This window comes from Paenibacillus radicis (ex Xue et al. 2023), assembly GCF_024722015.1.
Taxonomy (GTDB): Bacteria; Bacillota; Bacilli; order Paenibacillales; family NBRC-103111; genus Paenibacillus_S.
Genome location: NZ_JANQBD010000035.1, coordinates 1 through 57,671, shown reverse-complemented (window position 1 = coordinate 57,671; position 57,671 = coordinate 1). Strand labels below are relative to the sequence as shown.

At 47.6% G+C, this 57,671-nt stretch carries 48 protein-coding genes and 1 riboswitch; of the genes, 17 read left to right on the top strand and 31 right to left on the bottom strand.

Translation table 11 applies throughout. The annotated features are described in order from the left end of the window. Positions 1–40: 40 nt before the first annotated feature. Positions 41–739, top strand: coding sequence for a response regulator transcription factor (locus NV381_RS33170; protein WP_258217594.1), 699 nt, complete (start codon positions 41–43; stop codon positions 737–739). A 97-nt stretch (positions 740–836) separates the two neighbouring features. On the opposite strand, the gene rluF is transcribed toward NV381_RS33170, so the two are convergent. Next, entirely contained in the window at positions 837–1,538 is a 702-nt protein-coding gene (rluF, locus tag NV381_RS33165; protein WP_258217593.1) for a 23S rRNA pseudouridine(2604) synthase RluF, read from the bottom strand. A gap of 278 nt (positions 1,539–1,816) precedes the next feature. On the opposite strand from rluF, the gene NV381_RS33160 reads away from it, so the two are divergent. Further along, positions 1,817–2,278 carry a hypothetical protein gene (locus tag NV381_RS33160; protein ID WP_258217592.1) on the top strand — a complete coding sequence of 154 codons (462 nt, stop codon included), beginning with the start codon at positions 1,817–1,819 and terminating at the stop codon, positions 2,276–2,278. A 135-nt stretch (positions 2,279–2,413) separates the two neighbouring features. Here NV381_RS33160 and NV381_RS33155 read toward each other — a convergent pair whose 3' ends face one another. Beyond that, positions 2,414–3,262 (bottom strand): helix-turn-helix domain-containing protein, encoded by an 849-nt coding sequence (locus NV381_RS33155; protein ID WP_258217591.1) that lies wholly within the window; start codon positions 3,260–3,262, stop codon positions 2,414–2,416. 306 nt (positions 3,263–3,568) lie between these two features. On the opposite strand from NV381_RS33155, the gene NV381_RS33150 reads away from it, so the two are divergent. Together NV381_RS33150 and uxaC are read left to right on the top strand one after the other, a co-directional pair. Then, positions 3,569–5,068 carry a tagaturonate epimerase family protein gene (locus tag NV381_RS33150; RefSeq protein WP_258217590.1) on the top strand — a complete coding sequence of 500 codons (1,500 nt, stop codon included), beginning with the start codon at positions 3,569–3,571 and terminating at the stop codon, positions 5,066–5,068. A gap of 45 nt (positions 5,069–5,113) precedes the next feature. After that, positions 5,114–6,526 carry a glucuronate isomerase gene (gene uxaC, locus NV381_RS33145; protein ID WP_258217589.1) on the top strand — a complete coding sequence of 471 codons (1,413 nt, stop codon included), beginning with the start codon at positions 5,114–5,116 and terminating at the stop codon, positions 6,524–6,526. Between the two features lie 98 nt (positions 6,527–6,624). Here uxaC and NV381_RS33140 read toward each other — a convergent pair whose 3' ends face one another. Then, a complete protein-coding gene (locus NV381_RS33140; protein ID WP_258217588.1) occupies positions 6,625–7,125 on the bottom strand; it encodes a DinB family protein in 501 nt (166 codons plus the stop codon). 71 nt (positions 7,126–7,196) lie between these two features. After that, a complete protein-coding gene (locus NV381_RS33135) occupies positions 7,197–8,153 on the bottom strand; it encodes a helix-turn-helix transcriptional regulator (RefSeq protein ID WP_258217587.1) in 957 nt (318 codons plus the stop codon). Between the two features lie 290 nt (positions 8,154–8,443). Here NV381_RS33135 and NV381_RS33130 point away from each other — a divergent pair, with 290 nt between their 5' ends. After that, complete coding sequence (locus tag NV381_RS33130; RefSeq protein ID WP_258217586.1) at positions 8,444–10,537, top strand: transglycosylase domain-containing protein; 2,094 nt, start codon at positions 8,444–8,446, stop codon at positions 10,535–10,537. Positions 10,538–10,617: 80 nt separating this feature from the next. Here the strand turns inward: NV381_RS33130 and NV381_RS33125 are convergent, their stop codons facing one another. Both NV381_RS33125 and NV381_RS33120 read right to left on the bottom strand, forming a co-directional pair. After that, positions 10,618–11,676: a hypothetical protein gene (locus NV381_RS33125; RefSeq protein WP_258217585.1), complete on the bottom strand. Its 1,059-nt coding sequence runs from the start codon at positions 11,674–11,676 to the stop codon at positions 10,618–10,620. A 70-nt stretch (positions 11,677–11,746) separates the two neighbouring features. After that, a complete protein-coding gene (locus NV381_RS33120; protein ID WP_258217584.1) occupies positions 11,747–12,286 on the bottom strand; it encodes a hypothetical protein in 540 nt (179 codons plus the stop codon). 200 nt (positions 12,287–12,486) lie between these two features. Between NV381_RS33120 and NV381_RS33115 the strand changes: the two genes are divergently transcribed. Further along, positions 12,487–12,633, top strand: a complete 147-nt coding sequence (locus tag NV381_RS33115) for a hypothetical protein (RefSeq protein ID WP_171650237.1) — start codon at positions 12,487–12,489, stop codon at positions 12,631–12,633. 97 nt (positions 12,634–12,730) lie between these two features. On the opposite strand, the gene NV381_RS33110 is transcribed toward NV381_RS33115, so the two are convergent. The 3 genes from NV381_RS33110 to NV381_RS33100 all read right to left on the bottom strand — a co-directional run bounded on the left by NV381_RS33110 (position 12,731) and on the right by NV381_RS33100 (position 14,538). Then, positions 12,731–13,012, bottom strand: coding sequence for a hypothetical protein (locus tag NV381_RS33110; protein WP_258217583.1), 282 nt, complete (start codon positions 13,010–13,012; stop codon positions 12,731–12,733). A gap of 93 nt (positions 13,013–13,105) precedes the next feature. After that, complete coding sequence (locus tag NV381_RS33105; protein ID WP_258217582.1) at positions 13,106–13,627, bottom strand: DNA-deoxyinosine glycosylase; 522 nt, start codon at positions 13,625–13,627, stop codon at positions 13,106–13,108. Positions 13,628–13,650: 23 nt separating this feature from the next. Next, positions 13,651–14,538 carry a DMT family transporter gene (locus NV381_RS33100; protein WP_258217581.1) on the bottom strand — a complete coding sequence of 296 codons (888 nt, stop codon included), beginning with the start codon at positions 14,536–14,538 and terminating at the stop codon, positions 13,651–13,653. 228 nt (positions 14,539–14,766) lie between these two features. Between NV381_RS33100 and NV381_RS33095 the strand changes: the two genes are divergently transcribed. Next, the gene (locus NV381_RS33095; protein WP_258217580.1) at positions 14,767–14,988 is read left to right on the top strand and encodes a hypothetical protein; all 222 of its coding nucleotides are present in this window, start codon (positions 14,767–14,769) and stop codon (positions 14,986–14,988) included. A 125-nt stretch (positions 14,989–15,113) separates the two neighbouring features. Here NV381_RS33095 and NV381_RS33090 read toward each other — a convergent pair whose 3' ends face one another. The 15 genes from NV381_RS33090 to NV381_RS33020 form a co-directional block, all read right to left on the bottom strand. Next, positions 15,114–15,932 (bottom strand): SDR family oxidoreductase, encoded by an 819-nt coding sequence (locus NV381_RS33090; RefSeq protein ID WP_258217579.1) that lies wholly within the window; start codon positions 15,930–15,932, stop codon positions 15,114–15,116. Positions 15,933–15,957: 25 nt separating this feature from the next. Next, positions 15,958–17,187, bottom strand: coding sequence for a glucose-1-phosphate adenylyltransferase (locus NV381_RS33085; protein ID WP_258217578.1), 1,230 nt, complete (start codon positions 17,185–17,187; stop codon positions 15,958–15,960). A 150-nt stretch (positions 17,188–17,337) separates the two neighbouring features. After that, positions 17,338–17,913: a DUF1003 domain-containing protein gene (locus NV381_RS33080; RefSeq protein WP_258217577.1), complete on the bottom strand. Its 576-nt coding sequence runs from the start codon at positions 17,911–17,913 to the stop codon at positions 17,338–17,340. A 64-nt stretch (positions 17,914–17,977) separates the two neighbouring features. After that, complete coding sequence (locus tag NV381_RS33075; protein WP_258217611.1) at positions 17,978–19,726, bottom strand: alpha-glycosidase; 1,749 nt, start codon at positions 19,724–19,726, stop codon at positions 17,978–17,980. A 130-nt stretch (positions 19,727–19,856) separates the two neighbouring features. Then, on the bottom strand, positions 19,857–20,729 hold the full coding sequence (locus NV381_RS33070; protein ID WP_258217576.1) for a CheR family methyltransferase: 873 nt from the start codon (positions 20,727–20,729) through the stop codon (positions 19,857–19,859). Positions 20,730–20,743: 14 nt separating this feature from the next. Next, complete coding sequence (locus tag NV381_RS33065; protein ID WP_258217575.1) at positions 20,744–24,415, bottom strand: response regulator; 3,672 nt, start codon at positions 24,413–24,415, stop codon at positions 20,744–20,746. A 207-nt stretch (positions 24,416–24,622) separates the two neighbouring features. Continuing rightward, positions 24,623–26,605, bottom strand: coding sequence for a methyl-accepting chemotaxis protein (locus NV381_RS33060; RefSeq protein ID WP_258217574.1), 1,983 nt, complete (start codon positions 26,603–26,605; stop codon positions 24,623–24,625). A gap of 183 nt (positions 26,606–26,788) precedes the next feature. After that, entirely contained in the window at positions 26,789–27,130 is a 342-nt protein-coding gene (locus NV381_RS33055; protein WP_258217573.1) for a hypothetical protein, read from the bottom strand. Positions 27,131–27,149: 19 nt separating this feature from the next. Then, positions 27,150–28,358, bottom strand: coding sequence for a class I SAM-dependent methyltransferase (locus NV381_RS33050; protein ID WP_258217572.1), 1,209 nt, complete (start codon positions 28,356–28,358; stop codon positions 27,150–27,152). Between the two features lie 31 nt (positions 28,359–28,389). Then, the gene (locus NV381_RS33045) at positions 28,390–29,586 is read right to left on the bottom strand and encodes a PQQ-dependent sugar dehydrogenase (RefSeq protein ID WP_258217571.1); all 1,197 of its coding nucleotides are present in this window, start codon (positions 29,584–29,586) and stop codon (positions 28,390–28,392) included. Positions 29,587–29,945: 359 nt separating this feature from the next. After that, positions 29,946–30,659: a hypothetical protein gene (locus NV381_RS33040; protein WP_258217570.1), complete on the bottom strand. Its 714-nt coding sequence runs from the start codon at positions 30,657–30,659 to the stop codon at positions 29,946–29,948. Positions 30,660–30,973: 314 nt separating this feature from the next. Next, positions 30,974–31,429, bottom strand: a complete 456-nt coding sequence (locus tag NV381_RS33035) for a Dps family protein (protein WP_258217569.1) — start codon at positions 31,427–31,429, stop codon at positions 30,974–30,976. A gap of 232 nt (positions 31,430–31,661) precedes the next feature. Next, entirely contained in the window at positions 31,662–32,291 is a 630-nt protein-coding gene (locus tag NV381_RS33030; protein WP_258217568.1) for a serine/threonine protein kinase, read from the bottom strand. Positions 32,292–32,823: 532 nt separating this feature from the next. Next, a complete protein-coding gene (locus tag NV381_RS33025; protein ID WP_258217567.1) occupies positions 32,824–33,084 on the bottom strand; it encodes a hypothetical protein in 261 nt (86 codons plus the stop codon). A 66-nt stretch (positions 33,085–33,150) separates the two neighbouring features. Then, the gene (locus tag NV381_RS33020) at positions 33,151–33,960 is read right to left on the bottom strand and encodes a M48 family metallopeptidase (protein WP_258217566.1); all 810 of its coding nucleotides are present in this window, start codon (positions 33,958–33,960) and stop codon (positions 33,151–33,153) included. Positions 33,961–34,172: 212 nt separating this feature from the next. Here NV381_RS33020 and NV381_RS33015 point away from each other — a divergent pair, with 212 nt between their 5' ends. Beyond that, positions 34,173–36,854 (top strand): PAS domain S-box protein, encoded by a 2,682-nt coding sequence (locus NV381_RS33015; protein WP_258217565.1) that lies wholly within the window; start codon positions 34,173–34,175, stop codon positions 36,852–36,854. 1 nt (position 36,855) lies between these two features. Here the strand turns inward: NV381_RS33015 and cls are convergent, their stop codons facing one another. Next, positions 36,856–38,316 carry a cardiolipin synthase gene (gene cls / locus NV381_RS33010; protein ID WP_258217564.1) on the bottom strand — a complete coding sequence of 487 codons (1,461 nt, stop codon included), beginning with the start codon at positions 38,314–38,316 and terminating at the stop codon, positions 36,856–36,858. Between the two features lie 249 nt (positions 38,317–38,565). Between cls and NV381_RS33005 the strand changes: the two genes are divergently transcribed. Beyond that, a complete protein-coding gene (locus NV381_RS33005; RefSeq protein WP_258217563.1) occupies positions 38,566–42,339 on the top strand; it encodes a S8 family serine peptidase in 3,774 nt (1,257 codons plus the stop codon). Positions 42,340–42,455: 116 nt separating this feature from the next. Here the strand turns inward: NV381_RS33005 and NV381_RS33000 are convergent, their stop codons facing one another. From NV381_RS33000 to NV381_RS32990, 3 genes are all read right to left on the bottom strand, one after another. Beyond that, positions 42,456–44,111 (bottom strand): HAMP domain-containing sensor histidine kinase, encoded by a 1,656-nt coding sequence (locus tag NV381_RS33000; RefSeq protein WP_258217562.1) that lies wholly within the window; start codon positions 44,109–44,111, stop codon positions 42,456–42,458. After that, complete coding sequence (locus NV381_RS32995; RefSeq protein ID WP_258217561.1) at positions 44,108–44,806, bottom strand: response regulator transcription factor; 699 nt, start codon at positions 44,804–44,806, stop codon at positions 44,108–44,110. The genes NV381_RS33000 and NV381_RS32995 overlap by 4 nt, the downstream gene beginning before the upstream one ends. A gap of 166 nt (positions 44,807–44,972) precedes the next feature. Continuing rightward, positions 44,973–45,758, bottom strand: coding sequence for a hypothetical protein (locus tag NV381_RS32990; protein WP_258217560.1), 786 nt, complete (start codon positions 45,756–45,758; stop codon positions 44,973–44,975). Between the two features lie 262 nt (positions 45,759–46,020). Between NV381_RS32990 and NV381_RS32985 the strand changes: the two genes are divergently transcribed. The 3 genes from NV381_RS32985 to NV381_RS32975 all read left to right on the top strand — a co-directional run bounded on the left by NV381_RS32985 (position 46,021) and on the right by NV381_RS32975 (position 49,083). After that, entirely contained in the window at positions 46,021–46,728 is a 708-nt protein-coding gene (locus tag NV381_RS32985; protein WP_258217559.1) for a 3D domain-containing protein, read from the top strand. Between the two features lie 328 nt (positions 46,729–47,056). Continuing rightward, positions 47,057–48,709 carry a glutamine--tRNA ligase/YqeY domain fusion protein gene (locus NV381_RS32980; RefSeq protein ID WP_258217610.1) on the top strand — a complete coding sequence of 551 codons (1,653 nt, stop codon included), beginning with the start codon at positions 47,057–47,059 and terminating at the stop codon, positions 48,707–48,709. Positions 48,710–48,912: 203 nt separating this feature from the next. Further along, on the top strand, positions 48,913–49,083 hold the full coding sequence (locus NV381_RS32975) for a hypothetical protein (protein ID WP_258217558.1): 171 nt from the start codon (positions 48,913–48,915) through the stop codon (positions 49,081–49,083). A gap of 135 nt (positions 49,084–49,218) precedes the next feature. On the opposite strand, the gene NV381_RS32970 is transcribed toward NV381_RS32975, so the two are convergent. After that, positions 49,219–49,641 carry a DUF3995 domain-containing protein gene (locus NV381_RS32970; protein WP_258217557.1) on the bottom strand — a complete coding sequence of 141 codons (423 nt, stop codon included), beginning with the start codon at positions 49,639–49,641 and terminating at the stop codon, positions 49,219–49,221. A gap of 279 nt (positions 49,642–49,920) precedes the next feature. Between NV381_RS32970 and NV381_RS32965 the strand changes: the two genes are divergently transcribed. The 3 genes from NV381_RS32965 to NV381_RS32955 all read left to right on the top strand — a co-directional run bounded on the left by NV381_RS32965 (position 49,921) and on the right by NV381_RS32955 (position 52,393). After that, positions 49,921–50,457, top strand: coding sequence for a helix-turn-helix domain-containing protein (locus NV381_RS32965; RefSeq protein ID WP_258217556.1), 537 nt, complete (start codon positions 49,921–49,923; stop codon positions 50,455–50,457). Between the two features lie 665 nt (positions 50,458–51,122). Further along, positions 51,123–51,527 (top strand): DoxX family protein, encoded by a 405-nt coding sequence (locus NV381_RS32960; RefSeq protein WP_258217555.1) that lies wholly within the window; start codon positions 51,123–51,125, stop codon positions 51,525–51,527. Between the two features lie 89 nt (positions 51,528–51,616). After that, positions 51,617–52,393 (top strand): DODA-type extradiol aromatic ring-opening family dioxygenase, encoded by a 777-nt coding sequence (locus NV381_RS32955; protein ID WP_258217554.1) that lies wholly within the window; start codon positions 51,617–51,619, stop codon positions 52,391–52,393. 74 nt (positions 52,394–52,467) lie between these two features. Here the strand turns inward: NV381_RS32955 and NV381_RS32950 are convergent, their stop codons facing one another. Next, on the bottom strand, positions 52,468–53,070 hold the full coding sequence (locus NV381_RS32950) for a DJ-1/PfpI family protein (protein ID WP_258217553.1): 603 nt from the start codon (positions 53,068–53,070) through the stop codon (positions 52,468–52,470). Between the two features lie 92 nt (positions 53,071–53,162). Next, positions 53,163–53,242: riboswitch (ZMP/ZTP riboswitch) on the bottom strand. A gap of 109 nt (positions 53,243–53,351) precedes the next feature. Next, positions 53,352–54,482 (bottom strand): CdaR family transcriptional regulator, encoded by a 1,131-nt coding sequence (locus NV381_RS32945; protein WP_258217552.1) that lies wholly within the window; start codon positions 54,480–54,482, stop codon positions 53,352–53,354. Between the two features lie 177 nt (positions 54,483–54,659). Here NV381_RS32945 and NV381_RS32940 point away from each other — a divergent pair, with 177 nt between their 5' ends. Further along, positions 54,660–55,820 (top strand): glycerate kinase, encoded by a 1,161-nt coding sequence (locus NV381_RS32940; RefSeq protein ID WP_258217551.1) that lies wholly within the window; start codon positions 54,660–54,662, stop codon positions 55,818–55,820. Between the two features lie 20 nt (positions 55,821–55,840). Beyond that, positions 55,841–57,103, top strand: coding sequence for a nickel-dependent lactate racemase (gene larA, locus NV381_RS32935; protein WP_258217550.1), 1,263 nt, complete (start codon positions 55,841–55,843; stop codon positions 57,101–57,103). Positions 57,104–57,671 lie beyond the last annotated feature (568 nt).

Genomic DNA, 57,671 nt, shown 5'->3' with positions numbered 1-57,671 from the left:
CAAGGCATCTGAGATCAGGGTAAAGGAGGATCATATCTAAGTGGCAAAAGAAAAAATTCTGATTGTTGATGACGAGCCGGAAATTGTCGAATTGATCCGGTTGTATTTAATAAAAGAAGGCTATGAAGTGCTGAGTACGGACAATGGTCCTAGCGCTTTTGAATATATGGAGCAGTTCACTCCGGATCTTGTCATTCTCGATATTCTACTTCCAGGGATGGATGGTATAGAAATTTGCCGACAGCTGCGTGAGACTTACAGCATTCCAATCCTGTTCCTTAGTTGTAAAAGCGAAGATACCGACATTATTCTCGGTCTGAGTATCGGCGGCGATGACTATGTAACCAAGCCCTTCAGCCCAAGCCAGCTTGTTGCCAGGGTTAAAGCACATCTGCGGCGCAAGCATCAGCTGGACCAGCAGAAAGAAGAGCTGGGGCAGCTGACGTTCCCTGGTCTCGAGATTGATTTATTAACGCGTAATGTGTGGGTAAAGGGAACCTTGATTCAACTTTCCTCCAAAGAATTCGATCTGCTCGCATTGCTTGCCAAAAAGCCGAGTCGCGTAGTGCCGATTCAGCATCTTTATAAGGAAGCATGGGGGGTGGACAGCAATGGCGATACCCGTACATTGCTTGTTCATATTAGTAATCTTCGCAAAAAGATAGAGAAGGATCCTGCAGATCCTCTCTATATCCAGACGGTTCGCGGGGTAGGCTATAAATTCAATAGCAGCCTTTGATTTAGTACTAATACAGTTGTTCTTAGTTTGCCGCTTTGATCTCAGAAGCTGCGCTTTATTATTAACTCACAGTTAATGGGGCTGCATAAGCAGCCCCTCACCTCCGGTTGTGTTCAATTCGCTGCAGCAGCTCATCCATCTCCTGCTTCGTTAAGTCACGCCATTTCCCGGTCGCCAGCCCTCCAAGCTGTATGTTCATAATACGCACCCGCTTTAACTGCCGCACCTCGTAGCCGAAAGCAGCACACATCCTGCGAATCTGGCGATTCAATCCTTGAGTGAGAATAATTCGAAACACCCGATCCCCCTGCTGGACAATTTGACAAGGGTTCGTCATTGTACCCAAGATGCGAACCCCCCCTGCCATCCCCTTAAGAAACATAGGGGTAATCGGCCGATCCACCATGACCACGTACTCCTTCTCGTGATCGTTCTCCGCCCTTAATATTTTATTAACGATATCACCGTCATTAGTCAGTAAAATAAGCCCCTCTGAGTCTTTATCCAAACGGCCAATCGGAAATATCCGTTCCGCATGCCCGACAAAATCAACGATATTCCCCTTCACATGGCTTTCCGTCGTACTTGTAATACCTACAGGTTTGTTTAAAGCAATATATACAGAAGGCTTCTTCTCGCTGACAGGACGTCCGTCTACAAGAACTTTATCCCCTTCCTCAACCTGACTCCCCAGTTCAGCTAGCCGGCCATTGATAGTTACCCGACCTGCTTCTACTAATTTATCCACCTCGCGGCGGGAACAAAAACCCGTTTCACTTATATATTTATTGATTCTCATAGTTTCGTCACTCCACTTATCCATATACTGCCTCTAGTATAACACGGCAAACGTTTCCAACAAAAACGGCCTAATAATCGAGGAGCAATGGAACCTGTATCTAATGAGGCAGCAAGCAGCATCTACTTAAGCTAGTGGGGTTCAGGGAGATGAACGTCAGAGTCCAAAAAGCTGCTAGTAGTTTCAAATCTAACCTATCGGGGTAATATTACATACCCATAATCACGGGGCTGTGCCTCTGGCATGCGCACACAACAATTATAAGGAGTGTGAAGGCAATGACACGCAAGAAGCAATCCCAGACCGTAACCCGCCCTTTTTCTCATGTTCATACAACATTGACAGCATTAGGATTTACTCAAACGACCGTTAAGAACGGTTCCAGTTACGAACTAACCTTTCGAGACCCTATGACCACGGGGCAATACACTTACTGTATTCCCACCCAAACAGCTGAAAACGGCCTGACTGATGTATATTTGCATGAAGCCTCCTTTAAGGATAAAGGTGATATCCCCTCCACAGCAACGGATATTGCTTCCAAGGTAGCAACTGAAATTAAGCAGTATTTATCCAGTCACGAGCCTAAACAGGCCAGCATTCCGATTGAGGTTGCTCAAAACGGACGTATGGCATCCAATAATACAGCGGAGCTGAAGCGGCTCGGTAAAGAGATGTCCAGCATGCCCACCAATTCTCAAGTCATGGAAAATGGAATGGTACCTGATCCGATTCAATAAAGCAACAGCCTGCTACGATATATAACCCCGGTGTATGCGATGAGCTTACTGGCCGGGGTTTCTCTATGTGCAGCTTGCGACACTTGGAAAAACAGTGTGCCACGCCTTGTATTCAGCTTTTCATACTTCCATCCACTAACGTTGATGCTTCCTGTATTCGTGAGGGGTCTGCTTACTGAGCTTTTTGAACATGCGGCCAAAATGAGCTATGTTCTCAAAGCCTACGGAATCGGCAATGTCGATAATTTTGCGTTCCGTCTCCCGCAGAAGCTTCTGAGCCTCGCGAATGCGCGTCATGTTAACGTACTCGATGAACGTAAAGCCGGTAATTTCCTTAAAGGTTCGGCTCATATAATAAGGGCTCATATAAAACTTCTCGGACATCCCTGACAAAGTCATAGGTTGATGGTACTGGCTGTTAATATACTGGACGATCTCGGATATTTTTTTATGCAAAGGGCTCGCATGCTCGAAAGGAACGGCATCATGACGTTCAGCGTAACGGCTAGAGAACAGCAGCAGCTCCACCAATAGAAGCTTGATGTAGGTTTCGAATCCGGTTGCTTCTTCCTTTAGCTCCTTGTTCAGCTTGCCGATTATGGTTTGAACGAAAATCTGGTCCTGAAGCTTCAAACTGAGCACATGAGCCGGCTGCTGGAAAACACCGAACAATGAAGAATGATACAACGGATGGTCCTTGCTTATAAAAGCATCGCTGAAATTGATAACGACTCTTTCATGACCCGGCTGTCCTACATCGGAAGTTTTATGCACATCATGACGGTTTATAAATACAAGATCCCCCGGTGATATTAAGTAGGATCGATCTTTAATAAAATAAGCACGCTGTCCGGATAATAAATAATAGATTTCATAGGTACCGTGAAAATGATTCGTCCTCTCGAATGGCTCCGTTCTCTTAATATGCTGCATATAAAAATCGCCTTCCTCCGACCCATAGGTTAGAGAGACTGTTTCGCTCATGATGATCCACCCGCTTTCCTTCCTTATTGGCCTCAAAACTCAATTGCACACGTGAACACTCCATGCTATGATGATGCTACGAGCACTCTCAACAAACAATAGATTACTCATTCTTTCTTATTCTGTATTGTAACAGAGAAGGAGGCGGTTTCATAGCAAGATATGCATGTAGATATCCAAAATGGACAAGATAAGCGAAGAAACTAATATGATTTTGCGTTATTATTTAAGTATTAAAATGTAGTTGACAGCTGGCACAGCTTTGCCTGTGTGACCGTTGCAACGTTGAGGGAGGCTTTTTTTAAAATGAGTAAATTTCAAGCTATTGCCGAGGCCATGAAACAAGGTAACGTAACGGGTATTGTTGCAACAGACAATGTAAAAGTGTATCCGCATTCATTCGAACAATCTGGTGATGTTCAACTTCTAATGATTAAAAGCGACAATACCAAATATATTCTTGCAACCGGCGAGGGTCCTTTGTTCGACGAGCTGCAAGGCGACAACGACGGCGGCGTTAAAGTATGCCCGCTAGTTACTGCGAACCGTTTGGTATTGAACAAATATTTCGACTACACCGTGCCTCGCGCATTCGGTACCCAAGTTGCAACTATCGGTCTTGGCGACCGTCTGGGCATCGCTTCTTCAGGACATATTAAAACCGTAGCAGGCAAAAACATTCATCCGATTTTGGCGCAGCAAAGTATCCGTGAAATTACGCTGACCAAACGCGATTACAATGATGTACTGAACGGTGCCGTATTTGCCGTGTTCCAAGAAGGCTACAAAGACGGCTTTGGCGCCGACGGCGACCACTTGAAGGTTGAAGCGGACATCAAAATGTCTCTGGACCTTGGCTTCACAATGATCACTCTGGACTGCTCTGAAAATATCGACAACAGCGTAGAAAACATCTCTGCAGCCGAGCGCGAAGCTAAGTACAACCTGCTGCCTGAAGCAACCCGCAATCATTACGAGTCCCGTTACTTGAACCAAACGTTCGAGGTTGCAGGAAACTCCATTACTTTCAGCAAAGAGAACCTGGTCGAAATCGTACTGGTATACGGTGCAGCGGTCGACTTTATGGAGCATATCTTTGTTACTTATATCAAAAACCTTGGCCGCGACGTAGACTTTGAAATTTCTATCGACGAAACTCCATCCCCAACAGCTCCTGAGGCTCATTTCTTGATCGCTAAGGAATTGTACAGCCGCGGAGTAACGGTATACAGCATGGCACCAAGATTTATCGGCGAGTTCCAAAAAGGAATCGACTACATCGGCGACATCGCACAATTCGAGAAAGAAATGGTTATCCATGCCGGTCTTGCTGACGACTTCGGATACAAGCTGAGCATTCACTCCGGCAGCGACAAATTCAGCGTATTCCCGATCATCGGTAAATACACCAAAGGTCGTTTCCACGTAAAAACGGCTGGAACGAACTGGCTGGAAGCAGTAAGAACGGTTGCCAAAGTGAAGCCTGACCTGTACCGCAGAATGCACCAATACGCTTTGGAGCATTTTAATGAAGCAGCTGCTTACTACCATGTTACAACTGATTTGAGCAAAATTGCTCCATTGGATCAAGTGAAGGATGCTGACTTGTCCAGCGCTTATATGGATGAAGATAATGCACGTCAATTGATTCATATTACTTACGGTATTTTGCTGCAAGCTAAGGATGCACAAGGCAACTCATTGTTTGCAGATGAATTCTTCCGCACCTTGAGCGAAGAAGAGGAAGCTTATGAGCAATCATTAATTTCCCATATCGGTAAACACATCCAATTGCTGGGCAAATAATACCCGCTGCAAAACAATAATTCTAATGGGTGGTGCACACATATTATGAAAAAGTTTTTGGATGAAAACTTCCTTCTATCTAATGAAACGGCTGTCCGTTTATATCATGATTTTGCTAAAGAAATGCCGATTATCGATTACCATTGTCACTTAAGCCCTCAAGAAATTTATGAGAATAAAACCTTCAAAAATATTACCGAGGCTTGGCTGTACGGCGACCATTACAAATGGAGAGCTATGCGCGCTAACGGTGCGGAAGAAAAGTATGTAACCGGCGGCGAAGGCGCAACCGACTACGACCGCTTCCTCGAATGGTGCAAAACCGTTCCAGAAACAATCGGTAATGCTCTTTATCACTGGTCACACCTTGAGCTTCAGCGCTTTTTCGACGTATACGATATCATTAATGAGAAAAACGCTCCTGCCATCTGGGAAAAAGTTAATGCTCAATTGAGCGGTGAAGGCTTTGGCGCGCGTGATTTGATCAAAAAATCCGATGTTCGCGTTATCTGCACTACCGATGATCCTACGGATTCATTGGAATATCACATCAAAATCAAAGAATTGCCTGATTTCGATGTAGACGTTCTGCCATCCTTCCGTCCTGACAAAGGGCTTGAAATCAATCGTGCAACTTACTTGCCATGGATTGAAAAGCTGGGTGAAGTTTACGGATCAGCTATTAGCGATTACGATCAGCTTCTTGCAGCTCTTGAGTCCCGCATTCGTTTCTTCGACTCGGTTGGCGGCAAGGTTTCTGACCATGCGCTTGACTACGTAGCTTACGCGGATACAACGAAAGAAGAAGCAGCAGCTATTTTCGCTAAAGCTCTTCAAGGCAATGGAGTAAGTCTCGAAGAAGAAATGAAATACAAAACATACACGTTAGTATTCATGGGCAAGCTGTACGCTGAGCTAGGCTGGGGAATGCAGTTCCACATCAATGCTCACCGGAACAATAACACCCGTATGTTTAACAAAATCGGCCCTGATACCGGATTCGATTCCATCAATGACAATTCGGTTGCTTATCCGATTGTTAAATTGCTGGATGCGTTGGATTCAGAAGACAAGCTTCCAAAAACGATCCTGTATTCCTTGAATCCTAAGGATCACTACGTATTAGGCTCCATCATCGGCAGCTTCCAAGGCGGCGGTATCCCTGGAAAAATCCAATTGGGCGCAGCATGGTGGTTCCTGGATACTATCGACGGTATGCTTGAGCAAATGAAAGCATTGGCTAACCTGGGCTTATTGAGCCGGTTCGTAGGAATGCTGACAGACTCCAGAAGCTTCCTGTCTTACACTAGACATGAATACTTCAGAAGATTGTTATGCGATATGATCGGACAATGGGTTGAAAATGGCGAAGCTCCTGACGATATGGAGACACTTGGCCGCATGATCCAAAACATTTCGTTCAACAATGCAAACCAATACTTCAATTTCAATAAATAAGTTAGATAGGTTCAAACAAAAAGAACAGATTAAGGCCCATACAGGGTCTTGATCTGTTCTTTTTGTTTAAACCACTTTGATTGAGTGGGCGCCGCTCATTACACCATAGGCTGCAAGCCGCGCTCGATCCAATCCTCGCGAGTGGGTCCATAAACATCAGGCACGCGCAGACCTGCTTGACGCATCAACACCGTCATCTGACCGCGATGGTGGATTTCATGCTGGATAAAAATGTGCAACGTCAAGCCGTTTGGCCATTCCTCACCATACATATTGGTCATTTTGTTCAAGTCCCCGTCTGTCCATTGTGTTTGGATGGCAGCAATCATTGCCTGTCCGGCACGACGGTAAGCCTCAGCGATAGCAGCTGCAGAAGCTGGGGCATGCTCATCTTCAGCTACAGGATCGAAGGTAAGTCCGGTGCGTGACAGCATCTCATGAACCGTTATCACCAGATGCCACGCCAGTTGACCTAATTTTCGGTGATTGGGAGCAATTTCTTGACCTAAAGATGCATCGGTTAAAGCATCCATGACACGTTGAGTAGCTGCGGACTCCATAGACCAGCTTGCCACAAAGGATTGCACGGTTGTAAACATGTTTGATAGCCTCCTCAGTAATGGTGGATTCACTTACATATCTACATAATAATCCAGCAACCCTGACAGCATTATGTCAAGATTGGTTCATACATCTGTACAATTTTTTGGGCTTCCGCCAAAACAGCCTGCCTTACCGAAGCCGGCTCCACTATTCTCAGATCAGCTCCATAACTAAGCAGCATGCCGTACAACCAGGGCTCCTCCGGCTGAACGGAAGTAACGCGCAGCATCCCATCCGGCATCGTAACGATCTGCTCAGGCTTGAAATAATCTTGAATCCGCGCTTTCATCCTGGGCTGGATTAACAGCACTAACTGGACATGATCCCGATCCTTATGCCGACTCCAGCGGTAATCCAACTGCTCCAGCGTATGCTGCTTTCTCTGGAAAATATCTGAAGTGACCGTTAATTGCCCAATCCGTGACAGACGGAAAATCCGGTAGTCCTCCCTAAGCTTGCAAAAACCATATAAATACCAAACGTAACCTTTCAGCACAACGCCCATCGGCTCGCAAAATCTCTCGGAATCATCTCCCATTGAGCTCGTGTAGGAGAAGCGTATGATTCTCATCTGACCAATCGCATCTCGGAGTACCGCCAGCTTCTCTTTGTCGGCTTCTCCTCCCTGCCAAGGATTCAGGTCAATCATCAGCTGTTGGCTCATCTCATTCATCGCGCTATGTTCAGAACGAGCTACCAATGCTCCCACCTTATCCATCAGGGTTCCTATATCCCGGTCCTCTAGTGTAGTACGTACGCCCTTAAGCGCTATAATAATCGACTGCAGCTCCTCCATAGACAGGAATTGCCGTTCCAGTCGGTACTGGTCCATGATCTCATAACCTCCCGTGGCTCCGGCAAAGGAGACAATCGGAATTCCCGCTTGATTCAAGCTCTCCAAATCACGATAAACCGTTCGCAGAGAGATCTCAAAGCGTTCTGCGAGCTCTCCCGCGCTAACTCTTTTGCGATTGAGCAGCAGCATAGTAATTGCCAACAAACGATCAACCTTCAACGATCTCACTCCCTCGATTCCTTTTTCCGATACGGTACTATTCGTTTTGAGTCTAATGTTTACCTTGTTTCAAGCCGGAAAGATTGTTTTTTCTAAGAGATGCAGCTTGAAAAACGTCCTGACCTACGAATAAATTAGCATACCTGAATTTCATCAGCAAGAGAACAATGGAGTTTGTACAGGGGGTGCAGTTGATGCAAGACAACGATAATACAACTAGAGAGGGCATAATAAACGATGATAGAGATAGAGTCTACAGAGACGGATCTTACTCGGATAAAGCGCGGGAACAGATGGACATGATCACGAAAAACAAAACTGGAAGCAGCAAGGATATGCCTGCCAAACGAGTCAGTTGGTTCAGAAGAATGAATCGCAAGCGCACATGGCTGTGGCTTGGCGGTACGCTGGTTCTCACCAGCTTGCTCTTGGCTGGAGGAGGCGCAATTTGGGTTCGCGGGCTGGACATCAGCAAGCTTGAGCATCCATTGCCTGAGCCGACGCTTATTATGGACCGCAGCGGGAAGGCAGCTTCCCAATTGTCATCGTCGCGAATCATTCCAGTGCCGCTAGAGCAAATTCCGCTTGAGCTGCGCAATGCCGTAATCGCTGTGGAGGACCAGCGCTTCTATGAGCATGCCGGGATTGATCTATGGTCAATCGGACGGGCATTGGTACGGGATCTGCGATCAGGGTCACTGCAGCAAGGAGGCAGTACGCTGACCCAGCAGCTGGCCAAAAATATGTTCCTGCAGTCAGACAAAACAATCAGCAGAAAGCTGAAGGAGGCTGGCTACGCTCTTAAAATCAACATGACATACAGTAAAGATGAAATTCTGGAGTTATATTTAAACAGCATTTATTTTGGAGAAGGCCGGTGGGGCGTGGAGGGCGCCGCCCAAGAATATTTTGCCAAGCCCGTGCAGCAGCTTAAGCTTGAGGAATCGGCATTGCTCGCTGCGCTGCCCAAGGCGCCTACAGCCTATTCGCCGGCAAAAAACAAGGAGAAGGCATTGGAGCGGCGCAATTTGGTGCTGACGCTAATGAAGGACCAGCAGTTCATCAGCGATGCCTCTTATAAGCAGGCTTCCGCTATGCCGATCACCCTTAAACAAAATAATCAAGAATCGCTCAAAGGCAAATATCCCTCCTACGTAGATTATGTTATAGAGGAAGCTGCGGCGCTGTACGGTTTTACTGAGGAACAAGTACTAACATCCGGCTTACGGATATACACAGACCTAGATCCGCTGGTACAGCAGACACTGCAGGAAACCTATGCTAACGACAGTTTGTTTCCGGAGAGTAAGCCCGACCAGTTGATGCAGAGCGGCGCGGTGATACTGGACCACCGCACAGGGGGTATCCGCGCGATGGTTGGCACGCGCGGACCGCAGGTATACCGCGGCTTCAACCATGCGACCCAGCTGCGCCGCCAGCCGGGGTCCTCATTCAAGCCGCTCGCGGTGTACGGCCCGGCGCTTGAGCGCGGCTACACCTCCAGCTCCCCGCTATATGACGGGGAGCTCAATATCGCGGGCTACCAGCCCAGGGACTGGGATGGTCGAACCCGCGGAGAGGTCACGCTGCAGGAGGCCATCCTCCGCTCGTGGAACATCCCCGCCGTCTGGCTGCTTAACGAAATCGGCCTCGACACAGGCCTCGATTTCGTACGCAGGGCGGGGATTCCGCTCACGCCGGCCGACCGCAGCTTGAGCATTGCCCTCGGCGGCTTGTCCGAGGGCGTGTCTCCCCTGCAGATGGCGCAGGCCTACGGCGCCATCGCGAACCTTGGCGTGATGCAGCAGGCACACGCCATCGTCAAGGTCACGACCAAGGAGGGACTCCCCTTGGTCGAGGCCCAGGCGAAGCCGGCGGCCGTGACGCGGCCGGCGGTCGCCTACGACCTGACTTTACTGCTGCAGGAGGCAGTAAAGTCAGGTACGGGTCAGGCCGCCGCAATTGGGCGGCCAGCAGCGGGCAAGACGGGCACGACGCAGCTGCCCGTTACGAAGGAGTTCGCCGATATTGGCGGCAACGGCTCCAAGGACGCCTGGTTCGTCGGCTTCACACCCGAGCTAACCGCAGCCATATGGCTCGGCTATGACCAGACCGACCGGAATCATTACCTTACCACCTCCGGTGGAGCAGTACCGGCATCACTCTTCCGGGAGATTATGAGCCGGGCTCTAAGCGGCACTCCCGCTGTCCCGTTCCCTATTCCGCCTGATTATCAGCCGAAGCTTCAGCAGCCTCCTTCTTCTGATATTCAGCAAGACAAGGGCCGCAGCAATCCGCAATCACCTGCCTTCAAGAAGGATGAGCCCAAGTACAAGCAGGACTCAGATCACAATCCCCCCAAGGGAAAAGGCAAAAAAAAGAACGACGACTAACACAAACAACCCGCTGAAGCAGGCTCTGCATGCCTACTTCTTAGCGGGTTGTTTGTTCTTACATCCGATTCATTATCCCCTTAATCATTCTCCCTGTTCTTGCTTCTATCTTTATCTTTACCTTTTTCTTTTTCTTTGTCTTTGTCTTTTTCTTTGTCTTTAACTTTTTCTGTATCCTTGCCTTTATCCTTACTGCTGCCCTCGTGCTCGTCTTTCTCGTAGCCTTTCACTTTGTTTGAGGAAGAAGCGCTATTCCCGGCTTGGCGCCACTCTACAATATCCAGCTTCCACTCCGGCTTCGTATCCGACACATGGAATTCCCCGGCAATTCTTTGCTTCAAGGCTTGCTCGAATGCTTGCCGCTGCGTAGGAAGTCCCTTTAACAGCATTCCAATGAAAGCGTCCGCGGAAGCACCCGTCAAATGGATGACTGCGTTTTCCTTGGTTTGTACATACAGCTCCGTGTTTTTCCCTGGTGCAGACGAGTCCAGCTTTATCTGCAGCTTAAGATCACGGCTTTTCCATTCCAGCGAGAGCTTCTCGATGGGCCCGGCTCCAAGCTGGGATACAGATGGTTTTTGCGATTGTGATGCCACACCTGCCGGTCCTTTGGGCTTGTCGGATCCTTGTGCAGCTGCCCCACTCGCTCCCGAATCTGTAGACTGAGCTGGCAGCTGAGGGCCAGCCGCTTTCCCTTCCACGGCTGGGTCGACTGCCGCTAAGCCTTCATCGCTTACCGTTGCTGCTGTGATTGGCACTGAAGCGGAAGACTGAGCTTCACCCGGCGCCCTGCCTCCTTCCGTCTGTGCTGCTGCAGTCTGCGGACTGGAAGCTTTGATATACGCCGCTTGCTCCTTGCTGTTAAGAATAAGGTCCAGCGTATCTCCTGGCAGCAGTTCAGCCAGCGTTGATTTATGCATATTTCGGTATACCCATGCGGTTGCAGACAATGTATACGCGGTTTCTTTTCCGTCAACCGTTACGACGAGCTTCTTTGCCCCATCCTCTAACCGAACAAAGCTGCCCTTGGTTTCCTTCGATATTTCGGCTGAAGCCGAACTGTCACTAAAGCCCATAACTCCATAAGCTACCAATCCAACAAACAAGCAGCTGATTATGATCCACGTCGTCTTTTTCATATATGGCCCCCTCCTCTAACACTTGCCGGGCCCTATATAATTCGAAGCTTCCATTTATTTTGAGGGCGCATTACTCAACGGCATCCCATCTGTGTACATAAGCCTCCAGCTTAGGATGTAAAGCTGCCGACGGAGACAGCTTCATATCAATGAATAGCCGAAGCTTTTTGATCCACTCTTCAAAAGAATCAAAAGCCGCTATCGTGTTCGCCATATCCACCGTCACATAAACAAAATGAGGCCCCTTATACTTCTCCGCCAAGAATCGAAATGCTGTATCCATGGGCGTATATTTTTTGCGTCTACCCTCCCAGAGGTCAATATGCGTATTTATTAACGGATCAGCCTCATCCAGCAGCTCTTCCAGCCTGTCTGCTCTGCGGTAATAGGGTTCAGCCCCCTTCTCTCCCATCCGTCTCAATGTCTCTTCATGCAAAGGATAGAATACAATCTTCACCATCGACCTTTGTTCCGCCAGTCCTACAACCCGTAGAAGCTGCTGCATGCCATAGTCACGAAAACTGTCGTATACCCACAGGCTGCCGCGCGCCTCCTCTCGTTCATTGTCAGGCACATACCCGAAAGGCACACTGCTAACTTGTCTCGCCATCTCTTACATCCCCTGCCCCTTTTTGAATTAGTATACCATCCTCCCTCCTATTGATTCCAAATAAAAGGAATAATTCCGCATCCATTAGGCAAGCTTAATCATGGGATCCATGCCGCTTTTTCTAGAAAGCAATCATGTCCCGTGGATCAACCGTTATTCAATAATATAATCCCATAGGGGAACAAAGGAGCTTAAAACGCATGTCTGAGAACAAAAAACACCAAGGCAACTACGAGGGAACGGCATCCATGGAAGCCGAAAATCAGGATATGGAGTTTGTCAACGATACAGTAGAAGGCACGAAAAATACCAAAAACTTAAATGGCGCCATTACTAAAGAAGAATAGTTAGAAGCAGCTGAGAAAAATATCGACAAGCGGTAACCAACACGCCAGTACTGCTGCATCAACGGAAGTTGAGGGCAATGCGGAAGTAATTGTTCCTCTATCGCCTGAAAAGTCCAAAAAACAGAGTGATAAAGGAACAGCCCGTTCCGTTATCACTCTGTTTTTGTGCATAAATGCCCGAGTCGGCCAACATAACGGAATTTCCACTTCCGCTATCGCCCCAGATTGGAGGCGGCAGATGGAATAACGGAACTCTCCGTTCCGTACAAAGTTCTCCATGCGGTTCCCAAGCTTCGATCATCCGCGTCCAGGCGGTAACCGGATGAATAATGTTTTGGCTGCCTGAGGTTTTCTCCTGTGGAGAAGCCTTTTTTTGCACATATCTCAGGCCTCTTTACTGCAGGAATACAGCAAATAAACCATCCTCACCTACTCATGGTCATGTAGATTGGGGATGGTTCATCTTGTTGTTCTAATTATCAGCAAGCTCACACCAGATGGCCAGCTTGGCGTCCAACGTCATCGTTCTAGCTGGACTCGAAGAAGGAAATGTACGATAGCGCAGCTCCTTGCCCAGACCTATTTCCTGAAGCCCAGGCAAAACACGCTTGCGATATAGCTGTTCCGCTGCCTGACCATTGAAAAATACCCTCTCCACGGCCGGATAGTCACGAAAAAATGCTGCAAAATCATTTTCCTCAGGCTCTCGAATATCCGCGTCTAAACTGCCTTCTCTCACGCATGTCCCCAGCACATCCCACAGTGCAATCTTGTGTTTCAATACAAAGGCCAAACGTTCGCCATATTGGTCATTTGGCGAGGCTCCGCCTCCGTATAGCTTGTATATCAACGGCCAGAAATGATTGCGGGGATGTCCGTAATATTCCTGCTTGCTCAAAGACAACGCCCCTGGCATCGATCCCAGCACAAGCGTTTTACAAGCTTCGTTCACGACTGGGGGCAGCCCTTGCAGACGAACTTCTTTGTCGGTCATTCCAATCCCTCCTAATATCCGGGCTAAGCCTGAGTCGATGATTTTCGCAGCTTCGCATGCTTTAAGGGCCAGTTGAGGAGCAGTAATCCGCCGATGAATAGTGCCGCTCCGCTTATAATGTATATCGAGATCGGTTCACGGAAGAACAGGTAGGACCATAGAATCGAAAACAGCACACTGCTGTTCCCGACCAGAATAAGTACGGCAAAGCTCACCCTTTTCATAGCCTTGGCATACCAATTGAAGCTAAGCCCGGTAATCAATCCCAATAAAACTAATGCTCCTAAACCCCATAGACTGAACGGGCCGGTTGCATGGGCTTGGAAAGGCAGCGGCAAAGCCATGAGCAGAGAGCACCAGAAAAAGACCGAGAAATTCATGTTTTCAGAGTCCATCGACTGAATCAATACTTTTTGACTGAGGACGTGGAAGGACGTCCCTACAGCGGAAAGGACAAATAATAAGGTGGTGAAGCCACTGCCTGACACTATTTGACCAACCGGTTGACCGTTCCAGCTAATAAACAACACTCCGATTATACAGATGGCAGCAGCGGCCCAACCCCGTTTGGAAACATGCTCCTTAAAATAAAAGGCGGAGAGCAGCAGTAAAATAACCGTTTGGATCGGACCGATTAGTATATTCCCATACGAATACCCGCTCGACAAAGCGAGGTTCTCAAAATAATAATTGCAGCACTTACCCAGCGCTCCAATCCAAATCCATTTGTGATTCAGACGAATCCGCAGCTTCTTATCTCTCCAAAAAAGCAAAAGGCCCAAAAAAACAATGCCCAGCGAAAACCGGGCAAATGTAATCGTAGCGCTATCAACCATTATTCCTGCTGTTTTGACTAGTATCCCTACAAAGCTCCATGATAAAATGGCAAGAAAAAGTAGAAAGTATCCCATGCTGTTAGTTACTCCTCATTAAGCGGCAAAGCCCGTCAGCTTGAATGGCCTTTTTTAAGTGCGCTAATCTCAATATCTTCTTACATATTAGTTCAAAATCCGCTATAAAACGATATTTTTATTGTATCACAGCTTATTAAGTAACTATATTAAAAAAAGTGATCCAAGCGGCAGCTTTTTACGTAATCACTCATAAATGGGTTTTACGTTTCACAAGGAGGAAGTTATATGAATGAGTACTACATTGTTTATAAGAAAAAAATACTTCACGGGCCAATGAGCAAAGAAGGAGCAATCAAAAAGCTCTTTGAGATGAGTTCTACTCTTAAAGGTCTCCGTGTCCGCTCTTTTTACGGCAAAAAGGATATGCCTTCCACGGAAGAAACCGCCGAAGAACAGGAAACAAGCCCGGCTTCGTTTGCAGAAAATGACCATGAGGGTATGCCTTAGCTACCTTATTCTTCAAGATAAACGGCAGTTCTACCTCTCCATGATGAGAAAAAGTCCCTAACGCATGCAATCCATAAGATTGTATACATTAGGGACTTTATAATTTATATAATGCCAATTTGAAGCTATCCTCGCAGGAGCGATTCCGCACCGTCAATATAAATTTCAGTACCGGAGATATGAGACGATTCATTAGAAGCGAGGAACAGCGCCAAATCAGCTACTTGCTCTGCCGATCCGGGATTTCGTTCCAGCGGATGATCCCCTTCCGGAAACTCAACGGCAATACGGATTTCATCCACCTCAGGCATGAAATGAGTATTATCACCAATACGGGTATGGATGGCCCCCGGGCAAATGGCGTTGACGCGTATTCGGTATCGAGCCAGCTCCAGGGCAGCCATCTTCATAAAAGCAACCTGCGCCGCTTTGGTTGTGCTGTAGGTACTGAAGCCGAAATTGGAAAATACGCGGTTTCCATTAATGGAGCTGGTTATAATTATGCTCCCTCCCTGCTTCTTGAGATAAGGAATCGCATATTTAACCGTCAGGAAGGTTCCCTTCAAATTAATGTCTACCGTCTGTTCCCAATCTTGCACACTCATGTGCTCAATGGCATTCAGAACGCCATTGATACCGGCGTTAGCAAACACAATATCCAGCCGCCCGTAATGCTGCACAGCCCTATCCATTGCATGCTGCATTTCCTCCGGACGCGATATATCGGCATTGATGGCATAGGCTTCGCCGCCCGCAAGCGTGATTTCCTCTTGAACCTCTTTGACGGAATCCAGTCCCCGGTCCAGGACGCAAACCTTAGCTCCATGCCTGGCATACAGCAGTGCCGATGCTTTCCCTATACCGGAGCCTCCTCCAGTTACAAGGGCTACTTTGCCTTGCAGCCGCTGCTGAATCTGTTCCTTAGTCGCTTCTCCTTCTCCCATATCCAGAACCTCCCTTAACAGCTAGCTAATTGCTGTAACCGTGCAGCATAGCCCATTGCTGACGGGAATCATAGGACGCATGGAGCGAATTCGCGTTCTCCGCCTCGGAAGAATCCATATATGGGCGATGCGCCACTAAAGCATTCGGAGCAACAACGGCGATTTCATCTTCATGGCCTTCGATAACTGCACCGTCTTCAATAACCGCACCTTCTCCAATTATGGCATGAGAGATGGTTACACCACGACCTACTAATACGTTGGGCATCAGCACACTGTCGTGAATCTGGCTTCCTGCACCTATCCTCACACCGGCGAATAGTACGGTACGGTATAAGCTGCCATGGATTTCGCTGCTGCGATGTGCCAAGGACTCCACAATATCCTTTTGCGGAAATACGGAGAGCAATCCGTCAGCATGCTGCGAGCGACTATAGGTTGGCCAGACCATCGGCTGAAGATCTACTGCCTGTCCACCAAGTAAATCCATATGGGCTTCCCACAAGCTTTTAACTGTACCTACATCACGCCAGTACCCTTCGAATTCATAAGCATAAAGCTTTCCTTGAAGCTGCAGCATTCGGGGGATTAGATCCTTGCCAAAATCATGACTGGAACGAGGATTCCGGGCATCCTCTATAAGCTGTTCCCGTAAATAGGACCAACGAAATATATAAATACCCATCGAAGCAAGGTTGCTGGTTGTTTTGGTTGGTTTTTCCTTGAATTCAGTGATCCGCAAAGTTTCATCAGTATTCATAATACCAAAACGGTGAGTCTCCGCCCAAGGAACCTCCATAACAGAAAGCGTTGCATCCGCTTCATGCTGTTTATGAGCCTCCAAGATAGAGCGGTAGTCCATTGAATAAATATGATCACCGGATAAAATTAATACATGCTCAGGATTATGTTGATCGATAAAATTAATATTTTTATAGATCGCATCCGCTGTGCCGGTATAACAATTCGTACCTGTAGTCAGAGGCGATAATAAGGATACCCCTTCCTGCTTCTCCCTATTGAGTCCCCAAGGCTCACCACTGCCGATATGTCGGTGCAGCGATTCTGACTCATATTGGGTCAAAACTCCAACAGTTTGAATACCCGAATTAGCGCAATTACTTAAAGGAAAATCTATAATACGGTATTGGCCGCCGAAAGGTACGGCGGGCTTTGCCAGTTTTTTAGTAAACGGGGATAATCTTCGACCTTCTCCACCAGCCAGAAGCATGGCAATACAATCCTTTTTTGTCATTTAGAATCTGCCTCCCATTGTCCGTTTGTATGGTTTTATTAAACGTACAAGCCCGATTTTGAAACATTTTCCTTTTCCCGGATGGCAGTTCCTACCATTGATTACATCTTCAAGAGGCGCAATATAATTGGTTAATTATTGCTCATTTCTTTAAAAATTACCGGATTGCTTGCAGTCCCCTTGTTTTTCTGGTTCGAGTCTGCCCACCAATTTGTCTAAATGCCGCTCAATACGGTCCAGTCGTTTTTGAATATCAATGTTTTCTTTCTCAGCCTGATAATTGATAGCGAAGCTTAATACGGATTCCTGCTTGTCTCGAGCTGCCTGCCGATTCTGACTCATCAAAATAACAGGGGCTTGAAAGGCGGATAAAGTCGACAAAAATAAATTAAGTAAAATAAACGGAGGATCATCGAATCTTAGAGGAATAACAACCAAATTCCAAATCATCCAAAGGGCCAAGAACACAGAAAAATAAACGATAAATGCCCAACTGCCGCCAAAGCAAGCAATTTGATCAGCCAGACGTTCTGACCACTTGCTTCGTTTTTCCTGCTGCTCAATTAAATGTGTCTTAATGCGCCCTTTATAGTCATTAACCATATCAGTGACGCGTTTTAACTGTTCAGCATTAAGCGGTTGTACATTCTCGCTCTCCAGCTCATCTACGAGCTTCTCCTGAAAGTCATGCTTGTCCTGCTCCTCGCTCAATGATTTCTCTAACATTAACATCCCTCCTTATTCAAAAGGTTATCCGGCTTTTCTTTTACAAATCAATCCGATTAAGGACTTAGTCCAAGCTGCGCCGCAAAATACGGTAGCCGAACCCCTCCAACTCAATATTCATCATGCCGTCCACGGGACGGACTTCCTCACCGGTTAGCGCATCGCACCAATCTTCTGTGTCCATCGGGTGAGACAGCAGTGTTGCTTCCTCCGTATTGTTCATCCATACCGTAAAATGCTCCCCACTGCCTATCCGCTCATAAATGATCCTTTGATCGCCGCGGTCCGCCTTCAGAAACCGGAAAGCTCCATTTACCAAAACCTCGTTCCCGCGGCGCAGCCCAATTAGCAGTTTATAGAAATCATAAAGCTCACGGTCCTGTTTCTCGGGATCCCATTCCATGCATTTGCGGCAATCCGGGTCATTGTCTCCAGTAAGTCCTATTTCATCCCCATAAAAGATACAAGGTGTACCCATATATGTAAGCAGAAAGACAACGCACAGCTTTAACCGACGTTTATCCTCTGCTACTCGGGACATCACCCTGGGGGTATCATGGCTGCATAGTAAATTAAAGATGACCTCATTCGTTTGCTGGGGATACCGCATTAAGAGCCCTCCCATACTGTTCGCAAACGTAAAGCCGTCCATACTGGATTGTGAGAAAAATTCCAATAATTTATTGGAGAAAGGATAATTCATGACGGAGTCAAATTGGTCGCCCAGCACCCATTTCAAAGAATCATTCCATACTTCTCCTACAATATAGGCATCCGGGTTAGCCGCTTTAACCACCTTGCGGAAATTCCTCCAAAAATGGTGATCAACCTCATTAGCTACATCCAGTCTCCATCCGTCAATACCCATTTCCTTAATCCAAAATTCGGCTACATCCAGCAAATAATGCTTTACCTTCGGATTGGCCGTATTCAGCTTAGGCATGTTGCCGAAAAAGCCAAACGTGTCATAGTTGGGAAGGCCTTCCTTAACCTCTAGAGGATAGCTGTCTATATGAAACCAATCCGCATATTTAGATTTTTCCCCATGCTTCAGCACATCTTGAAATGGCGGGAACTGCTCGCTGCAATGATTGAACACCGCATCCAGCATTACACGAATATTTTTACTATGGCAAGCATCGACCAGCCTACGCAACAGCTCGTTGTCACCGAAGGATGGATCAACCTTTTTATAGTCGACAGTATCGTACTTATGGTTGGAAGGCGCGTCAAACACTGGGGTTAAATAAATGGCATTGATACCAAGATCGGTCAAATAATCCAATTTATCTATGATCCCTTGCAAATCGCCCCCAAATGAGTTTTCCCAAGTTGGCTGCTCGCCCCAAGGAGCTGTGCCTTCAGGATCATTGGAGGGATCTCCGTTGCAGAATCGGTCAGGGAATATTTGATAAAAAACAGCGGATTTAGCCCATTCGGGTACCATATTCAAATCTATCTCATGAATATAGGGGAAGTCATAATAACCCCCTGCCGGGAATGGGCGGTCATGAGCAATATCGTTCTCGGTCATCCAAACGGTTTCCGAGCCGGCTCTCAACCGAAAGCAGTAGGAGACACGCCCATATTCCGGTTTGACCGGGACTTCCCAATAATCAAACATTCCGTCCGCAGCGGTTTTTACCATCGGGTACTCTGAATATGTACGCTCCCAGTCGTATTTGTCTCCCGTTTCCACCACTACCTCTTCCACATCATCCCGTTTTGTTCTAAATCTCAAATGGATCGTTTCTTTATCATACGCATACGCCCAATTGCTTTGAGCTACGTGGTAAAAGCATTCCAGCAGCATAACTCCGCCTCCCATCCGTCTTAACATGACATTAACCAGCTTAGGATTATATCCAAACATAGGAAATAACAACAAAGACCCTCATTACCCTTGAAAATAAAGGGCTTGAAGGTCTTTGTTCGGGCATATTTTATTTAATCTTTCTGTACAGTCTTTCGGTTTCGCTTATTTGCTCGTAGTACTGCTCGAAGCCACTGAACCGAATCGTCTCACGTTCTCCGATAGCAAGAACTCCGAATTGGGCTAGGCTTTCATGGAACAGGCTGTGAACCCGCTTCTGCAAATTTCGATTGAAATAAATCATCACATTCCGGCAAAAGATAACATGAAATTCATTGAAGGATTGATCTGTTACCAGATTATGCCCGGCAAAAATAACTTGCTCCAGAAGTGAAGGATTAAAAGTTATTTTATTGCCATCCCCTGAGCTAACCGTATAATAATCGGAGAATGAGGCTTTACCGCCTGACATCATATAGTTGTTTGTGTATTGCTGCATGCTGCCGATCAATACTCTGCCTGACTGCGCCTGCTCCAATGCCTCTTGGTCGATATCCGTCGCATATATCCGTGTCTTTTCGTACAACCCTTCCTCTTGAAGCAAAATGGCCATAGAGAGCACTTCCTCTCCAGTGGAGCAGCCGGCATGCCATATCCGGATAGACGGATACGTATGAAGATAGGGCACTACTTTGGTTCGGAATTTCTTGAACAAGGATGGTGTTCTAAACATCTCGGTAACATTAATCGTCAAGTTGCGCAGCAGCAGTTCCATCGAATCCGGATCATGGAGTACCCGTTCCAGCAGCGCGGTTATAGTGGATAAACCCTGCTGTTTCGTAGCATGCGTGATTCGCCTGCATATGGAATCATAAGCATAGTCTCGGAAATCATTGCCATACATTCGATAAATGCCTTCCAGCAGCAGCTCGATCTCAATTTTTTGCCTCTCTTCATCAATCAGGTCCTTAGCGCTATGCAGATCGCTTAAGAAATCGGACACAGCCTTCACCCCCGTTACTTATATAACCAAACCTTTAACAGTGAAAGCAGCTTGTCCGTATTAATAGGTTTGCTGATGTAATCGGATGCTCCTGCGTCCATGCACTTTTGCCGGTCCTCTTTCATAGCTTTGGCTGTTAATGCAATAATAGGCAGCTGCTTGTACTCAGGATTGCTGCGTATATGCTTCATGGCTTCGTAGCCGTCCATTTCAGGCATCATAATATCCATCAGCATTAAATCAATATCCGGATGCATCTCCAATACTTTCAAAGCTTCGCGCCCGTTCTCGGCATAGGTCACCTTTAAATTGTGCTGCTCAAGCACATTGGTCAGTGCAAATACGTTCCGAATATCATCCTCGACCAGCATAATATGCTTTCCTTCGAACACATCCTCACCATTTTGCAGGTTTTTCAGCAGCATTCGCCGATCCTCAGGCAATTGCGCCTCTACACGGTGAAGATATAAAGTAATTTCCGCGTATAACCGCTCTTGCGATTTTACATTTTTGACGATAATGCTCTCTGCATACTTACGGAGCTCACGCTCTTGATTCGAATCAAGATCTTTACCGGTAAAAATAATGATCGGCAGAGTGTGCAAATTGTCTATATTGCGTATCTGGTCCAACAGCTCGAATCCGGACATATCAGCCAATTCCAGATCTAATACCATACAGTCAAAATGTCCTGCATTTAACTCGTGGAGCGCCTCTTTCCCATAGCCGACAGCCGTAATATCTACATCGTCATGTTTAATCAGCTCAACCAGGCTCTTACGCAGCGGAATGTTATCCTCCACTATCAGCAGCCGCTTGGGAGTCCGGTTCAGAATATCCTCAACCTTCTCGAATGCCTCCACCAGCATTTCTTTGCTGATTGGCTTTTTCAAATAGGCCATTGCTCCGGAAACCAAACTTTGCTGCGGCTCGTCTGCAACGGAAAGCACGTGAACCGGAATGTGCCGGGTATCCGGGTTTTGTTTAAGCAGATCCAACACCGTCCAGCCGTCCATAACCGGCAAATGAATATCAAGCATGATCATGTCAGGCTTGTAGGCATAGGCTAATGCCAGCCCTTTATCCCCCTGAGTAGCGACTAACCCCTTAAATCCGCGAGAACGTGCCATATCAAGAATGAACTGGGCAAAAGAAACGTCGTCCTCCACAATCAGCATCAATCTATCACCATTCCCGATACTATCCCGATCATCCTTCACCTCTCCTGGTGTAAGCAGCTTAGGATCGGATAAAACCAACTGCGGTATAATAATTTCGCTTATATGCGGGACTCCTGAGCCTATACCCGCCACTGCCGGCTCTGCCGCTGCAGCAATTTCGTCCATCATGTTAGGAATAAACTCATCGGGCGCAGTAATTGCAGGCATATAAAGCGTGAAGGTACTGCCTTGTCCTTCCTGGCTTTCCACATCTATCTCTGCACCCAGAATCTGAGCCAATTCACGGCTGATTGTAAGTCCCAAGCCGGTCCCTCCATATTTGCGGCTGGTCGTGCCGTCAACCTGCTGGAAGGCTTCAAAGATCATAGCTCGTTTATCTTCCGGAATCCCTATGCCTGAATCCGTAACAGCGAATGCAATAGCTGCTTGCTTGCCCCCGCCGAGTTTATGGGAGAACGCATATTCCGTCGAATAAATTCGCAGAACAATCTGGCCCTTTTCCGTGAATTTAAAAGCATTTGACAAGAAGTTCTTAAGAATCTGCATAAGCCTGTGGCTATCTGTATAAAAGAAGGAAGGAACCTCCGGCTCCGCCTCAATCCTGAACTGCAGGGCTCTCTTGGCGGCAACCGGCTGGAAGCTGCGGCGCATTTGCTCGCTTATTTCCTCGATTACGGTAATATCTACGTTCAAATCCAGCTTTCCGGCTTCCACCTTGGATAAATCAAGAATTTCGTCAATCAGGCGCAGCAGGTCACCGCCGGATGCATGGATTGTGTTTGCGAATTCAACCTGCTCGCTGCTAAGATTACCGTCTTTATTTTCCCCCAGAAACTGTGACAAGATCAGCATGCTGTTCAGAGGAGTTCTGAGCTCATGAGACATATTGGCCAAAAACTCGGATTTATATTGAGACATGGCTGACAGTTCCTCCGTTTGCTTCTGGAGGGCCTCCCTCTGCCGTTCGATTTCGGAATTCACTTCCTCCGTAAAGCGCACCTGAGCCTCCAGCTGATACGAACGCTTGGACAGCTCTACGTTTACCTTCTCCAAATCTTCTTGCTGCCGCTGCAGCCTTTCTTCCGATTTTTTCAAGGAGTCATTAGAAGCCTTCATCTCTTCTTGCTGGCTTAATAATTCTTCAGATTGAGCTTGCAGCTCCTCCGACTGTGTCTGAAGCTCCTCGGTGAACGCTTGGGATTCGGCCAGCAGCCGATCGATTTCCATACGTCCCAGCACACTATTGACAGCAATGCCGAATGAGCAGCGAATTTGCCGCAGCAGCTCTTGATGAAGCTCATTGAAAGGCTGCAGGGAAGCCAGTTCAACAACAGCCTCCACCTTGCCCTCATATTCAATTGGGGTAATAAGAATATTTTTCGGAGCAGCATGCCCCAAACTAGAAGAAATACGAATGTACGAGTCCGGAATATCCTGCAGCAGAAACATTCTGTTCTCCAGCGCAGCTTGTCCCACAAGCCCTTCACCCATCCGAAGGCCTGGTTTGCCTATAGTTTCGCCACCATCCCCCGCATAGGAAGCAATCTTTGTAAGACGCTGAAATTCGCCCCTTCCAGTCCTAAGGTAGAAGGCTCCATAGGATGCGTCAAGGATGGAAGCCAGCTTCCCGATGAACAAGGAGCCGAGCTCCGTAATATTGTTCACGCCTTGGTTCATAGACGCGACCTCAGCAATGCCCGTCTTTAACCAATCCTGCTTCCGAACGCTTTCCAGCAGCGTGTTAGCGGCATCGGCAAGCTCCCGGACTTCATCGTTCGTCTTCACCTCGATAAAGGTGTTCAAATCGCCTTCCGAAGACGCAATTTTCTGGAGAGCTGAGACCACCTGCTTAATCGTATGGACAATGGAGCGGGAAACCAACGTTCCCCCCATAACAGACAGGATAACAGCCAGCAGCGCAAGTAAGTACATGGTGGTTTGAAGCTCCGTGTTATTGGCTTCCAGATCAGCGACACGAGCTGTGGTCAGCTCCTTCTCCACGCTGCGGAAGGTATTCCATTGGTTGCGCATGAGATCCATGTATTTCTTACCTGGGTCTGTCTTATAATACTGCAATATTTCTACCATTTTGTTCTCATTGCGCAAGGGAATGATCTTATCTCCGGACGCAGCTATCCATGTCTCGATGTTGGTTTTAATTGCTTCCAGAGCTTTGAGCTGGGCCCGATTATCAGTAAGCAGCTTATATAGCTCGTTGTAGCTCTGCAGCCACTTGCTTTTCCCATCATTATAAGGCTCCAAATACTGGGACTCTCCGGTAATGATATAGCCTCGCTGTCCGGTTTCCATATCCAGCACATGCTTTTCAATTTGATTCGATAAAGTGTGTACGGCAAGGTCATGATCAGTAATGAAGCTAACTTCTTTTTGCAGCGCGTATATACGGTCCATAAGAAAAAAAATAGACATACCCATACATAAAATAACTAGAAAATAGCCTAATGCGATTTTGGAACCGATGTTCCATTTCCTGTTCTTTAGCATCCTGCATCTCCTCTAACTATGTAGTCCAATAATACCCATCCTACAATTATAGCATAGCTGCAAAAACACAGAAACCAATAAATTTCCATTATTTTCATAATTTACTTCGATCACCAGATACTGCGGCCCTAAAACATCGTATATATGCAAACAACCACCGGAAATAGGTCTTATTGACCCTGCCGGTGGTTATTTGCTTGGCAATATTTACACCTTAAAGCGGTTAGCGGTTGCTTTCAATTGCTGTGCAGCTTCACTCAGCTCTCCTGAAAGGGTGCTGGTCTCCTCTGAATCATGAAGCTGTGATTGCGAGGCTTCCGCCATTCTACCTGCATACTCTGAGGTTGTACTGGCAATTCTGGCCATTTCCTCAATGCTGGCCGCTACTTCCTCGGTACCGGCTGACATCTGCTCGGCTGCGGCTGATACTTCCTCCATCTGTTCAGATGTTCTATGCACGGAATGAAGCATACGTTCCAGCGAGCTGCGAACCGTAGTAACCTCCTGTACGCCATCCTGCACATCTCGCCCACCGGTTTGCATCGCTGTAACGGTTGTCCTCATTGCCATCTGGATATCGGACACCATCTCGTTGATCTTCTGGGCCGAAGCCTCCGATTGGTCGGCCAGCTTGCGAACCTCGCTCGCTACAACCGCAAAGCCCTTTCCTTGCTCCCCGGCTCTAGCCGCTTCAATGGCTGCATTAAGTGCAAGCAGCCCCGTCTGTGACGCAATCCCAGAGATAACCTGCGCCATCTCTCCTACGGACTGCATACCTTCCTCCAGCTTCTGGATGGCTGCTCCAACTTCGCTCGCCGATTGACTCATGGTTACCATCTGTCTCATCGCTCTCTCCGATGCTACATTCCCTTGCTCCACTTCACGTACCAGATGCTGTGTCGCTTCGGTCACTTGACCCGACGCTTCGGCAATACGCTGAATACCGAGCGCCATTTCCTCCATTGCTTTCACACTGTCCTTGGCGCCAATCGCTTGATTGTGCGCTCCAGCAGCCATTTCACGAACGGTGTGAGAAATCTCTGTCGAAGTCAATGTCGACCGTGACGCCTTCTCCGACAAAATATTCGAAGTATCGCCCACTCTGATTGACATAAAGCGTATCGAACCGATAATTTCCTGTAAATGCTCAATGAACCGGTTAATCTCCTGGGATAGACGAGCCAGCTCGTCCTTGCCTTGAACCGGGATTCGGTAGGTTAAATCAGCCTCTTGTGAGTTTAAATTCACAGCAGCCCGCAGTACAAAATCAAGCTTTCTTGCTACAATAATCCGTGAAAGCAGGAACAGCATAACCAGTACGCCAACATACAAAATAGCAAGCTCCAGAGCGATCTTCCAGCGCTGCTTCGCAATCATTACTTCTATGCTTTCCTTGGACATAGCGATCCGCGCTGCTCCCCAGTGCTTGCCGGCAATAGTTATTGGGTAGGAAACTACCCAACGCTCGACTACTTTGCCTTCAACGATTTGCGGATATTTTTGCAGCATCGATTTGGAAGTATCCGTGTTGGCTACATCAGCATAACCCACAGCATCATTAAAAACACGGTTACTGCGGTATTTTTGACTGAGTAGCCCTGTAGTACCCCAAGCATCCTTGGAATCCTCCCCAACCAAGCTGTACAGCGAATTATGTGTCGCAACAAATCCTGCGTAATCAGGATTATCCGAGTAGGCGGCAGCCACAGCGAACACGATACTATTATCGGTCATGAAGCTATCCATAACCTTCTGCCAATGGTCGTCTGTATAAATATCATAGGCACTTGTATATTTCTGTTCATATTGAGCTAGCGGAATCTTCCTTCCATCAAAAAGCGTCTGCGTCGCCTCAGCATAAGCTTTATCTTGTGAACGCTTTTGCATTTCTTTATCGCTGCCAGGCACAGGTTGCAGCTTATCATTGAAAAGGTTTGCACGAAGTTCTTCGCCTGTCCATTTAATCCCCCCCTTGATGAGGGTACCGTCGCGGATATCATCATCCGCTATGCTTTCCAGCGATTTGGCGAGAGAAACCGCCAGACTGCTGCCTTTTTGATACAACTGATCTTCGGCGTCCTTTCGGATTTCCTGCCACTGATAAGCATAAATACCGCCTATTAACACCAACAGAAGCACCCCTGTAAATAACATAAACCTTACAGTAATAGAATGTATCCAATTAAACATCGGGAGCACCTCCACAATAAAAATCAAATTTTACCCATTATACAACGATAAATAGGAAAATATACCCGATTTGATCAGCAATTAATGACAATTTATTTCAAAATTCTTCACAAATAATTCATAATACCAGAATGGCGACGGTCGGGAGTGCTGGCCATCGCCAAGACGGCTTTTTTCCCTCACTTACCGACGTTGTCCGATCACAGAAAATAAGAGCGTTCCCACCATTATCAAAGCTAGTACGATAAAAAAAGCCTTGAAAAAACCGGACCAGAAGGAAGGCTCCGGTTCATCGTCAGGCGTTCGCAAAAAACGTTCATACACCCACACTGCAACAACTGTCCCTAGAGAGAGCTTAATGGCAAATCGTAAAAGCGTAAGTATGTACTCCCGCATTGGCAAAGCTTCACTTGAATAAAATCCTCTGCCCGGCTGAGTAGTGACGGTATCCGTACAAAACAGAATGGCCAAAAACAAACCTACAATAAAACCATAAATTCCAGCCTTGACCAAAAGGCGTTCCATGTCCAATTCCCTCCTTCTGTCAGCTCCGTTCGGCAGCCGCTTCCAGCAGCGGCCCCAGCTCATCACGCAGCGCGTGCTCCAAATACGGCTCAGCCTGCAAAAAGCTGCGGAAATCCACATAGCTGCTTACCATCTCAGCACGTTCAGCTTTAGATGGCTGTTTCCCTTTTACAGCGCGGATCAGCAAGTTTTTGGGGGTATGCTCCATGTCGATGAACTCCAGCAGCTGTGTGCGATAGCCGACAATGTCAAGCAGCTTCGCCCGAATTGCATCCGTTGCCAACGCAGAGAATCGCTCCTTCAGGATGCCATGCTGCAGTAGCGGAGCAAGCACATCATTGCGGACCTGACGGAACATCTCATGCTGGCAGCAGGGTACCGACAGGATAACATCCGCCTGCCAGCGTACCGCCTTCTCCAGCGCGGCGTCTGTAGCTGTATCACAAGCGTGCAGGGTAACCACCATGTCCACACGTTCCAGCTCATTATATTGCGCGATATCCCCAACCAGGAACTGAAGCTGATCGTAGCCGAATTTCTGAGCCAAGCCGCTGCAGTGACGGATCACATCTTCCTTAAGATCCAAACCAATCACACGGATATCGAGTCCTTGCAGCTCTTTTAAATAGTGGTACAAAGCAAACGTAAGATACGATTTGCCGCAGCCAAAATCAACGATATTCAGCGTCCGGTCTTGCGCCAAATGCGGCACGACGTCTGCAATGAGTTCGATGAACCGGTTGATTTGCTTAAATTTATCATACTTCTGGGCCTTTACTTTTCCCTCTGCGTTCATGATACCGAGCTCCACCAGGAAAGGTACAGGTGTGCCTTCCTCAAGCAAGTAGTTCTTCTTACGGTTATGAGTAAGCTCAGCGGCTTGCTTCTTAGTCGGCGGTTTCTTTAGAATACCGGCCTTCCCTTTCTTGCTGATCAGCACTTGATAATCAGCATCCCCCGCCTGCAGCAGCCCTTGACGGAATGTATCCTGCAGCAGAGCATTTATTTTTGAAGCCGCTTCTTGGGGCAGAACATTATCATGCAGCACTTTAGTGCCGCAGTAAGAGCTGAACTGATAATGCAGTGTCCCTTTCAGCTCTAGCGGCTTGACGGTTACTTTACTGCATCCGGCCGGATCGTTGCGCCTTACTTGGCTGAAAGTCCCTTGAATCAATGAGCCTTGAGCGATCAAATCGCTTATTAACGTATCTAACTCTAACGATTGCATTCGTTACCATTCTCCGTTCTTGTTGTAAATGCTAGAAAGTGGGCTTCAACCGGATCAGTTGGTCATCCTCCGCGCCTGGCTGGCCGCGTCCGTCACGGTTATTCGTCATGATGTATATGGAGCCATCCGGCCCTTCCACCACGTTGCGGATGCGGCCCCATTCATCCTTGAACAGCGGCTCAGCCTTTTGCACCGAAACCTGGTCATTCCCAAGCACTACCCGCTGCAGCTGCGTCCCCCGCAGATTGGCTACCAAAAGGCTCCCCTTCCACGGTCCCTTGGTGATAAAGGTGATGCCGGAAGGAGCCCAAGTGGTATCCCCGCTATGCAGCAGCGGCAGCTTCAATGGCCCGGGACCCTTTTTGGCGGCATCCTTAGCGGGCACCTGCGCTTCGTCGCCTTGAACGAGCGGCCACCCGTAATTAGCGCCGGGCTCGATCAGATTAAACTCATCATGAGCCGTTTGACCGTGCTCTGTGCTAAACAGCCTGCCTGTTGAAGGATGCCAGGCCAGGCCCTGTGGATTTCTATGCCCGAGGCTGTACACGGGCGAACCGGGAAACGGGTTGTCGCCAGGAATCGTACCGTCTGTGCGGATACGAAGAATTTTGCCCCCAAGCTGGGCGACGTCTTGAGCAATCGACGATTTGGCCGCATCGCCATTCGTTATGTATAACAGCCCGTCCGGGCCTATCTTCACTCGGCCGCCGTCATGAATGCGGTCACCTGGCAGCGCGTCCAGCAGCACCTTGTCCACCTTCGCTTTGCCGCCGCTCTCCACCATTCGCAGCAGCCGGTTATAAGCTTGGCCGCCCTCTTGGTACGTATGATACACGTACATGTAATGATTGCTGCTAAAATTTTTGTCCAAAGCAATCCCCAGCAAGCCTGCTTCGGATTCCGTATACAGCGGCGGCTTCTCGAAACGAAAGACAGGTTCAGGCTTCAGCACGCCCTTCTCAATGACTCTAATCCCGCCTCCGCGCTCGGTTAGGAAAATGCGCCCATCCGGTGCGAAATCCATATCCCATGGGACATTCAGCTTAGAGGCGACAATCTCCTTGGTATAAGGAATAGAGGAGGGAGCTTCTGTCCCTGAAGCAGATGTCTCCGGAGCCGTTGAAGTCGGAGGTTTGCCTGCTGGTCCATTCTGCACCCCAAAACATCCCGTCGATGCAAGCATTACGGACATTACCCCAAGAGCCATCCATACAGATAAGCTGCCCATACCCTAATTCCTCCTCTAATGAACTTTCATATCGATTTTTCCTTATTATACCTAATGCTGCACCATGAATGCCAATCTGGGCCCTGCCTTCATACAGAAAAGCTTCTGATCGAAGCCCTCTCGAGGAGGATACATTCGTGTCTAAGCGGCAGCTTTTCTTGCAATAACCGACTTCTTCAGCTCCGTTGAACAAGTCGGTTCTTATAAAAAAAGAAACGTCCCATTTGGCAGCCTGGCCGGCTCCCACTGAAACGATTCCCATTTAAGCTAGTACTATGGACAGCGAAAGGCCTCAGCACGTCAAACCGAGACAACGCTATGTACTCAGAGCTTTCGTGCTATTATTTGAAGCTTCTCGCTTACTTCACTTTGGCCTTAAGCAGATCGACAAGCTGCTGCGCGGCATTCGCTCCACCGCCACCCGGACCACCTGCTCCTTGACCGCCCGCTCCTCCGTTTCCCGGGTTCTGCATCCTGGCTCCATCCTTGCCATTACCCGGATTCTGGCTTCCGCCTTGCGCTTGCCGCTGCTCCTTCATGGCGTCCCGCTGCTCCTGCGTCACAGTTCCCTTAGACGGTGCACCGTTGCTATCCGTTCCGGCTGAGCCTGCGCCGCCCGCTCCGCTCATTCGCTGCTTCATCTGGTCTGCACGGCTTTGATACAGCTTCGTTTGTTCCGCCGTCAGTATTTTCAACATCGCGTCCTGCTGCTCCGCGGTCAGCTCTTTCTTCGCAACCGCTGCCTCAGCTAAAGGAAGCAGTTGTTCCGCCTGCTGTTTCGTAAAAGCCAAGCCATCCGTTTTGTCAATGGTAATCAACGACTGAGAGATTGTACGCAAACGCATTTCATTCTCATTCATCGGCGTCCGCTCCGAACGAGAACCAGCTGGGCTCTTCTGGTCACCGGCTTGCTGCTGATCCTTTCCCTGGCCCTGGCTTGCAGGTGCGCTTCCACCATTCGCATTTACTGAAGCCGCTTCATTAGCTGCCGGCTTGCTGCCGCAGCCGCTAAGCAGCAGCGGAACCATAATAAGACCCGCTATAAGCTGGTTGCGGTTTACCCTCATGTTCATATTCACTAACCTCCATGTGTTCATCCCGGAATCGAGGGACTCGAGCTGCGGACTTTTGCCGATGGCAACTAGTCCACGCCCTCCAAGCGTATAGCATCAAGATGAATAGCATCTGAAGGTTTGCTTAAAGATTACTGAAACTTAAATCGAAGGTGAAACCGTCTATCTTGCCTAGCAGCAGCGCACGCATCTTCCATACATCTGACCCATCCCTTAGTGCTCACCACACTCTGTTGTTCGAAGCTTGCTTCATAAAAAAGAAACCTCCGAGCAGAGTGATTTACCACTCCATTCAGAGGTTTCATGGAACTCGTTTAACCCAGGAAAGAATTCAGCATCCATGTATGCTTTTCTAAGCTGGCGTGAATAGCCAAGAACAGATCACCTGTGATCTCATCGCCGGCCTTCTCGGCAACATCCATGCCTTCCTTTAATTGCTGGTTGATTTTATTGAAATCAGCAACAAGCGCACGGACCATGTCCTCTGCTTTTTCATTGCCTGCCGCTTCCTTAATTGCAGAATCCTTTAGCATTTGCTGCATAGTAGCTACAGGCTTTCCGCCCAAGGTGAGCAGACGCTCGGCCAATGCATCGAAATGCAAGGTTGCTTCATTATACAATTCCTCAAATTTAAGATGCAGTGTAAAAAATTGAGAGCCTTTCACAAACCAGTGAAAGTTATGTAATTTAATATACATGACTCCGAAGTTAGCCACCTGTTGGTTTAACGCTTCTTCTAATACTTTCGACTGCTCTAATACTTTAGCCATTTTTGTACACTCCCTTGTATCGTTGTATTTTTAAAAGCATTCCTCTGCTGTTTCTCTATGAAACCATCGTTTCGGTCCCTCTTGACGGGCTCCAAGACATTTGCTTGTCCTACTACTGTTTTACCCAAACTCATCCCAAATCAAACAATCTCCCACTACCTATTTAGAAATGGAGGCCTCTTGTTATGAGTATCCATTAGCACTTATATCCTAACAAAGCATAATGCTCTCCTTATGACCGTTTGAAATAACGGTAGCCTTTCCTTACAGCTGTAAGCATCCATTCCGGCACTTTCACGCGGCCTATAAAAACAGGCGAATAGAACCGGCCATACGCCTTTTTCAAATCATCCCACATGAAGCAGGGCTCTGCTTTCAAAAAATCCGATACATCGACAACAACCCCGCGTCCGTCCTTGAGCATGACATTTTTACCGTGCACGTCGTGTGGGTTCAAGCCTTTGCTTCTAGCAAAATCAAGCGCACTATCTATATCCTCAATAACCTGACGTGGGATTGGCACGCCTCGCAGTACACAATTATATAAAGTTATGCCGCTCAATCTGCGCAAAATTAAATAAGGGCTTCCCGCATGATAGCATTCCGAATAGGCCGGGTGCTTCCCCAAGCGGCGGTACACCTCAACTTCTTCCTCCAAGCCTGCCCTTCCTGGAGCATACACCTTCACTACGAGGCCGTTAAAATCAGGATGGCTTAAGACAGCCGCATAATTACCCGCTCCTACCAGCTTCCACGGCTTGGGCAAAAACTGAACCTCTATAGGATCATGAGGATCAACACTTTCTATTCGGAGCCCCTTCAGCAGCTCCTGCTCTATAATATCGATAAATTCACTAATCATAACTACCCGGTATCCCCTCCGGTTATCGAACTCTTACATTAGTTTCCTTTTATTGTAGCATACTTTCAATCAACAAAAACGCCTTGCGGCGTCCCTTGTGTACAATCTACGTTTGTCCGTGTGGAGTGCGATGGAAGTGGGATTACGGTGGCTGTTTAACGCCTCTTCGTTGATGCAACCCGCTAGCGGGAAAACCTCCCGTTAATTTTGTCTTTATTCTCGTAATCGACCATTTAGCTGGAAAACCCACCTCTATTTGGGGCGAAATGCCGCATATAGAAGATAAAGTACCGATTTAGCGCCAGAAATTCCAGCTAGATATGGCCTGCCAAGAAAAAGGGGGTTATTAGAAGGAGGTTTTCCAGGTATTTTTTTGCGAATCCGGCACGTCCTTTCGGTGATTTGAGCAATCCCTAGTATCCCCACGCAACCCCCAACCCCAAAAGAAAGACCTGCTCCACGGCTGCGAACCGTACGGCAGGTCTTCCTTTGTGTCCTTGCTATAGTTGCATAGCATAAACGAGTGTAACCGCTAGCTCTCTAAATCTTGCAGAGCGGCTTGATCCTCCTCCAAATCGGAGCGAGCTTGATCAACCGCTTGCTGATTACGGCTCAGCCCAGCCTGCTCAATAGCGTTCTCCGCTCTTTGCACCGCAGTCTCCGCTTGCTCGATTAGCTGCTCGCTCGGATGGCTCTGCGCCTGAGTCACCGCATTATGCGCTGTATTGACGGAGTTCTGCGCTTGTGATATCGGATTTTGCGATTGTAAGCTGGAATCGTCATTGCTGCTCATCGCCCATTCGCCTCCTTTCCATTCCATACCTCAGTTAATATGGATGAAAAGCGAGCTTTCTATTCCCTATAGCTGGGAAGTCATTCCCGATGTATCTCTGGCTTCAAATGTATGAGAATCATAACCGAATAACTGCGGATTCGAATGGAAGTGCAGCACCTCTCCAATCCGCTTCGGAAGTGGAGGATGTGTCGAGATAAGCTCGTACCAGGCTACAAAAAAACCTCGTTCCTGGTAGCTTTGATCCAGAAATTCGTTGATGTTCACTTTGCGGTACAACTGCTTGCCTGCCGCCAATATGGTGAGTGCATGGACCGCAGCCTCTGCATTGCCCGTGTAAGCTGTAGCGATGCGATCACACGTAAATTCACAAGCTCTGGAATAAGCTTTACCGATAAACGGAATCCACATTGCGGGAAAAACAAGCACAAACTTACTCACATGCTTTCTCTGGATATGAGCCAGCTCGTGCGCGATCACAAAGTTAAGCTCCTCCTCATCCCCCTGCATAATCAGCTCAACAATGTCTGAATAGAGCACAACGAAATTCCGTCCGGAAAACCGGGTAGCAAACGCATTAAGCACTCCGCCCGATTGAATAATGTACACATCCGGTACTTGAACCACTCCCATTTCACGACACAACGCCTGAACCCGTTCATAGATTTGTGGAAACTGCCTTTCCGACAGCTTAACACCGGAGCTCCGGATTCCAGCTACCATTAAGCCATGCATAACAAGTGCTGCCACCAACCCGATTCCTATGTAGACGATCCCTATAATTGAAATAATCAAGCTCACATAAATCAAGATACTCGTTACCAGGCAAACGATATACCAGGTTTGTTCGTCTTCGTGTACCAATCTTTTGTTCATTTTTCGACTCCGCTCCCATTTTCTATTTTATAGTCTTTATGTATGATGCATCTGGTGATGTTTGGAAATCATTCGTTAAAATGAGTACTATTCCCTTTCTTTGTCGAATTTTAATTATTTCTTGACTTTTTCCTATTCAAAATAAGTAGGATTATGTCGTACTAAAGAAGAAGTAGTATAATTTAGCTCTTTTTTACAAGGAGGGGTGTCGAATGGTGCAAGAGTTTGTTACAGGGATTACTTTGATATTTGTATTCATGTTCTTTTCAAGCCGGCTTCATAAAAAACATTCCTTGACCCCCTCACCATCTGTGTTCATGAAAAGCGGCCTGGGAATTGTTCATGGGTTGATGGGTATAGTTATCATGTTTTTCAGTGTACCTATCCATTCGGCAGCCCTGCTCGACATGAGACATATCCTGCTTATCCTCGCCGCGCTGTCAGGGGGACTGCTTTCTGCTATCATCGCCTCTGTATGCATGTTCATAGGACGCAACCTGATTTTTGGTCCCATGGATTTGGCTAATTTCATGTCTGCGCTCACTATTCTAATTATCGGCTTGGGCAGCGGAATTATTAGCCTCTACGTTAAATCCTACTGGAAGAAATGGGCGTATAGCCTTCTTCTTACTATGGCTGTAATATCACTTGGGCTGCATTGTCTTCTTGGCTTCAACGATTGGCCTATTCTTGCACCTTATTTGACGGTGGTTCTGGTAAGCGGAATAATGGCAGCCTGGCTGCTGCATTTTTTAATCAAAAGCAACGAAAGGACCACCCTCAACGAGCTGATTGCCGATCTGATCCCCAAGATGAAGCGAACGAACAGCTCCCTCGAGCTGTTTACCCTTACTATGAAGGAAATCGGCGAGCTTTTTTCTTGTGACGCCGGTGAAGTTATTCTGACAGAGAAGAATCGATATAGAACTGTTTTTCGTTATATGGAGGACTCCTATGAAAGCATAAACCAAATGATAGACTCCGATGAATTGGAAGGGATGTTAAAGGTACTCAACGGTGGGCCTGTCCTATTTGATGATTGGAACAAGAAGCTCCTGCTTGGAAGCGCCCATTTGCCGCTGTTTGAGCAGGGAATCCGTTCTTCCTTGCATCTTCCAATATCGTATAACAACAAGCTTATTGCTATCATCACTCTTGCCTCTAAAACCCCGGAGCACTTTAGTCATAAGGAAATGATTATCGCCCAACAGTTGATACCACTTATCAGCATAACCATGGCTTTAAAAAATGCCGAAGGCACGTTCTCCTCCGTGTTTAACACTTCTCAAGATGCTATCATCGTTTTGGACAACGACTCGAATATCGAGCTCTGGAACGATGGTGCGGAGCTTATCTATGGCTATTCCCGGAATGAAGTAATCGGTCGCCACGTTACCATTCTTATTCCCGAACGATTGCATTCCTTTTATATGAATACGTGCTACCAGCTTCGTATTCTGGGGATGAATGAGCACGCAGGCAATACCATTGAGCTTACAGCGTTGCGAAAAGACGGCTCAGAGCTGCCGGTTGAAATGTCTCTCAACTGCTGGCAAGCCGGAGGCGTCTTTTACTTCAGCAGCATGATTCGGGATATAACTGCACGCAAACGGACGGAACACGAGATTTCGTCTCTCAAGCAGGAACTGGTCGAAACATTACGGTATCAGCATGGCATGATCATGAAATTCAAAAAAATGGAAGGGAAATACGTTTGCACCCTCGCTGACGGTCAAATGCTTTATGATCTGGGATTCACCCCTGAACAAGTTGTAGGAGTATCCATTGATGACTTAGCTGGGTCTAATAACGCTTCTATGCTGGATGCCTACGATCGCGCATGGAATGGGGATCCCCAGCAATTCGAATACACGTATTCTAACCACACTTATCTTACATCGCTGAACCTCATCTCGGATCAAGGGCAGGTCGTAGAAATCATTGCCACGAGCAGCGATATTACCCATCGCAAGCAGATGGAAAGCGAGCTTATCGAAAGCGAAGAACGGTACCGTAAGCTCATTGAGTTTATGCCTGACGGCATTATCATTCATTGTGATGGAACGGTTGTTCAAGTGAACCAGATGACGCTGGAATTGCTGGCCGCTTCTAATGCATCCGAGCTTATTGGCAAGAGCATAGCAGAGCTGCTTCACCCTGATTCGGCGGAAGATGTGATTAGCCGGAATCGGGAGATTTTGTTAAATCAGTCCTCCGCTCCGCCTTCCGAGCGTGTATATATTCGGCTGGACGGCCAATACATGAATGTCGAGGCTTCCGGGGCTTGGGTTTCTTATAAAGGCAAGCCGGCAATTATGACGGTGTTCCGTGATATTACGGAAAGAAAAAGAGCTGAGCTTCAACTGTATGAAGCCAACGAGATGTTCAAGAAGCTATCCATGATCGACGGATTAACCGGTATTGCCAACCGCCGCTATTTCGAAGAGAGCTACCAGATGATATGGAAACAAGCACTCCAGCATTCCAATGTCGTTTCCATCCTGCTGCTGGATATTGATTTCTTCAAAATTTATAACGATACGTACGGGCATCAAGGCGGTGATACTTGCTTGAAGCAAGTAGCTTCAGCTTTGGACCAGCTGGCGACAAGACACGGATGCTTTGCCGCACGTTATGGCGGAGAAGAATTTGTCTGTATTCTCCCCGATACGCATGAAGCTCAAGCCCGTGAGTTCGCCGTCTGGGTAAGGGAAGAAATAGGGGAGTTAGCCATTCCTCACGCCGCGTCCACAGTCAGTGGGCATGTAACCGTCAGTATTGGTATCGCAGCAGCGGTTCCGAACCCATTGATAGACCGTAACAAGCTCATAGAGCAAGCCGATCAAGCCTTGTACAAGGCCAAAATGAACGGTCGTAATCAAATCGCTTCCTAGCTTACAAAATCGGGGACAGCAGCCTTGCCATGGACTCCGCTGCTCGCGTCAACAGCCATCTTCGTTCAAAGTTCTCCAAAGTCAATAGCTCGCTGTTCTCCATATCCTGCTCGAATGTGGCTTCCAGGCGCGATGTGATTTCCGAGCCGTACAAGAAAGCCGTAATTTCAAAGTTGAGCTCAAAGCTGCGGTGGTCCATATTCGCCGTTCCCACTGCAGCCGCCTGGCCGTCCACCATGATCGTTTTGGCATGAAGAAACCCGTTTTCATACAAATAGCAAGTGGCCCCCTCGCGCAATAAATCACCCATATAGGCATAAGAGGCCCATTGAACCAGCATATGGTCGCTCTTCTTCGGGATCATAATGCGTACATCGATTCCCGACAGTATAGCAATCCTGAGAGCATTAAGAATGCCATCGTCCGGTACAAAATAAGGGGTCTGCACATAAATACGCTTTTTCGCCTCAAAAATAAGCTTGATATAACCATTCTTAATTTGCTGTTTATCGGAATTGGGGCCGCTGGACACAATCTGCACAGCAGCCTTTTCCGCAGCCGCCAGCTCAGGGAAATAAACAGGCTCTATCTTCAAGGATTCATTCGAAGCGACGTCCCAGTCCAGCATAAATTGCACCTGCAGACGATGTACCGCATCCCCATAGATCATGAGATGGGTGTCGCGCCAATACCCAATTTTGCGGTCTAACCCCAAATATTCATCTCCAATATTGAATCCGCCTATAAATCCATATTTTCCGTCAATGATGGCAATTTTCCGGTGGTTCCGATAATTCAGCCTGAAATTTAAATAAGGGATTTTCGATGGAAAGAACGGACATACCTCGCCTCCGGCTTCCACTAACTCGAAGAATAGCTTCTTATTAACCCCGAGCGATCCGATACCGTCATAAAGCAGCCGTATTCGTACACCCTCTCTCGCCTTTTGGGTGAGAGCTTTGAGCAGCCGTTTTCCCGTTTCATCATTGCCCACCTTGTAATACAGCAAATGGACATGCTCCGTTGCCAAGGCAATATGATTAAGCAGCGCCTCAAACTTCTTTACTCCGTCAATAAACAAAGTGACTTCATTATTTTGCGTCAGTGGAGAGGCGCTGTTCATTAGGTTCATATAAATGAGATGCTCATATTGCTTCACGATATCATCGGTATAATGAAAGGTTCCTTCCTGGATGGTGTGCTCCTGCACGGCCATTTGCTGACGAACCTGTCTCTCCATTCTTGCTCTGATCCGATATACCTTCTGCCTGGCTAGATTTTGGCCCAGAAAAATATAGATGATGAATCCAAAAACCGGCAGCAGCAGAAGCAGCATCAACCAAGCCCACGTTACTCCTACATTGCGTCTTTCGAGGAAAATAATAGCTGCCGCAAACAGCAGATTAATGACCGGAATCCAAATATTTATCGTCTTCCATACCCCGACGACCCAGTTCTCCATACAATCCTCCACCTCACGGCATCTTTTTTCGTTCCGTTTGAACTATTCCTATTGTTACCATACATCAAATGAATCAGTAAAGAAAAATCAACATTCACTTTCGACGAATTATCACTGTATTTTACACACTTTGAAATGCCGACAGGATTTATAGTTCCACATATCGAATTTTGTCTTAATGACTCGTAATAAGGAACACAATTTTCACATTACATACGACAGAGTGTATGAATTAGGGAGGTTTGCTACTTGAAAAAAATTGGGTATTTTCTGCTAGCCGTCTTAATCCTTAGCAGCTTATGGAGCGGGTCGGTAAGAGCCGAAGCAGACGAGTTCGGCGCATCTTCCGCCTATACATCAGAACCGGGCGCCATGAACCCATTAACACAGTTTCAAGCTTTTGACGCAACCACATCGAAGGCTCCTGAATTTACAGAAGCAGAACAAGACCAGATAGTCCCCGGCCAAGTGCTCGTGAAGTACAAGAAGGGTTCTGCTGCCAGGACTAGCGGCTCGAGAACAGCAGCATTCACGGCTAAAGCTTTGGAGACGGATGAACAGCTGGAAGCAACCAAATTCGAATTGCTTCCCGGAGCCACAGTATATCAAACGATTAAGGAATTGAGTGCTGACCCGAATATTTCATATGTACAGCCTGTCTATCGGTATAAGGCATCTTCAACCAGCGTCTCCAGTGCCGTCTACAGCAATGATCCATGGTTGCCGCAGCAGTGGGGGCTAGATGTTACCCATATCTCTTCTCTTTGGGCAAAGGTATCTGAAGCACAGCGCAAACAAATTAAAATTGCGATCGTTGACACTGGAGTGGACCTCAATCATCCGGATCTAAAAGACAGTCTTCTTGCCAATGAAGGAGCTAACTTCATCACCCCTTCATCCTCGCCCAATGATGATCACGGTCATGGTACTCATGTTGCAGGAATTGCTGCTGCCATCACCAATAATAGTTTGGGTATCGCAGGGGCTGCCGGAAGCGCCAGGATAATCCCGATAAAAGCCCTGGATAACGCTGGGGACGGAACTACGCTCTCCATCTCGAAAGGAATCATCTGGGCGGCAGACCATGGCGCCAACATCATTAATTTAAGCTTGGGCGGTACGAACGCCGATCCCTATTTGCAGGATTCCATCTTGTACGCACAGCAAAAAGGGGCCGTCATCGTTGCTGCATCCGGCAATTACGGCAGTGACCAGGTCGATTATCCAGCCGCTTATCCGAACGTAATCGCTGTTGGAGCACTGGCTAAGCCGTCCGCAGCAGATATGACTCATCCGGAGCGGTACTCGTATGCTTCCTTTTCCAACAAAGGAACTGCGCTTGATGTCGTTGCCCCCGGCGATGCTATCTACAGCACGCTGCCTAATGGACAATACGGGACGAAAGACGGGACCTCAATGGCTACGCCATTTGTCACCGGATTGGCAGCTCTGCTGAAAGCGGCTGACACCACCTTGACAGCGGACCAGATACAGAGCATCATAACCGCCACATCTGTCGACCTGGGGACTCCCGGCAGAGACAACAGCTACGGTTACGGCTTAATCGACGGTGTCCGATCCTTTGACACTCCACGTTTGTCCTTACAGTCAGGCGCAACCGTGGCAACGGCCACCTACACGTATTTGCCTTTAGTCGTTCATGCATTAGACTTTTCAGGGCATGTAAATACCGCAATCTCTTCAACCACATCCGGCAGCGTGCTGCTGAAAGTGGAACAATGGGATGCAGCAGCGGGACAGTGGCTTCCGGCTTCGTCGCTTGATCAAGAGGTCAGTCTATCTGGAGGTATATCTTTAAAGGGAATGGAATTGCCGCTTAATCATATGTACCGTGTAAATGCCTCATCCAAGTCATCTGATAAGCCTTATGTATCATCGGGAAAGGTGTACTCCAGTGCGAGTCTGCCTTCGAGCAATGCTAAGCTGCAATATATCAAAATCAATAACGGTCAATATACACTAACACCTGCATTTCAGGAGGATCGTACCTATTATGAGACGCAAGTCGACTATTCCGTAGCGTCCATTTCGGTTAGCGCAGCTGCTGCTGCTCCCTCAGCCTCCCTAACTTTGAAGGGTATCGCCGTTCCGTCGGGCGGATCCACAGCTGTAGCGTTGCATACCGGAGTGAACTTAATTCCAATCACAGTTACGGCTGAGGACCATTCGACACAAACGTATACTTTGTCTATCTACAGGCAATATTCGGCTGATAATAACTTTATTAGTGATATTTATATCAACTCCGGGGCGCTATCTCCTGATTTTAATAAAGATCTTATGAATTATACGCTCTATCTGGACAAGGCGGTAAGCAAATTCGGCATAGCTGTCCTGCTGGAAAATAAAAACGCAAAGCTGGCCTTCAATGGCCAAACGGTTCCTGAAAAGACACTCCTAACGAATTCAAATCCCTATCCTGTAGGAGCTTCGTCTCTTACTATTTCCGTAACAGCGGAAAATGGCTCTGTTAGAAATTACGTCATTACTATTAAACGTCTGGAAGTACCCTTGCAAAGTACGATGCTGAAGAGCCTGACCTTGAGCGGCGTCGATACATTCAGTCCTGTATTCAGTCCCGAGGTTTACAACTATCAAGCTGCGGTTAAAAGTACGACAAGTCAGGTGACCCTCTCTGCTGCAACCGTAGATCCCTCCACCTTGGTCACATTAAACGGTAAGACTATAACCCAGGCAGGCTCTGAGACAGTTAACCTTGATCAAGGAACTACAACCTTGAGATTGGCGGTAAATGGCGACTCAAAAACTTACTCCATTAGTATACTACGCCTAAACGTAACCTCTGGAGTCGATGGGGGCGGGGGCGGTAATGGTGGCCGTAGTGGCGGCGGAGGTGGTGGATTTTTCATTCCCCCAGCGACTGACACAGGTAATGAACCTGTTGTGGTGAAAGCAGACAATGCACAGCTGAGGAAGTCGCTTGAAGACAACAAAACGACCCGGGTTACCATCGATGCTACTACCGGAAGCTCAGCTTCTGCAAAGACAGTTGAGTTCGGAGCTGACATTCTGAAGCTCGCCACGGACAAGAATAAGCCTATTCTTATTGATACAGGACGCCAAACCTTTGAACTGTCCCCAGGCTCAGTGCCTGCCCAGGATAGTACAGCTGCAGCCAAACTGGTTGTAACACGCTCATCTGGAGAAGCAGCCTTAAGCAAGAAGCCCGCTCAAGCGAATGATGTCTCACTGGTCTACGACTTCAATCTTTCGGTTGGAGATGACGTCATTAACCGCTTCACCAAACCAGTGACCATTCAATGGAAGCTCGGGACCGTCCAGTCGCAGCTCTCCAAGCTTGGCGTTTATTATTACTATGAAAGCGGGCAAAGCTGGGTATATATGGGGGGTAAAGCAAGCGCGGATGGAATGATTACATTTACTACCGACCATTTCTCCCCATATGCTGTGATGGAATACAACAAAACATTCAACGACATGGCGCAGCACTGGGCTAAAGAAGAGGTTGAACTGCTTGCCTCGAAATACATTATAACCGGAGCAACGGACACCACCTTCGTGCCGGAGCAGAAATTAACCCGCGCTGAATTCGCCGCGCTGCTCGTTAGAGCACTAGGTGTTAAAGCCATCGGCAGCACCGGCAAATTCCATGATGTGAACCCATCCGATTGGTTCCATGACGTGGTGTACCAAGCCTATGGCGCAGGACTTATCGAAGGAGTCGATACCTCTGTCTTCGCACCAAGCCAGCCGATCACCCGTGAACAGATGGCTGTAATGATAATGCGTGCATACAGCATCGGCACAGGCAAACAAGCAAGCGATATTGCCATCGCGCAAGAGGTAAAATTCACCGATCAGGCTCTGACAGGCAGTTGGGCACGAGACAATGTGCGGCTGGCCAATGGAATTGGTTTGATGAGCGGTTTTCCGGACGGTTCCTTCAAGCCTTCCGAAACAGCTAACCGTTCACAAGCAGCGGTCGTTATCAAACGACTGCTTGATCTAACACAGCAGTAAGCTTGCTCTTGTATTAAAGTGTCCCATCACTCCCGCAATACTTATGAAGCTAGAAAATAAACAGAAGGACCACTACTCCATTCGAGTACGTGGTCCTTCTGTTTAGGGTCTAATCCTTATTTGCCAACATTCTCAAGCTTATCGAAGTGAGGTGCAATAATGAATCCCGCGCCTTCGCTCTCATTACTAACTCTAATCTTGGCTTGATGAGCTTCCAGAATTTGCTTGGCGATAGCTAAGCCTAGCCCAAACTGACCATCCGGCCCGGTCTGGAACTGGTCGAACAGGCTGGCCTTCAGCGCTTCTTCAATCGGCGGCCCATCATTCCACAATCGAATCTCTGTATTCCCAGACGCAGCTGCCTGGTCTGTATCCTGTAATCCGTTAGCTCCTTCTTCAGAGGGGTTTAGCGTAATAGAGATTTTCGCTTTGGCATATCTGAGCTGATTATCAAGTACGTTCTCGATAGCAACCCCCCATTGCTCCGCATCCCCCTCAACCTCCAGCACTGGCAGCTCAACCTCCCAATCGAGCTCCGGCCGACGATAACGCAGCCGTTCAACACAATCGCCAATAACAACGGACAGGTCAAAAGTGAATACCTTTCTTTCCCGTGCCGATAAATAATTCAGCTTATTCAAGTAAAGCAGATCGTGAATTCGTTTTTCCAGCCGTGTCGCTTCACTTTTGATGGTCTCAACACTATTTGCAATAGTCCCTTTTGGATAAATACCATCAAGAATCGATTGCGCGTAGCTGTGAATAACCATGACCGGTGTTTTGAGCTCATGGGAAATATTTTGCAGGAAAAACTGCTGTGATTTATCCTGTCTAACCAACCGTTCACGCATCGCTTCAAAGGCCAGTGCAAGCCGCCCCATCTCATCCTTGCGATTGAGTACAAACGGCTCATGCCAATCCCGCTTCGCAATCCTTCCTACCTGCTGCTCCATCAGCACAAGGGGGCGGGACAAGTAACGGGAAAGCCACAGGCAAGGAATCCAGCTAACGACAATAAGAACCATCATGAGCAGTATCAAGCGTTGGAACATCGTCATGACCAGATCGTTACGATAATTGCCCCAGGCATACGAAACCATAAACCCCGGTTGCCCCTGCAGCTCCTCTTTGCGGATAACGTAAAACATCGTACGGTCATCAATATTGCGATAGTAGGTCTGAACGGCATCCAACTGCAGCTCCGCATCCTGCTCAATAGCTTCAGCAAACGGGATGGGAACCGTCGTTTCCGTGTTGCTAAATAAACCGCCGTTCAGCATAACCATATGTTGAATGCCAGGTCCTGCAGGCGGTTTAAGGGTCATGGTGAACGGCTGCCCGGCAGTTCGGATTACCCTCATCACCATGCTAGGTTCCGAAGCTGTTTCAGAAGGAAGCTCATCCATCCGTTCATTTGTTGTCTCTGCATAGTGCATTACGCTGCTGGCTTCCGTTTTTGGCCCAGCAGGCATCGAGTCAACGCGGAGTGATGCCATAGTTTTCGTTCTCTGTAGAACCTGCTGGTCATTTGGCAAGTCCTTAGGAACGATATTGACAGCGCCTATACTTTCTACAGGTCTGGCCGCCGTAATCGATACAGACTTCATCTCACTAGGCACCGTCCGCTGCGAATCGAGCAATAAATCGTAAATTTGCTCGGTAAAGAACCCCTTTAAAGTCCAAGGCAGCAAAAAAGCAAGCATTGCAAACAAACACAGGGTGATCGCTGTGATGACGAGCCATATTTTGAGGGCTAGCGGCACATTTTTCATAGCTTCAACACCATCCTATACCCATAGCCATACACGGTTTCCAGTCGGAGATGAGGCATTTTCTTGCGCAGCCGTCTGACCAGATCGTCAACTACGCGGTCCGAGCCATAATAATCATCCCCCCATACTGAATCCAGCACTTGCCCGCGTTCCATAAGCTGCCCTGCATGAACAGCAAAGTAAACCAACAGGTCGAACTCCTTGGAAGTCAGCTCAAGCTCGCGATTCTCTTGTTCATCCAGCACCCTTCTCTCCTGCTCGTCGATTCGGTACGGGGGCAGCATACGAGTCGTATGTAAACTGGAAGAATCAACGGATAGTTCATGACGATCCGTATAAATGCGCTCCAACAGCTTCCGTGTCCTAATCACCAGCTCGCGCGGCAGGAACGGTTTAGCCAAATAGTCATCGCTACCGAGCTCCAAGCCTACAACCCGGTCTATGTCAGCATCGCGGGCAGATATGAAAATAACCGGCAGCCTCTCCTGATCAGCCTTAATTTCCCTGATCAGCTGGTAGCCATCCACCCCCGGAAGCATAATGTCCAGAATCCACAAATGAGGGCGATTTCTTATCGCCTTGCGAGCTTCTCCACCGTCAACAAAGGCCTCTACTTCCCAGCCCTCATTACGTAAATAAGAAGCCAGCACCTGATTTAAATTCGGTTCATCCTCTACCAAATAAATACGATACACGTTGCTCTCCCCCTTACCTGTCGCTCCAAGGATAATCATTACTTCATTATCAAGGACGAACGTTGTTGTCACAATTGAGCGAAGTAAAGTATAACCGCACATACTTTCTATTCAACCATGGAAAAAAAGACGCAACTGTTACGTCACGTCCTTATTATCAAATTGCCTACTTCTCTTGCTTTTGTTGCTTCTCTTGTTGCTTCTCTTGTTGCTTCTCTTTAATTTGCTCTAACGCTTTAGTCATCTCTGCAGTCTTCTCTTTATAGTCGATCAACAGCTTGGGAAGCAATTCCTTGATTGCTGCGCTATCATCAGCTTCCACCGCTTTGGCGAAATCCGATTGCAGCTTGAGTTCAGGTGGAGCCTCTGATTCTTTTGTATTAATTATATCATCCGAAACTACTGCTTCCAATGGAAAAATTGACCCGGGAGCCCCTTCCACGCCTTCGGCGTTAGTTGTTTTATTCACTCGAATGGTGAATAGCTTTTTCCCTTCCTCCCCCTCAACCGGAGACATGGTTACCGTACCATTCTCCACGCCCTCTGTTAGGGAAGGTACTGCATCCTTGTCCAGCTTTTGAATCGACACAGCATTGGTCATCTTGATTGCGCGGGTCGCAGCCATCTTAGGGAATTGCTCCTCAACCTTCTTACGGCCTTCGAATGCCGCTAACCAAGCCGCTTCATCCCCAGGGGTGTAGGCCTTTGCCAGCAATTGCAAATACTTACGCTCATTGGCTTCACTCTGCAGCAGTCCGGAATGGCCCAGCCGATACATGAACATACTCTTCTGGTTCCCATTCGGCAAACTCGTTGTCACACTGGCAGCCTCAGTTGCCTGTACCTTTGTAAAATTGCCTGCGGCTTCTTCAGCCGAGGCACCTCCAACAAGACCTAAAGTTAGTGAAAACATTAATGTACCTGCGGTTACATAATGCCATGCTTTTTTCATTTTAAATGGCTCCTTTTCGATTGAAGTAGTGTAAGGACTTGCCTCTCACAACTTCATCCTATCAAAACAATGCGGGAGCAATATCGCAACTTTATGGGAAATTATGTGGCTGGCCCCAACCTATCTATAACGGTTTATCTCAAATATGTTGGGTAAATAGTAGATTGACAGGTTTACAACCATGCAAATCCGGCAAATCTAGTAAAAGAACTCTATTAATGACTCTATTATTACGATTTGAAAAAGGAGGATTTGAGATTATATGCTGCAATTAAGGTTCATTTTCATACTTACTGTTCTACTTGTTTTTATGTCAGGTACGGCCTTGCAAGCTTTCGCTTACTATTATGATGAGGATATGTACGACATAAATGAGCTTGCTTATGGACCGATCTACTGCCCCTGCTCTATTCCTGAACCGGATCCCGTCCCGGAGGAACCCGAAGTTGTCGTTCCGAAACCTTTGAATTATCAGGTCAATGCCGGGGATACGCTGTATAAAATTGCAAAGGACTTCAATGTTTCATTGTCCTCCCTGCTTGCTTTAAACGATATTGCAGACCCGAAACGGCTAACAATAGGTCAGCAGCTGCAAATTCCCGACTCGGAGGCGGCCATTCCATTGCCGGACGGGCAGCGGAAAACGATCAAAAGAGTACTAAGCTCCACACTTACCGCTTACACCGCAGGTATTGAATCAACCGGAAAAACAGCTTCCCATCCTCAATATGGAATCACCTATAGCGGCAGTAAAGCGGAGGAGGGAAGAACTATTGCAGTTGATCCCTCCATTATCCCTATCGGAACAACGGTTTACATTGATGGGGTCGGCATTCGTAAGGCGGAGGATACGGGCTCAGCTGTCCGAGGCTCGCGAATCGATGTTTTTATGGATGATGTTGGACAAGCACTCAATTTTGGCGTCAAAAGAAATGTGAAGGTATATGTACTATCCGCTGAAAACGCATAGCAGGTCAAGAACGACACTTGCCCCATGAAGCTTGGCATGTTGTTCAGCGGCAGCAGTAAGGATTGGAAAAGGAAGCCGACTTATTTGGGCAGCAAAGCTATCCAAAAAGATCGGGAGCGGGAAGAACAATAACGCTTTAAGAGCTGCTCTGGCAGCTCTTTTTTTGTACCGGCTTCCCATCATTCGCCAAAAAAATCATAGATTCAGAGAAGCAACCATTATATTTCACGGCGTTTTTGTGTATTATATGATAATAAACTATTACGCGAGGATAAAGTATAAAGCAAAGCTTATACTTTCTTAATCTACAGAAGAAAGGTTGATTGTGTTGGAGAACCCGTCTGCATCATCTAATTTTATCAAAAACATTGTTATTGAAGATTTAAATTCCGGCAAAGTCGATCATATCGTCACCCGCTTCCCTCCTGAACCTAACGGCTATTTGCATATTGGGCATGCCAAAGCAATCTGCATTAATTTCGAGTTAGCTGACGAATTCAAGGGCCGGGCTCATCTTCGTTTCGATGATACGAACCCTGTGAAAGAAGATATCGAATATGTTGAATCTATCAAAGAGGACATCCGCTGGCTCGGCTTCGAGTGGGATGCTCTGTTCTATGCTTCGGATTATTTCGAAGAGATGTACGATCGTGCTGTGCTGCTGATCAAGAAAGGCAAAGCCTACATCGACGATCAATCTGCTGAAGAAATCCGCATTACCCGCGGAACCTTAACGCAGCCAGGTCAGGACAGTCCTCACCGGAACCGCAGCGTTGAAGAAAATTTGGATCTGTTCAAGCGGATGCGGAGCGGTGAGTTTAAAGACGGTGAACGGATACTGCGCGCGAAAATCGATATGGCATCTCCGAACATCAATTTACGTGATCCTGCACTTTACCGTATTTCCCATACCCACCATCATAATACCGGTGATAAATGGTGTATTTACCCGATGTACACATTTGCCCACCCACTTGAGGACGCGATCGAAGGAGTTACCCACTCTCTCTGTTCGTTGGAATTTGAGGACCAACGTCCTTTTTACGATTGGGTCATCGAAGAATGCGAAATGTCTAACCAGCCGAAGCAATACGAGTTTGCACGGCTTAACATAACCAATACGGTCATGAGCAAACGATTTCTGAAGCAGCTTGTGGATGAGAATATCGTAGACGGTTGGGATGATCCTCGGATGCCGACCATCTCCGGCTTGCGCCGCAAAGGCTTCACTCCTGAATCGATCCGTACTTTCGTTCGTGAGGCTGGAGTTACTCGCAGCAACAGCATTGTTGATGAGAGAATGCTGGAGCATTTTATCCGCGAGGACTTGAAGCTGAAAGCGCCGCGGACCATGGCTGTGCTGCGCCCACTGAAGGTTGTCATTACGAATTATCCGGAAGGTCAGGTCGAGCAATTGGATGCCGAGATTAATCCAGAGAATCCGGAAATGGGCAACCGCCAAATTTCGTTCTCACGTGAAATTTATATTGAGCAGGATGACTTTATGGAGAACCCTCCGAACAAATACTTTAGGTTGTTCCCCGGCAACGAGGTCCGCTTGAAGAATGCTTATTTCATCAAGTGCAATGACTTCATCAAGGATGCGGAAGGCAATGTAATAGAGCTTCATTGTACCTATGATCCGGAAACAAAGAGCGGCAGCGGCTTTACCGGACGCAAGGTCAAAGGAACGATCCATTGGGTGGAAGCTACGCAGGCAATCCCTGCTGAATTCCGTCTATATGAACCGCTCATTATGGATGACGCTAAGGAAGAAGGAGATTCGTTCCTCGACCGGATTAACCCTAACTCCCTGGAAGTTATCAGCGGCTATGTGGAGCCTAATATGAAGGATGCTAAGCCTCATGATAAGCTGCAATTTTTCCGCCATGGCTATTTTAATGTCGACCCAAAATATACATCTGCTAATAAACATGTTTACAATCGTGTTGTATCTTTGAAAAGCTCGTTCGAAATCTAATTTCTACGCTGCAACAGCTTTATTCAGCAAAGAGAAAAGACAGCCGTTTCCCTTCTTTGGGAGCTGCTGTCTTTTTTCGCTATGACTATGAAATAGAGCCGATACAGCGATCAGGATAAAATTATTACGCAGGATGGCACATTTCCCTCTGAATCTGCATATAATGTTTTGTTGAGAATATTTTCATATTGGAGGGATTGTTCGTGCTAGCTACAGAGGAACTTTGTGAAAAAGAGCTGGTCATGCATAAACTGCAGGACATGGGGCTCGATCAGATCTCGAATTGGATTAATGAACTGCCGGAAGACAAGTGGAAAGATAAGTTCGTCCTGCATTGGCCAACTTTGGTTAAGGAATGCGGCATTCGGATATAGTTCTGGCTACATAACGGCATGGCTGGCATTGCTATTACCGATTGACCCGGCAATAACTCGTATGCCCTTTTTGCAGCTTAGAGCGTAAAAAAGAAGGCCCTCCATTTGGAGCGGCCTTCTTAATCGTGTGCGCCCCTACAGGGACGCCAAGTACAGCAGCACCGCCAGCAGTAAGCAAAGCGGGCTGTAGAGCTTTGTATCCATAGCGGAGAACCTCGTGCTTTTTACACGTTTAAAAAAACCAAGGTAACGGAAGTCACCGATAGCCCTCAGCAGAAATGCCGCCGCGCAAATCGTGCAGCACCAGCTTGTGACGACATTGGGACCAAAGCCCGGCATCAAGCCGCCTTGAGCCAGAAGCATGATTGAGATCGCAAAGAGAATGACGGCAACGGCAGTCGTTCCCGCTGGCCGCGGCTGGAACAACGGCTCGGTTTCCCCTTCCCTGACCGGTAGCACTCCCTTCGCGCCCCACTTGCCTCCTGCCGCCCAGTAGCAGTGGATCAGAGCAAGCAGCAGCAGTACGCCTGAACCTGCCAAAACTGCAATCATAATCATACGCCGTCCCTCCGACAAAACCTTGATTGGCTGCCCTATACCGGTATCTCTGACGTTTCCATTTGTATATTATAATTATTAAAGCACATTTAGGTGACAGGTGGATACAAAATATCCCCACAAAGTGGGGTCTTGCTTCGAAGTTGATTCAGATACTTTGCGGGGAGCCCCGAAACATATCAATTATATGTAAAAAAAGCATGCTCTGGATTTCCTGCCGCGGTTTCGCTAAGATGGAAGCAAATACGATACATTTTTCAAACAAATGGAGCTGGAATAATGGAAATCGGTGCAACAATAAGAACGATCCGTAAGAAGAAGGGCATTACCATTGGGCAATTATGCGAAGCTACCGGCCTGTCACAAGGTTTTATGAGTCTGGTCGAAAATAATAAAACCTCGCCTTCCTTAGCCACCCTGGATTCAATTGCCGGAGTATTGCAGGTTCCTCTTGCCTTCCTCCTGTTAAAGCAGGAGGAGCGAATGAAGGTAACACGCAAGGAAGAAAGAACCTTTAGCATGTACAAGGACCAATTAAAGGTAGAGCATCTCAGCGAAGAAGGCGGACTTCGAATGCTGCTGATCGAGGTGCCCCCGGGTCTTCCTCCTAGCTTGGAATTAAGCGTCCATGAGGGAGTTGAATGCCATCTGGTTCTAAAGGGAAAGCTGCTCGCAAAGCAAGGGGAGGATGAATATATCCTTGAAGAGGGCGACACCTTCTCCTGGCAATCCTTCGTTCCCCACCAAGTAACCAATATAGGTGAAGAAACGGCCGTGATATTGATCGCCAGCTATAATGAGAGCCGAAAAGGCTGAACTATAAGAAAAGCTTCTGATCGAAGCCCCTTTCAAGGAAGATACATTCGTGTATTTATTGTAGCTTTTCTTGCAATATCAGACTTCTTCAGCTCCGCTGAAAACATATAAGTCTGATATTATAAAAAAGCACCTTGTGGCATCGAGTCGAGTATTGAGTGGAGATCACCAGCAAATGCTTCTACACACCCGCCAGTACAGCTTTCATGTAAGTGAAGCCGCGGGGTTCTACCGGCACCATGCAACGCCATGGCGCGTGCTCGGGGTCCGCGCTTGTTGGAGAGACATTAGAGGAAGTACTTCTTCCTCTAATGTCAGGAAAGCCAAAAAAACAGAGTGATAACGGAAGAATTAATTCCGTTATCACTCTGTTTTTGTTTATAGCGCTCCTATTCGTCCAGTATAACGGAATTCCGACTTCCGCTATCACCTTAGATTAGAGGCAGCTCATGGAATAACGGAACTCGCAGTTCCGCACCTTCCGCACAAAATTTCTTCAGGGCTCATCGCAGCTGCAGTCCAGTTACCCCACCGCCATTAATATTAGTAATATAAATATAAATTATATTTTACATATATTTATATTGACACCAACCCTAACGATGTGATAAATTTTATTTAAAGTAATCAACTTACTATTTTAAAGTTAAATGGAGGAGAAAATAATGAGCTCAGGAAGCAGTATTATTTATACAATTGTACGTATCCTATTAGGTGTTCTGTTTATTGGTCATGGGATTGCTAAATTCCAAATGGGATTAGGCAATACAGCAGAATGGTTCAGTAGCATCGGCTTGCCGGGATTTTTTGCTTATATTGTCGCTTATTTAGAGTTAATTGGCGGTGCCGCGTTACTCGTGGGCTTCGCTACTCGTTATATATCGATCGCGTATGTTCTATTAATGCTGGGGGCTATCATTATCGTGAAGCTTCCAATGGGACTTTTGGGCAACGGCCAGGCTGCTGGCTTTGAATTGGAGCTTGCCTACATGCTGGCAGCGCTTAGCCTTACCGTTGACCCTGTGAAAGGTTGGGGGATCGACCGTATTTTGTCTACACGGAAGGCGTAAGACAGCTACGGCCACTTGTTACATTGAAGTTGACTGTAATTGATTAGTATGAATCGATTTAATCGATATCATGTGAGGAGGCAACAATAATGGGAGCATCTTATTTTATCGGCCACGGATCACCTATGCTCGCTCTTCAAGACATCCCTTACACCCAAGACATTCGTCGGTTGGGAGAACAGCTCGGCAAGCCTGAGGCCGTTATTTTGTTCAGTGCCCACTGGGAGAAAAGAGAGCTATCACTAACCTATACGGATTCAACGTATGAAACGATATACGATTTCGGCGGTTTCCCGGATGCCTTATTCCGAGTGAAATACCCGGCTGTCGGTTCGAAGGAAATTGCTGAGGAAGTTCACGCACTGCTTGAATCCGCTGGAATTGCTTCGCAGTACGATACTACACGCGGCTTGGACCATGGAGCTTGGGTTATATTGAAGCATTTGTTCCCTGAAGCAGATATTCCGGTAATCACATTATCCGTGAATCCATATTTGCCGCCCGCTCAACAGTACAGCATCGGCCAAGCATTAGCAGTGCTCGCTGAACAGCGGAATATCGTCATTATTGGAAGTGGAGCCACGGTTCATAACTTCCGTAAACTAGATTTGCGCGAGCCGGACCGCGTTGACGACTGGGCCAAAGAATTCGATGATTGGATGATTCAGCACATACAAAGCTGGGATACAGTCTCGCTCTTCGACTATGAACGACTTGCTCCCCATGCCCAAGACGCTACTCCGGATCAAGAGCATTTCCTGCCTCTATTCCTGGCCATGGGTGCCGGAGACAAACACCGGAAGCCTGAGTTGATACATCAAAGCTACCAATACAGATCGCTCAGCAATATGATATTGAAATTCTGATGTCTTAGACTACCGCCAAAAGGCGGTAGTCTTTTATGCTCTTAACGGGACCGTCTTCGCTTGCGATACTAGTACTAGTTAGCCTTCTGATTATCAAGGTTATTCAACCTGCCTGTCTCATAATAAGGGTAATCCATATTTTGCTGCACCTTCTTAGCTATTTCAGTATTCGTTAAAGATTCAATTACATACAGCCCTAAGTCAATTGACGCCGATACTCCCCCACCGGTAAAAATATTTCCATCCCTCACCACTCTTTGCTTTACCACCTCAGAACAATACGGTACTAATAGCTCATAGGCTGATGGATTCGTTGTAGCTCTTTTTCCTTTTAGAAACCCAGCCGCACCCAAAAGCAGCGCTCCCGTACAAACGGAAATTTTATATTTTACATCCTGAGCTGTTTGCAGCCAAGCTACGAAATCCTTATCAAATTGTAATTGTCTCGTGGCCATTCCTCCCGGGATAAACAACAAGTCATAAGCAGATAAATCGGGCCGCACATGGTTTATTTTTATTGTCATGCCACGATCGTCCTTAATTTCTTCGGTTGTAGAACAGAGATGCCACGACACATCGTCCATTGCATTTAGCATCTTCAACCACGTAATAGCTTCGAAAAAACCACTAAAATCCAATGTTGTCATCCGATCAAATAGTACAAACGCCATTTTCATTACGAACACCTGACCTCTCGTTTTTTATAAATGTACGTGCTCAAAAATTTGTACTACCTCTAAAACAAAAAAAGCACTTGATCATTGATCAAATACTTTGCCCAGGCGTACGGCCGATTATCGGTGTGCTCCCTCGTGGTTATCCACGTTTACGCCAGTAACCCACCGTTTAGTTGTTAGAAAGATTTTATATGAATTTCCCATTTTTTTCAATATTATTTTATACTGCCTTATTAAAAACATTATTATTAACAAATCAGAGCCCCACTGCATCTGTAAATTCATTCAGCTCGATTCGTTTTTTGCTTCTGTTTATGCTTACGTTCCCAGTCAATCCATAGAGCCATCTGCAGCGCCGCTGCATCCTTGAACACTTGCGGGTCACAGCCCGTAAGCTCCTTAATCCGCTTAAGCCGGTAGATCATCGTATTCCTGTGCACATAGAGCGACTGCGCGGCTTCCTGGATGCTCATGCTGCAATTAAAAAATACCTCAAGCGTCTCAATGAGAGGCTCCGGCAGCTCTCCAAGAAGCCTTTCCACAAATCTGTGTTTGCTGCCCGCATCCGACTGCATAACAATTGCACGAGGCTCGAAACCAGCGTAAGACATCATCTCGTTCTTGCTCCCCCCAAATTGCAACGCAAATTCAGCTTCCCGAAAAGCAGTAGGAATTTCAGTGCGATCCCTCGTCGGCAGAGAATACCCTATGCGAAATGAGATTCCCGAAGAATTCAGCATCTCCTTCAGCCACTCCCTTTTATCCGCCGCTTTCTTCTCGGTAATCCCGTACAGGAGAAGGATGATTTGGTGAACGCCGCCTACGCTTGCCAAAGCCTGCCCCTCGCCCGCTATTTCCTCTATTTTTCTAACAAGCTGTTCGTTATAAGCCATGTCCTGATACGTTTCCAGAATACAGGCATAATAAGAAGGCTTTAATCGAAGGTCCAGCATCTGCAAATGGTCATCGACTCTATCCAAATCCGAATCCATCTTAACCAGCTCTTGCAATATGGCCTCTTTTGCGCGGTTCCGCCATTCTTGCTGGGACGTCAAAATTCTCTGATTGAGCATCAGCTCCGTTGTCATCTTAACGATTTCACCGAATTCCGAAACTTTCTCAGGCAGTCCGGTAATGCCGATAGCTCCAACAATCTGCTCCCGAAACACGATGGGGACATTAATCCCGCACAGACTTCCTTTCCAATGTCCCCGGTTCGCTTCATCAATAACAAGAGGTTTGCCTGTACGAATCGCCTCCAGCGCGCCTTCGTGCCGCTCCCCCAGTCGCTTGCTGTCACCTGAAGCAATTATTTTCCCCTCGATGTCCATCATATTGATATTGCGGTGCAAACGATGCATCGTCTCCCGCACAATGCTCTCGGCTATATCCTTGGTAAGCGTTCTTACCACCCCTATCTTTCATTGTATATTAATATAAAAATATGTATCGACATCACTTTATTTTTGTTTATTATAACCAATTCATTCTGATTTGTCCTCCTATATAATAGCGGTATATGAATACCGCAGTTACAGCGAATTACAGCTGGGCTGCTGAATAAAAAATAGAGGAAGGCGGCGTTCCAATTGAAAATTATCATTGCTCCCGATTCATTTAAAGGCAGCATTAGTGCAGCCGATGCCGCAGCGGCTATTGAGCAGGGCATTAAGCGGTATCTCCCGCAGGCAGATACCGTGAAAGTGCCTGTTGCCGATGGCGGAGAAGGCACGATGGATAGCCTCATCCATGCCGCAGGCGGCAGGAAAGTAGAGGCCGTCGTAACCGGCCCGATCGGTTTGCCCGTTGAAGCAGCCTACGGCCTGATAGGGCAGGAGCAGCGCGTGGCGGTAATAGAGATGGCCAGTGCATCCGGCCTCTATCTCATCACACCCGAGCAGCGCAACCCGCTCATCGCGACCACCTACGGCACGGGCGAGTTGATCAAGCAGGCGCTTGACGCCGGCTGCCGCGAATTCATACTGGCGCTGGGCGGCAGCGCCACCAACGATGGCGGCGCTGGCATGCTGCAAGCGCTCGGAATGCGGCTGCTGGACGCGGCAGGCAGCCCGGTCCGCTCTGGCGGCGGCGCGTTAAGCGAGATCACAGCCATCGACGACAGCGCATGGGATCCGCGTATTGCCGAGTCCCGCTTCCTTATCGCCTCGGACGTGCAAAATCCGTTCATCGGCCCGAAGGGGGCATCCCATGTATATGGCCCACAAAAAGGGGCCACGCCCGACATCGTGCAAGAGCTGGAGCGGAATATGGCCTCCTGGGCCGATACCATTGCGGCAAAAACCGGTATCCGCGTGCATGACCTGCCCGGAGCCGGTGCCGCAGGGGGAATCGGCGGTGCATTTCTTGCCTTCTTCCCCACCTCGATCAAACCCGGCATCGAAGTAGTGATCCACTATTCAGGGCTTCGCGAGCACTTGAAGGGCGCGGATCTGGTGATCACCGGTGAAGGCCAGATCGATTTCCAAACCGCCTTCGGCAAAACGCCGATGGGGATCGCTCTCGAAGCCAAAAAATTGAACATACCGACCATTGCGCTTGCCGGTTCGGTAGGCAAAGGTATTGATTCGCTGCATGACCTCGGTATTACGAGCGTTCACAGCATCGTAAACGGACCGATGACGCTGCAAGAAGCAATGGAGCGGGCAGCCGAGCTGCTGGAGCTGACAGCCGAGCAGGTTGTGCGCACATATGCCCCTGCGGTCCATAAGCAGCATCGTGGCAAAGAGTAACAACAGAAGGAGTGATTTCATTGAAAACAACGCTGTTATATGGAAAGCATGGCTTATCTGTTGAGGTGCCCGATCATGCAGTGCTTGTGGAGCCGCACGACATACCGGGCGTGGCCGATGAGAAGGAGGCCGTCCTTGAGGCACTGCGTCAGCCTATCGCCTCCCCGCCTTTACGGGAGATGGTAAAGGCAACCGATCGGATCGTCATAGTCATAAGCGACATTACGCGGCCAACCCCGAATGATAAGCTGGTTCCATGGATTATTAGCGAGCTCCCTCATGTTCCGCTTGAGCAGATAACGATACTTAACGGAACAGGAACTCACCGGGATCAAACCCACGAGGAATTCGTACAAATGCTGGGTGAGTCAATTGTTGACAAGGTACGGGTAATTAATCATCATTGTCAGGAGCCTGATGAATTGGTTAAGGTTGGCCGGAGCTCGTTCGGCTGTGATGCCTACTTGAACAAAACCTATGTGGAGGCGGATTTCCGTATTGTCACCGGCTTCATTGAGCCGCATTTCTTCGCCGGCTTCTCTGGCGGATGCAAGGGGATTATGCCTGGAATCGCAGGTCTGGAAACGATTATGACATTCCACAATGCGCGGATGATCGGCAATCCTTTGTCCACCTGGGGCAATCTGATCAACAATCCGTTGCAGGAGATGGCCCGTGAAATCAACCTGATGTGCAAGCCCGAATTCATGCTGAACGTCACGCTCAACGGGCAAAAGCAAATCACCGGCGTCTTTGCCGGCGAGCTGTTCGCGGCGCATGCTGAAGGCTGCGCCTATACGAAGCAGCATGCTATGGCTCGCTGCGAGGAAAGGTTCGATGTAGTTATCACATCAAACTCTGGATATCCGCTTGATCAGAACCTGTATCAAGCCGTTAAGGGCATGAGTGCCGCGCATAAAATCGTCAAGCAAGGAGGCGCAATCCTCTGCGCAGCTGAATGCTCTGACGGTATCCCTAATCACGGCAACTATGCAAAAATTCTACAGATGGCCGATACACCCCAGCAGCTGCTGGATATGATCGAGGACCCGAATTTTCAAATGTTCGACCAATGGCAGGTCCAGAAGCAGGCAGTCATTCAAGTGTGGGCCGATGTATATGTGCAATCGAGGCTGACGGATGAGGAAATCAGAAAATCCATGCTGAAGCCTATGAGCAGCATTGAGGAAACATTAAGCGAGCTCCAGAAAATATATGGCGAAGGAATGAGCATAGCCATCCTTCCCCAGGGGCCGCTTACTATTCCCTATGTAGAGGAGTAGCTGGGTCGCAGTGTGTGGATGACTTGGCTGTGGCTATGGACTGTGACTATGATTCTTACTTTGCTCTGACTGTGTGACTATGATTGTTACTTTACTCTGACTTTGACTATGATTGTTACTTTTACTTTGATTGTAGCTATGACGGTTAATTTACTCTGACTGTGACCATGGTTGTTACTTTGCTCTACCTGTGGCTATGATTGTTACTTTTACTCTGACTGTGGCTATGATTGTTACTTTACTCTGATTGTGACTATGATTCTGACTTTTACTCTGATTGTGGCTATGACGGTTACTTTACTCTGACTGAGGCCATGGCTCTGACTGTGGCTATGGTTGTTACTTTACTCTGACTGAGGCTATAATTGTTACTTTTACTCTGACTGTGACTATGATTCTTACTTTTACTCTAACTGTGACCATGGTTAGCGGGAAAACATCCACTAGCGTTGCATCGAAGCTAACACATAAATATTAATTGTATAATTTACTATTTTTGTAATTATATATTATATTTTCATGGACAAAACATAAAAAAATCTCCAGTGTAGAGATGTAGGGACTTTAT

Excerpts from the sequence above, each read along its gene's own strand:
- NV381_RS33030 (WP_258217568.1), bottom strand. The coding sequence starts at position 32,291 with ATGATTAGTGAATTTATCGATATTATAGAGCAGGAGCTGCTGAAGGGG.
- NV381_RS33115 (WP_171650237.1), top strand. The coding sequence starts at position 12,487 with ATGTCTGAGAACAAAAAACACCAAGGCAACTACGAGGGAACGGCATCC.
- NV381_RS33075 (WP_258217611.1), bottom strand. The coding sequence starts at position 19,726 with ATGCTGCTGGAATGCTTTTACCACGTAGCTCAAAGCAATTGGGCGTAT.
- NV381_RS33090 (WP_258217579.1), bottom strand. The coding sequence starts at position 15,932 with ATGGGAGAAGGAGAAGCGACTAAGGAACAGATTCAGCAGCGGCTGCAA.
- NV381_RS33160 (WP_258217592.1), top strand. The coding sequence starts at position 1,817 with ATGACACGCAAGAAGCAATCCCAGACCGTAACCCGCCCTTTTTCTCAT.
- NV381_RS33100 (WP_258217581.1), bottom strand. The coding sequence starts at position 14,538 with ATGGGATACTTTCTACTTTTTCTTGCCATTTTATCATGGAGCTTTGTA.
- NV381_RS33085 (WP_258217578.1), bottom strand. The coding sequence starts at position 17,187 with ATGACAAAAAAGGATTGTATTGCCATGCTTCTGGCTGGTGGAGAAGGT.
- rluF (WP_258217593.1), bottom strand. The coding sequence starts at position 1,538 with ATGAGAATCAATAAATATATAAGTGAAACGGGTTTTTGTTCCCGCCGC.
- NV381_RS32960 (WP_258217555.1), top strand. The coding sequence starts at position 51,123 with ATGAGCTCAGGAAGCAGTATTATTTATACAATTGTACGTATCCTATTA.
- NV381_RS33015 (WP_258217565.1), top strand. The coding sequence starts at position 34,173 with ATGGTGCAAGAGTTTGTTACAGGGATTACTTTGATATTTGTATTCATG.
- NV381_RS32950 (WP_258217553.1), bottom strand. The coding sequence starts at position 53,070 with ATGAAAATGGCGTTTGTACTATTTGATCGGATGACAACATTGGATTTT.
- uxaC (WP_258217589.1), top strand. The coding sequence starts at position 5,114 with ATGAAAAAGTTTTTGGATGAAAACTTCCTTCTATCTAATGAAACGGCT.
- NV381_RS33140 (WP_258217588.1), bottom strand. The coding sequence starts at position 7,125 with ATGTTTACAACCGTGCAATCCTTTGTGGCAAGCTGGTCTATGGAGTCC.
- NV381_RS32990 (WP_258217560.1), bottom strand. The coding sequence starts at position 45,758 with ATGAAAAAAGCATGGCATTATGTAACCGCAGGTACATTAATGTTTTCA.
- NV381_RS33025 (WP_258217567.1), bottom strand. The coding sequence starts at position 33,084 with ATGAGCAGCAATGACGATTCCAGCTTACAATCGCAAAATCCGATATCA.
- NV381_RS33035 (WP_258217569.1), bottom strand. The coding sequence starts at position 31,429 with ATGGCTAAAGTATTAGAGCAGTCGAAAGTATTAGAAGAAGCGTTAAAC.
- NV381_RS33095 (WP_258217580.1), top strand. The coding sequence starts at position 14,767 with ATGAATGAGTACTACATTGTTTATAAGAAAAAAATACTTCACGGGCCA.
- NV381_RS33125 (WP_258217585.1), bottom strand. The coding sequence starts at position 11,676 with ATGAAAAAGACGACGTGGATCATAATCAGCTGCTTGTTTGTTGGATTG.
- NV381_RS33105 (WP_258217582.1), bottom strand. The coding sequence starts at position 13,627 with ATGACCGACAAAGAAGTTCGTCTGCAAGGGCTGCCCCCAGTCGTGAAC.
- NV381_RS33045 (WP_258217571.1), bottom strand. The coding sequence starts at position 29,586 with ATGGGCAGCTTATCTGTATGGATGGCTCTTGGGGTAATGTCCGTAATG.
- NV381_RS33000 (WP_258217562.1), bottom strand. The coding sequence starts at position 44,111 with ATGAAAAATGTGCCGCTAGCCCTCAAAATATGGCTCGTCATCACAGCG.
- NV381_RS33155 (WP_258217591.1), bottom strand. The coding sequence starts at position 3,262 with ATGAGCGAAACAGTCTCTCTAACCTATGGGTCGGAGGAAGGCGATTTT.
- NV381_RS33130 (WP_258217586.1), top strand. The coding sequence starts at position 8,444 with ATGATCACGAAAAACAAAACTGGAAGCAGCAAGGATATGCCTGCCAAA.
- NV381_RS33050 (WP_258217572.1), bottom strand. The coding sequence starts at position 28,358 with ATGCAATCGTTAGAGTTAGATACGTTAATAAGCGATTTGATCGCTCAA.
- NV381_RS32965 (WP_258217556.1), top strand. The coding sequence starts at position 49,921 with ATGGAAATCGGTGCAACAATAAGAACGATCCGTAAGAAGAAGGGCATT.
- NV381_RS33040 (WP_258217570.1), bottom strand. The coding sequence starts at position 30,659 with ATGAACATGAGGGTAAACCGCAACCAGCTTATAGCGGGTCTTATTATG.
- NV381_RS33060 (WP_258217574.1), bottom strand. The coding sequence starts at position 26,605 with ATGTTTAATTGGATACATTCTATTACTGTAAGGTTTATGTTATTTACA.
- cls (WP_258217564.1), bottom strand. The coding sequence starts at position 38,316 with ATGGAGAACTGGGTCGTCGGGGTATGGAAGACGATAAATATTTGGATT.
- NV381_RS32970 (WP_258217557.1), bottom strand. The coding sequence starts at position 49,641 with ATGATTATGATTGCAGTTTTGGCAGGTTCAGGCGTACTGCTGCTGCTT.
- NV381_RS33120 (WP_258217584.1), bottom strand. The coding sequence starts at position 12,286 with ATGGCGAGACAAGTTAGCAGTGTGCCTTTCGGGTATGTGCCTGACAAT.
- NV381_RS33080 (WP_258217577.1), bottom strand. The coding sequence starts at position 17,913 with ATGTTAGAGAAATCATTGAGCGAGGAGCAGGACAAGCATGACTTTCAG.
- NV381_RS33020 (WP_258217566.1), bottom strand. The coding sequence starts at position 33,960 with ATGAACAAAAGATTGGTACACGAAGACGAACAAACCTGGTATATCGTT.
- NV381_RS32955 (WP_258217554.1), top strand. The coding sequence starts at position 51,617 with ATGGGAGCATCTTATTTTATCGGCCACGGATCACCTATGCTCGCTCTT.
- NV381_RS32985 (WP_258217559.1), top strand. The coding sequence starts at position 46,021 with ATGCTGCAATTAAGGTTCATTTTCATACTTACTGTTCTACTTGTTTTT.
- NV381_RS33055 (WP_258217573.1), bottom strand. The coding sequence starts at position 27,130 with ATGGAACGCCTTTTGGTCAAGGCTGGAATTTATGGTTTTATTGTAGGT.
- NV381_RS33065 (WP_258217575.1), bottom strand. The coding sequence starts at position 24,415 with ATGCTAAAGAACAGGAAATGGAACATCGGTTCCAAAATCGCATTAGGC.
- NV381_RS33150 (WP_258217590.1), top strand. The coding sequence starts at position 3,569 with ATGAGTAAATTTCAAGCTATTGCCGAGGCCATGAAACAAGGTAACGTA.